The organism is Streptomyces sp. 11-1-2 (assembly GCF_003595545.1).
Classification (GTDB): Bacteria; Actinomycetota; Actinomycetes; order Streptomycetales; family Streptomycetaceae; genus Streptomyces; species Streptomyces hygroscopicus_B.
In genome coordinates this window covers 3,219,193-3,275,746 of the sequence record NZ_CP022545.1, presented here as the reverse complement: position 1 = coordinate 3,275,746, position 56,554 = coordinate 3,219,193, and the positions used below count along the sequence as shown (strand labels likewise).

Below are 56,554 nucleotides of genomic sequence, written 5' to 3'. Positions count from 1 at the left end.
CTGGTCGATCACCTATGTGTCGCTGCTGTTCGTCGCCGTGGCCGTGGACCCTTTCCTGCGGTGATTACCGGCGGGTAGCATCGACTGTATGGCAGACACCACCCAGCCGGAGCCGACCGAGAGCGGCGAGTCGGCCGCACAGCTCTCCGCGCCGGAAGCATCCTCGAAGCCGCCCAAGCGGCCCAAGCCCTCCAAGGACGAGAAGCGGGCCGAGCGGCTCGCCCGCCAGATCACGGCCTTCGCCACCGGTCACGGCGGCGGCGCCGAGGGGCAGATCGCCCACATCGGGCGCGGCTCCGTCCGGATCGCCCTCGTCGGCGCCGACGGCGAATGGGGTGTCCTCGTCGCCCCCTCCCAGGAGAGCGCGCGGCGCGCGGCCGAGCTCGCCGGGCTCACCCTCCAGGACGCCTTCGACGGCGAGCTCGCCGCCAAGGTCCGCACCGGTCCGTACGAGTGGGCGCGCATGGCGGGCATCCAGCTCGGCGGACCCGGCAACCCTCCGGCACCCGCCTCGTAGAACGCCTGAGAACGGGTCCGGCGACACCTCGTACCCCTTCCGTCCGTTAAGCCCGTCGATGCCGGAGGGCGAGAGGCGGCGGCGATGCACGAGGCGACGGACTCCCCGAACACCCTGGGCCCGCCGACCGGCCCGGTCCCCCGGGACGGGCCGGGCCCGGTGGCGGCACCGATCACGCTGCCGCCGCTGGTCGACCAGCACAGCCACGGCACGGTGGACGGCGAACTCGGCGTCGGCTCGTTCGAAACCCATCTGGCGTCCGCCGCCGGGGCGGGCGCGGCCCCGGCCGGCACCACCTTCTTCGACAGCTGGACCGGTCTGGCCGTGCGCCGCTGGTGCCCCCCGTTGCTGGGCATGGAGCCCCACTGCGCGCCCGTCAGCTATCTCGCCCGCCGCCGTGAACTGGGCGCCTACCGCGCCGCGCGGCTGCTGCTGCGCGGCGCCGGCATCGGCACCTTCCTGCTGGAGTCCGGCGCCCGGGACGACCTCAGCACCGCCGAGGAACTGGCCGCGACCGCCGACGGCGCGGTCCATGAGGTGGTCCGCCTGGAGCCGCTGGCCGAGCAGGTCGCCGACACCTCCGGCACGGTCGACGCCTTCATCGGCAACACCGCCGAGGCGCTGTACGCGGCGGCCCAGCACGCGACCGCCTTCGCCATGGGGATCGCCTTCTGCGACGAACTGCCGCCCGATCCGCGAGAGGTCCGGCGCGCCGCCGCCCGCTGGCTCGCGCTCACCGTACGCCCGGCGCGGGACCGCGCACCGGACCCCGCGCTCGCCCAGCATCTGCTGTGGAGCGCCGTCGCGACCGGCCTTCCGGTGCAGCTGCACTGTGCCGATCCGCAGTCGCTCGTCGGCTTTCTGCGCGCCACGGCGGGCTTCGGCACGGATCTGGTGCTGCTGCCCGACCGGCCGCACCACCGGCGGGCGGCCCAGCTCGCCGCGGCCTTCCCGCATGTCTACGCGGACGCCGGGCCGCGGCCCGGGGAGACCCTGGGCGAGGCGCCGTTCGGCAAGCTGCTCTTCTCGACGGGCGCGCGGGGGCTGCCCGAGCTGTATGTGACCGCGTCCCGGCTGTTCGGCCAGGCCATGGCCCGGCTCGCGGAGGAGTGGGTCGGCGAGGAGATCTGCACCCGGGCCGAGGCCCAGCGGATCGCCGGGCTGGTCGCGGCCGGGACCGCGCGCCGCGTCTACCGGCTGGACGCGGCCGGCTCGGGCTGAACGGTCTCGTGGTCGCCGGTGGGGGCGGGGACGGCCGCCGGAAGCGCGGGGCGCTCGCGCTGGGCGAGCACCACCCGCAGGACCGCGATCCACACCAGGCAGGAGCCGAGCATATGGATGCCGACGACGACCTCGGGCAGATGGGTGAAGTACTGCACGTATCCGACCACGCCCTGCAGGAGCAGGACGACGAGGAGCTCCAGGACCGTACGGCGCTGGGCGGCCGGGGCCTTCACGGCCCGCAGCGTGAACCACAGGGCGACGGTGAGGCCCAGCACGATGTAGACGAAGTCCACGTGGAGCTGGGTGATCTCCTGCCAGTTCAGCGGGATGCGGTGCACCTTACGGGCGTCACCGGCGTGCGGACCCGCGCCGGTGACCACGGTGCCGATCAGGATCAGCGCGAGGGTCGCGCCGACCAGCAGCCAGGTCAACTGGCGCACTGGGCGGGCGATGAGGTCGCGTGGCTCGCCGTCACCCTCGCGAGCCCGCTGCCAGACCACCATCGCGACCGTGAGGAGCGCGGAGGACAGCAGGAAGTGCGAGCTGACGATGTACGGGTTGAGTCCGGTGAGGACCACGATGCCGCCGACGACGGCGTTGCCCATCACGATCCAGAACTGGGTCCAGCCCAGCCGGGTGAGGGAGCGGCGCACCGGCGTACGGGCCCGGGCGGCGATGATCAGCACACCGACGAACACGCACAGGACGTACGTCAGCATGCGGTTGGTGAACTCGATGACGCCGTTGATGCCCATGTCGGCGGTGGGCGTCAGGCTGGACGGGGTGCACTTCGGCCAGGTGTCACAGCCCAGCCCGGACTGGGTGAGCCGGACCGCGCCACCGGTCACGACGATGACCACGGCCATCACCACGGTGGCCAGCGCGGCCCGCTGCACGAAGCGCGCGGAGGGCTGCCAGCGCCGGGCGATCAGCTCGAACGGATTCAGCGAATTCGGCACGCGCCCATCGTAGGCCGCCGCTTGTGCAGCTTTTCACGAGGGGTAGTGCTTCGGTAAAGCCGCAGCTCGCAGAGGTGTTCGGGCTACTCCCAGCGGAAGAAGCGCGCCGCCGCGCCCAGCCCCAGCACCGCCCACACCGCCAGGATCCCCAGATCCCGCCACGGCATCCCGGCCCCGTCCTGGAGGACATCCCGCAGCCCGCCCGAGAGCGCCGAGATCGGCAGCAGCTCCAGCGCGCCGCGCACCGCGCCCGGGAACTTGTCCAGCGACACGATCACCCCGCCGGCCACGAGCAGCAGCAGGAAGACCAGGTTGGCGGCGGCCAGGGTCGCCTCGGCCTTCAGGGTGCCCGCCATCAGGAGCCCGAGGCCGGAGAACGCCGCCGTGCCGAGGATCAGCAGCAGCGCCACCGAGAGCGGGTCGCCGTGCGGCGACCAGCCCAGCGCCAGCGCGATCGCGGTCAGCAGCACGATCTGCAGGACCTCGGTGACCAGCACCGCGAGGGTCTTGGCGGTCATCAGCCCCCACCGCGGCAGCGGTGAGACGGCGAGCCGCTTGAGCACGCCGTAGCGCCGCTCGAAGCCGGTGGCGATGGCCTGTCCGGTGAACGCCGTGGACAGCACGGCAAGGGCCAGCACACCGGGCGTCAGGAAGTCCACCGTGCTGCCGTCGGCGCCCGTGTCGACGATGTCGACGGTGCTGAAGAGCACCAGCAGCAGGGACGGGATGACGACGGTCAGCAGCAGCTGCTCGCCGTTGCGCAGCAGCATCCGGGTCTCAAGCGCGGCCTGCGCCCGGATCATCCTCATCAGCGGGGCCGCCCCCGGCTTGGGGAGAAAAGTGCCCGTGGCGGTCACGCTCGCAGCTCCTTACCGGTGAGCTCCAGGAAGACGTCCTCGAGGGTGTGGCGCTCGACCGAGATCCGGTCCGGCATCACCCCGTTCTGCGCGCACCAGGAGGTGACGGTGGCCAGCATCTGGGGGTTGACCTTGCCCGTGACGCGGTACGAGCCGGGCGTCAGCTCGGCGGCCGTGGAGTCGGCGGGCAGCGCCTTGAGTAGCGAGGCCAGGTCGAGTGCGGGTCGGCCGCCGAAGCGCAGGGTGTTCTCGGCGCCGCCCCGGCACAGCTCCTCGGGGCTGCCCCGGGCGATCACCTTGCCGCCGTCGATGATCGCCACATCGTCGGCCAGTTGCTCGGCCTCGTCCATGTAGTGGGTGGTCAGCAGCACGGTGACCCCGTCGTCCCGCAGATCGCGGATGAGGTCCCAGGTGGCGCGGCGGGCCTGTGGGTCGAGTCCGGCGGTCGGCTCGTCGAGGAAGACCAGCTCGGGGCGGCCGACGACGGCCATGGCGAGCGCGAGCCGCTGCTGCTGGCCCCCGGAGAGCCGCCGGTAGGTGGTCCGGCCGCAGGAGCCGAGGCCGAGCCGTTCGATCAGCAGGTCGACGTCGACCGGATGCGCGTGCAGGGAGGCGGTGTGGCGCAGCATCTCTTCTGCCCGCGCGCCGGAATAAACGCCTCCGGACTGGAGCATCACCCCGACCCGGGGGCGCAGTGCGGGGGCGTCCGCGACCGGGTCGAGCCCGAGTATCCGGATGGTGCCGGCGTCGGGTCGGCGGTACCCCTCGCAGGTCTCGACGGTGGTGGTCTTACCGGCTCCGTTGGGGCCGAGAACGGCGGTCACGGCGCCCCGGTCCACGGACAGGTCGAGCCCGTCGACCGCGGTCTTCGGGCCGTACCGCTTGACCAGGCCGACGATGTCGACCGCGGGCTCTTCTCGCATGTCCGGCAGTCTACGAATCGCCGGGCCCCCTGTGGGCGGCAGGGCCGAAAGCCGCGGTGCCCGCCGCCCGGCCGCGAAGGCGTCGCCGCAGGTGAATCCGGGGTGCGGGACCCTCTCGGACTTAGGTACACCTAAGTGACGTACCCCACCGGACCTGCAGATCTCCCCGCTTGTGCCGCGCCGGGGAATTACGCAACAATGGTGTTGTGAAATACGCGAGCGAGGCTCCGAACGAACGCGCGGCCGAAGCGGCCGCGCGGTCCGGCGTGCCCGCATCCGCACCGGAAGAGCAGCGCGGCACCCGCAACCGGGTCGCGCGCTCCATCCTCGACCATGGTCCCTCCACCGCGGCGGAGCTCGCCCAGCGGCTGGAGCTGACCCAGGCGGCCGTCCGCCGCCACCTGGACACCCTCGTCGCCGACGGCGTCGTCGAGCCCCGCGAGAAGAGGGTGTACGGGGCGCGGGGGCGCGGCCGCCCGGCCAAGGTCTTCGCGCTCACCGACTGCGGCCGCGATGCCTTCGACCAGGCTTACGACAAGCTCGCCGTCGACGCCCTGCACTGGATCGAGCAGAGCGCCGGAGGCGGCGAGGCGGGCCGTGCCGCGGTCGCCGCGTTCGCCCGCGCCAGGCTCGCCGCCCAGGCGGAGGGGTACCGCGGCACCGTCGAGGCCGCCACCCCCGGCCGCCGCACCGAAGCCCTCGCCGACGCGCTCTCCGCGGACGGGTACGCTGCTACGGCGCGCAGCGCGCCGGTCGGCGAACAGCTCTGCCAGCACCACTGCCCGGTCGCCCACGCAGCCGAGCGATATCCGCAGCTGTGTGAGGCGGAGACCGAGGTCTTCTCCCAGCTGCTCGGAACTCATGTGCAGCGTCTGGCCACCATCGCCCATGGCGACGGGGTGTGCACGACGTTCATTCCGAAGACCGGCGAGGTCGAGAAGACCGACACCAGCACCACCAAGACCACCACCGCATCTGCCAGCACGGCCGGGAGGAACCCCGAATGACTCTCCCCACGGAGACCGCTCACCCCGAGCTTGAGGGCCTGGGCAACTACGAGTACGGCTGGGCCGACTCCGACGTGGCCGGCGCCTCGGCCAAGCGCGGCCTCTCCGAGGAGGTCGTGCGCGACATCTCGGGGAAGAAGTCCGAGCCGGAGTGGATGCTCAAGCTCCGCCTCAAGGGCCTGAAGCTCTTCGGCAAGAAGCCCATGCCCACCTGGGGCTCGGACCTGTCGGGTATCGACTTCGACAACATCAAGTACTTCGTCCGCTCCACCGAGCAGCAGGCCGCCTCCTGGGACGACCTGCCCGAGGACATCAAGAACACGTACGACAAGCTGGGCATCCCGGAGGCCGAGAAGCAGCGCCTCGTCGCGGGTGTCGCGGCCCAGTACGAGTCCGAGGTCGTCTACCACCAGATCCGTGAGGACCTGGAGGAGCAGGGCGTCATCTTCCTGGACACCGACACGGCGCTCAAGGAGCACCCGGAGCTGTTCCAGGAGTACTTCGGCACCGTGATCCCCGCGGGCGACAACAAGTTCGCCTCGCTGAACACGGCGGTCTGGTCCGGCGGCTCGTTCATCTACGTGCCGAAGGGCGTGCACGTGGAGATCCCGCTGCAGGCGTACTTCCGGATCAACACCGAGAACATGGGCCAGTTCGAGCGGACGCTGATCATCGTCGACGAGGACGCCTACGTCCACTACGTCGAGGGCTGCACCGCGCCGATCTACAAGTCGGACTCGCTGCACTCCGCGGTCGTCGAGATCATCGTCAAGAAGGGCGCCCGCTGCCGCTACACGACCATCCAGAACTGGTCGAACAACGTCTACAACCTGGTCACCAAGCGCGCCGTGGCCTACGAGGGCGCGACCATGGAGTGGGTCGACGGCAACATCGGCTCCAAGGTGACCATGAAGTACCCCGCCGTCTACCTGATGGGTGAGCACGCCAAGGGCGAGACCCTGTCCATCGCCTTCGCGGGCGAGGGGCAGCACCAGGACGCGGGCGCCAAGATGGTCCACATGGCCCCCCGCACCTCGTCGAACATCATCTCCAAGTCGGTGGCGCGCGGCGGCGGCCGCACCTCCTACCGCGGTCTGATCGAGATCGGCGAGGGCGCCGAGGGCTCCAAGTCCAATGTGCTCTGTGACGCCCTGCTCGTCGACACGATCTCCCGCTCGGACACCTACCCGTATGTGGACGTCCGCGAGGACGACGTGTCCATGGGCCATGAGGCGACCGTCTCCAAGGTCAGCGACGACCAGCTCTTCTACCTGATGAGCCGCGGTCTGTCCGAGGACGAGGCCATGGCGATGATCGTGCGCGGCTTCGTCGAGCCGATCGCGCGCGAGCTGCCCATGGAGTACGCGCTGGAGCTCAACCGGCTGATCGAGCTGCAGATGGAGGGCGCGGTCGGCTGACGCCACCCCCCTTCCGGCCCCGGCGGGGGGCACCGTCCTCCGCCCGGGCATCCCGTTCAGGCCCATCAGGCAGAAAGAGAGCAGTACGACAGCCATGGCTGAAACCATCCCGGCCGGATCCACCACGGACGGCGTCATCCAGGTGGGCCAGCCCACCGATGCCCGGGTGAGCGCGCCCGCGTCGTACGACGTGGCCGACTTCCCGGTGCCCCATGGCCGCGAGGAGGACTGGCGGTTCACCCCCCTGGAGCGGCTGCGCGGTCTCCATGACGGCACGGCTGTCGCCGACGGCGGCGTCAAGGTCGAGGTGACCGCCCCCGAGGGCGTCACGGTCGAGACCGTGGGCCGTGACGACGCACGCCTGGGGAAGGCCGGCAAGCCGGTGGACCGGGTGGCGGCCCAGGCGTACAGCTCCTTCGAGAAGGCGTCGGTCGTCACGGTGCCCAAGGAGACGGTGCTCACCGAGCCGGTGCGGATCGCCGTGCACGGCGAGGGCGGCACCGCCTTCGGCCACCAGGTGATCGAGCTCGGCGCCTTCGCCGAGGCGGTCGTGGTCATCGACCACACCGGTGAGGCCACGCTCGCCGCCAATGTGGAGTACCTCATCGGCGACGGCGCCAAGCTCACCGTGGTCTCGGTCCAGGACTGGGACGACACCGCGGTCCACGTCGGTCAGCACACCGCGCTGGTCGGCCGGGACGCCACCTTCAAGTCCGTGGTCGTCACCTTCGGCGGCGATCTGGTGCGGCTCCACCCGCGCGTCGTCTACGGCGCCCCGGGCGGTGAGGCCGAGCTGTACGGCGTGTACTTCACCGACAACGGCCAGCACCAGGAGCACCGGCTCTTCATCGACCACGACACCCCGCACTGCCGGAGCAACGTGGCCTACAAGGGCGCGCTGCAGGGCAAGGAGGCGCACGCGGTGTGGATCGGCGATGTGCTGATCCGGGCCGCCGCGGAGGGCACCGACACCTACGAACTCAACCGGAACCTGGTCCTCACCGACGGCGCCCGGGTCGACTCGGTGCCGAACCTGGAGATCGAGACCGGTGAGATCGTCGGCGCCGGTCACGCGAGCGCGACCGGCCGCTTCGAGGACGAGCAGCTCTTCTACCTGATGGCGCGCGGCATCCCCGCCGACGAGGCCCGCCGTCTGGTGGTCCGCGGCTTCTTCGCCGAGGTTGTCCAGCAGATCGGGATCCCCGACCTGGAGGAGCGGCTCATCGCCAAGATCGAGGCCGAGCTGGAGGCGTCCGTAGGATGACCAACACCTTCGTACGCGCCTGTGCGCTGGACGAACTCGAGGAGGACACCCCCAAGCGGGTCGAACTCGAGGGCGTGCCCGTGGCACTGGTGCGCACCGAGGGCGAGGTGTTCGCGGTCAACGACATCTGCTCGCATGCGAACGTCTCGCTGTCCGAGGGCGAGGTGGAGGACTGCCAGATCGAGTGCTGGCTGCACGGCTCCAGCTTCGACCTGCGCACCGGCAAGCCGTCCGGTCTCCCCGCGACGCGCCCCGTCCCCGTATACCCCGTAAAGATCGAAGGGGACGATGTGCTCGTCTCCGTCACCCAGGAGTCCTGAGGCACCCATGGCCACGCTTGAGATCCACGACCTGCACGTTTCCGTCGACGCCGAGGGCGGCCCCCGCGAGATCCTGCGCGGTGTCGACCTGACCGTGAAGCAGGGCGAGACGCACGCCATCATGGGCCCCAACGGCTCCGGCAAGTCCACCCTCGCCTACTCGCTCGCCGGGCACCCGAAGTACACGATCACCGGCGGCACCGTGACGCTGGACGGCGAGGACGTGCTCGCGATGTCCGTCGACGAGCGCGCCCGCGCCGGTGTCTTCCTCGCCATGCAGTACCCGGTCGAGGTGCCCGGCGTCTCCGTCTCCAACTTCCTGCGCACCTCCGCGACCGCGATCCGCGGCGAGGCGCCCAAGCTGCGCACCTGGGTGAAGGAGGTCAAGGAGGCCATGGAGCGCCTCAACATCGACCCGTCCTTCGCCGAGCGGAATGTGAACGAGGGCTTCTCCGGCGGTGAGAAGAAGCGCCACGAGATCCTCCAGCTCGAGCTGCTGAAGCCGAACATCGCGATCCTCGACGAGACCGACTCCGGCCTCGACGTCGACGCGCTGCGGGTGGTCTCCGAGGGCGTCAACCGGGTCCGTGAGTCCGGCCAGGTCGGCACCCTGCTGATCACCCATTACACCCGCATCCTGCGGTACATCAAGCCCGACCACGTCCACGTCTTCGCGGCGGGCCGGATCGCCGAGTCCGGCGGCCCGGAGCTGGCCGACAAGCTGGAAGAAGAGGGCTACGAGGCGTACGTGAAGGGAGGCGCGTCCGAGTGACACAGTTGCCGGGCCTCCTCGACACCGAGGCGATCCGCAAGGACTTCCCGATCCTGGACCGTGTCGTCCATGACGGCAAGAAGCTCGTCTACCTGGACAACGCGGCGACGTCGCAGAAGCCGCGCCAGGTGCTGGACGTGCTCAACGACTACTACGAGCGCTCCAACGCCAATGTGCACCGCGGCGTCCATGTGCTCGCCGAGGAGGCCACGGAGCTGTACGAGGGCGCCCGCGACAAGGTCGCCGCCTTCATCAACGCTCCCAGCCGCGACGAGGTGATCTTCACCAAGAACGCGTCGGAGTCGCTGAACCTGGTCGCCAACATGCTCGGCTGGGCCGACGAGCCCTACCGGGTGGACCAGGACACCGAGATCGTCATCACCGAGATGGAGCACCACTCCAACATCGTTCCGTGGCAGCTGCTCTCGCAGCGCACCGGCGCGAAGCTGAAGTGGTTCGGCCTCACCGAGGACGGCCGGCTCGACCTGTCGGAGATAGAGCAGGTCATCACCGAGAAGACCAAGGTCGTCTCGTTCGTGCTGGTCTCCAACATCCTCGGCACGGTCAACCCGGTCGAGGCGATCGTCCGCCGCGCCCAGGACGTCGGCGCCCTCGTGGTGATCGACGCCTCCCAGGCCGCCCCGCACATGCTGCTGGACGTGCAGGCGCTCCAGGCCGACTTCGTGGCCTTCACCGGCCACAAGATGTGCGGCCCGACCGGTATCGGTGTGCTGTGGGGCCGCCAGGAGCTGCTGGAGGACCTGCCTCCGTTCCTCGGCGGCGGAGAGATGATCGAGACCGTCTCGATGCACTCGTCCACCTACGCCCCGGCGCCGCACAAGTTCGAGGCCGGTACGCCCCCGATCGCCCAGGCCGTCGGCCTCGGCGCGGCCGTGGACTACCTCACCTCGATCGGCATGGACAACATCACCCGCCATGAGCACGCCCTCACGCACTACGCGGTCGGCAGGCTCCTGGAGGTGCCGGACCTGCGCATCATCGGCCCCACCACGGCCGAGGAGCGCGGCGCCACGATCTCCTTCACGCTCGGCGACATCCACCCCCACGATGTGGGCCAGGTGCTCGACGAGCAGGGAATCGCGGTCCGGGTCGGCCACCACTGCGCCCGCCCCGTATGCCTGCGCTATGGAATTCCGGCGACCACCCGAGCGTCGTTCTATCTGTACTCCACTCCGGCCGAGGTCGACGCCTTGGTGGAGGGCCTGGAGCACGTACGGAACTTCTTCGGGTAGGGGCGTGCCGCGTGAAGCTGGATTCGATGTACCAGGACGTGATCCTGGACCACTACAAGAACCCCCATGGACGGGGCCTGAGGGACGGCGACGCAGAGGTACACCATGTCAATCCGACCTGCGGTGACGAGATCACGCTCCGGGTGCGGCTTGACGGCGACACCATCGAGGACGTGAGCTACGAGGGCCAGGGCTGTTCCATCAGCCAGGCCAGCGCCTCCGTGCTCAATGAGCTGCTGGTGGGCAAGGAGCTGGCCGAGGCCCGCAGGATCCAGGAGACCTTCCTGCACCTGATGCAGTCCAAGGGCAAGGCCGAGCCGGACGACGCCATGGAGGAGGTGCTGGAGGACGCGATCGCGTTCGCCGGTGTCTCCAAGTACCCGGCCCGTGTGAAATGCGCCCTCCTGAGCTGGATGGCGTGGAAGGACGCCACGGCACAGGCACTGGGTGAGACCGCCGGAGGGAAGACCGCATGAGTGACAACGTGACCACCACCAAGCCCGCCAGCGAGGAAGAGGTCCGCGAGGCCCTGTACGACGTCGTGGACCCCGAGCTGGGCATCGACGTGGTCAACCTCGGGCTGATCTACGGCATCCACATCGACGACGCCAACATCGCGACGATCGACATGACGCTGACCTCGGCGGCCTGTCCGCTGACCGACGTCATCGAGGACCAGGCCAAGTCCGCGACCGACGGCATCGTCAACGAGCTCCGGATCAACTGGGTCTGGATGCCGCCGTGGGGCCCGGACAAGATCACCGACGATGGACGTGAGCAGCTTCGCGCCCTCGGCTTCAACGTCTGACGTCTCGCCTCCTGGGCTTTGAGAGCGGCCCCCGCGCTTCGGCGCGGGGGCCGCTCTCATGTTCCGGGGCACCTGGTTATGTACGGCCGTACGCATCGTTGTGTACACTTGTACGCATGGCATATGTGACGCTCTCCGGGGCCATCCTGGCCGAGATCCTGGCGACCACCTCGATGAAGTACAGCGAAGGCTTCAGCAGGCTCTGGCCCTCGCTGGCCACGGGCGTGGGCTACCTGCTGTCCTTCGTGCTGCTCGCGCACACGCTCAAGTCCATCTCCGTCAGCACCGCGTACGCCATATGGGCCGGGGCCGGGACCGCCGTCATCGCCGCGATCGGCATGCTCTTCCTGGGGGAGGCGATGACCGCCGCCAAGGTGCTCGGCGTGCTGCTGGTCATCGCCGGGGTGGTGGTGCTCAATCTGAACGGCGCCCACTGATGGGCCGCCGCTACGACCCCGAGCGGCGCCAGCGGATCATCGACGCCGCGGCCGCCGTGGTCCGCGAGCGAGGCATCGCGGGGCTCAGCCACCGGGCCGTGGCCGCCGCGGCCGATGTGCCGCTGGGCTCGACGACATACCACTTCGCGACCCTCGACGATCTGCTGGTCGCGGCGCTCCGCCAGATCAACGCGGAGTGGCTGGCGGAGGTGGAGAGCTGGGTGGAGGGTGTCGATCCGGCCGCGCCGCCCGCCGACGAGCTGGCCCGGTGGCTGGGGGAGCAGCTCACCGGCGACCGGGCGCGGATGGAGCTGGAGTACGAGCTGTACTTCGCCGCGCTGCGCCATGCGGGGCTGCGGCCGCTCGCCGCCGAGTGCCTGGACGAGATGGCCCGGATGCTGACGCGACTGGTGCGCGACGCGGCCACGGCGCGCGCGGTGGTGGCTCTGATCGACGGGCTGACCCTGCAGGTGCTGCTGGCGGACCGCCCGTACGACCGGGAGGGCACCCGCGCGGCGCTGGCGCGGATCATGGGCGGAGACGGCGATGGCGGGGTGCCCCGGACCGCTCGCTGAGGCCGCGTGACGGGCCGCGCCGGGACCGGCCGCTGAGGCCGCGTGACGGGCTGTCCGGGACTGGTCGCTGAGGCCGCGTGACGGGCTGTCCGGGACTGGTCGCTGAGGCCGCGTGACGGGCTGTCCGGGACTGGTCGCTGAGGCCGCGTGACGGGCCGCCCCGGGACCGGTCGATGAGACCGGTTCGCCTCCCGGCCCCGCCTCCGGCTAGCGTTCTGACCATGACCGATGCATCCACCACCGCCCCCACCGGCGCCGTCGCCGCCGGTCTCGCCACCCTCACCGAGGACGGCACCGTTCTGGACACCTGGTTCCCGGCCCCCGAGCTGGCCGCCGAGCCCGGCCCGGCCGGGACCGAGCGGCTCGACGCCGAGCGGACCGCGCAGCTGCTGGGCGAGACCGCCCTCAAGGCGGTCGGGCCGGACCCCCGGCGCGGCGTCGAGGTCGTCGCCGTCCGCACGGTCATCGCCTCGCTCGACGAGAAGCCGCTGGACGCGCACGACGTCTATCTGCGGCTGCATCTGCTCAGCCACCGGCTGGTCAAGCCGCACGGCCTGAGCCTGGACGGTCAGTTCGGCCTGCTCGCCAACGTCGCCTGGACCTCGCTCGGCCCCGTCGCCGCCGACCAGGTCGAGCGGGCCCGGCTCGCCGCCCGCGCCGAGGGGCTGCACCTGTCGGTGACCAGTGTCGACAAGTTCCCCCGGATGACCGACTACGTCGTCCCCGCCGGCGTCCGCATCGGCGACGCCGACCGGGTCCGCCTCGGCGCGCACCTCGCCCCCGGGACCACGGTCATGCACGAGGGCTTCGTCAACTTCAACGCGGGCACGCTGGGCACCTCCATGGTCGAGGGCCGGATCAGCGCGGGCGTCGTGGTCGGCGACGGCTCCGACATCGGCGGCGGCGCCTCGATCATGGGCACTCTCTCCGGCGGCGGCAAGCAGACGATCACCATCGGCGAGCGCTGCCTGCTCGGCGCCGAGGCGGGCCTGGGTATCCCGCTCGGCGACGACTGCATCGTCGAGGCGGGGCTGTATGTGACGGCGGGCACCCGCGTCACCCTCCCGGACGGCAAGATCGCCAAGGCCCTGGAGCTCTCCGGCGCCGACAACCTCCTCTTCCGCCGCAACTCCATCACCGGCGCGGTCGAGGCGCTGCCCCGCACCGGTTCCTGGGGCGGGCTGAACGAGGCGCTGCACAGCCACAACTGAGTTGGGGCGCGCGGGGTTTCGCGCCGCGCCCGGAGGTGCGGGGGCAGCACGGCCCCCGCACCCCCGGAAGGGTTTTCTCAGGGGCGGACCCGCACCACCTGCGGGTCGTGGTCGCTGGACTGGTCCGCGAACTCGGCGTTGATGTGCACGATGTCGTAGTCGGCACGGCGCAGCGCGCGGCTGGTCAGGATGTGGTCCAGCACCTGCGAATTGCCGTTGTAGACATAGCCGTAGCGCTCGTCCCTCGGCAGCCGGGTCACCAGGTCCGTCAGCACACCGCCCTTGGTGAGGTCGGCCAGCGCGGGCGAGAACTGGTAGTCGTTGAGGTCACCCGCGACGACCACCGCGGCCTTCGGGTCGGCGTTCAGCAGCGCCTTGACGAAGGTGTTGACGGTCTTGGCCTGTCCGGTGCGCTGGGTCTCCGAGGAGCGGGCCGGGGGCTGGAAGCGGCTGTCCAGGCCCTGGTCGCCGCCCTTGGAGTTGAAGTGGTTCGCGACCACGAACACCGGGCGGCCCCGGAAGGAGAACTGCCCGACCAGCGGCTTGCGGCTGTCCTTCCAGACGCCGCTGGCCGGGTCGATACGTCCGGGGGAGGCCGACAGCGTGGCCTTGCCGCCCTTCTTCTCGACCGTCACCGGGGTGGTGGAGTCGCCGCCGGGGATGTCGGTGAAGGAGACCCGCTTCGGGTTGTAGAGGAACGCCACCCGGATGTTGCCGCCCGGCTCGCCGCCGTCCTGGTCGTCAACCGGGTTGATCTGGCGCCACTCGTACGAGGGGCCGCCCGCCGCCTTGATCGCGTCGGTGAGCTTCGTCAGCGTGGCGTCGGCGCCCACCACCGAGTCGTTCGTGGCGCCGTTGTCGTCCTGGACCTCCTCCAGTGCGACGATGTCCGGCGAGGCGAGGTGCTCCACCAGCCCGGTGGCCAGCCGGTCGAACTTCGACTGGGCGGTCTTGGGGGAGAGGTTCTCCACGTTGTAGGTGGCGATGGAGAGTTCGTCCGCCTTCTGCTTGCGGGTGGTCTCCCGCTTCGGGCCGTGGTCGGCCAGGTCGCCCATCGTGGTGGCGGCGAGCGTGTAGCCGCCGAAGTTGTCGTAGTCCAGCGGCCCGGCCGTGGTGCCGGTCAGCGCGTCGCCGACGTCCGCGACGGGGAAGGGGTGCTCGGCGTAGGGGAGGAGGGAGACCACCTTCACCCGGCCCGCGTTCGGGTCGCGGTACGAGCCGTAGAGGGCGCCGCCGCGCTCGGTCCGCTGGTGGCGGGGCTCGGCGGTGACCCACAGCTCCTTGTAGGTGTTGGTCGCGCCGACCACGGGGGTGTTCTCGACCGAGACCCGCATGCCCTCCAGCGACTCGTAGCGGTCCAGGGCGTACGAGCCCGGCCGCAGCGTCAGCCCCTCGATGGAGTCGCCGCCCGCGTCCGGGGTGTAGCGGTCGGGGATCGTGGCGGGGTTGAGCCGGTACGCGGCGGGCAGCGCGTTGCCGGAGGACCGGACCGTCCAGGTGGCCTTGGAGATCTCGGTGAGCGACTGCAGACCGGCGTCCTTGCCGCCCGGGTAGTACTCGGACACCGCCCCGGAGACCAGCACCGAGTCGCCCACGGCGACCGAGGGCGTGGTCGATCCGGTGAAGACGAAGATCGCCTCGCTGGTGGCCGCGTCCCGGTCGGGCTCGGTGTCCTGGATCCAGAAGCCGCGCGACGAGCCGAAGGCGCGTATCGCCGTGACCGTGCCGGGGACCTCGGTCACCTGCTGTCCGGCGAGCGGGGATATCCGGGTGCTGCCCTGGATGTCATGGATGCGGATCTCGGCGGCGGAGGCCGACGAGGGCACGACGAGCAGCCCGGCCGCGAGGGCGGAGGCGGCGACGGCGGTGACGGCGACGGGTCCGCGCGGTGCGCGAAGGGACATGGTGGTGGCCTCCGAAAGGAGTGAACGGCGAGGAAATCGCCTCTACGCGCGTCAATCTCTTTCCTGGGCGCTGAAGTTGTCAAGACAGGACGGGTGGCTTGCGGATGGCGGGAGCGGGGCGGGGACATGAACGAGGCGGCGCCGCCCACCCCCTCGCCCCGGCCGGTTCCCGGAGCCCGACGGCCGAATTCACCGCCTGCCGCGGTGCGGGATCGGGCGTGGGACCACATCGGGACGAAAGTGCCCTCCCGTTCCGTCTACGCTGGGGTCCGGGCCGTGCCGTGGCGCCCGTGCCCGTACACCCGCATATCCGTACCCCCATGGCTCCACAGCGGGGTCCCGAGACCCGTAGCCTCATAGCTCCATAGCCCCCGCATAGCTCCATAGCCCCACAGCCCTATAGCCCCACAGCCCCCGCGACTTCCGCGCCCCGAGGAGTGACGTCCGCCCATGCCAGAAGAGCGCCCCACCATGCCGCCCGTGCGGCTTCGCACCGACGCGGAACTCGCGCGGGACGCACTCGCCGCGCCGCTCCTCGCCCGCGCGGTCCGGCTCGCCCGCTGGGCCGAGCCGGGGAAGCCGGTGGCGTCGGGCGGGGTGCTGCCGGAGGGCGAGCTGCGGGCGGCGATCGAGCTGCTGGGGCTCGCGGGGGACGAGGACGGGCCCGAGCACACGGCGCAGGCGTGGCAGCTCGCCGTCGACACCGGGCTGGTCGAGATCGACGAGTCCGAGGAGGCGTCGGGCGCCGAGGCGGCCGCGCGGCCCGATGACGACGGCGATGGCGACGGTAAGGGTGACGGCGGCCGTGCGGACGGCGAGGCGCCGCTCGGGGACGAGTTCTCCGCCCTCGCGATCAGCGGCGAGGAGCTGCGGCTGATCACCGAGGGCGGCCCCCGCGACATCCTGGACATCTGGCTCGACGGCTTCGAGACGGTGCTGGCCGACGCCGCCGCCCCCGACCTGGGCGACATCGCCGCCCAGATCAGCGAGGGCGGTGAGCTCGACCTCGACGCGATCGACTGGAACCCGGAGGAGGAGGCCGAGTTCCTCGACGGGGTGCTGGGCAACCTCTATCTGCTGACCGCCCTGGACGAGGAGGCCGCCGCGGCCTCCGTACCGCTGCCCGCGCTGGCCGCCTCCATGATCGTCCCCGAGGACATGGACGAGCCCACCGACGACATCCTCGAAGAGGTCTCCGAGGCGATGGTGCGGCTGGACGACCAGTTCCGGCTGCTCGCCCCGACCGGCCTCATCGACTACCAGCCGGTGGACGAGGCGCTGATCCAGGAGGTCGACGGCGAGGGCCGGATCCAGGAGCCCGAGACGGCCGAGGAGCTCGAGGACGAGGACGTCTCCCGCTACGGCATGGTGCGGCTCACCCCGCTCGGCGTCTACGCCGTACGGGCCCGGATGATCGAGGCGGGCATCGACGCCCCAGCCGTCGGCGACCTGGCCGACAAGGGCGCCGACATCCTGCTGGACGCCCTCCCCGGCCACCCCGAGCCCGCCGCGCAGGCCGAGGCCGAGCAGTGGCTGGCCCGCCGTACGCCCGAGGAGGCCGCCCGCGAGCTGCTGGCCGCCGCGCGCGGCGACGACGAGGGCGCACCGCTGCGCCGCCTCACCTGCCAGCAGACCCTCTCGCTGGTCGGAACCGAGGCCGAGCCCGCGCTGCGCGAGGTACTCGACGACCGCCACCTGGGCGGACTGGCCCGGGTCTGGCTGGCCGAGCACGAGGTGGCGGGCGTCCCGGAGCCGTCGGAGGCGATGGTCTTCTGGCTGACCGTGGACACCCTCGCGGCCCAGCTCGCCACCGAGGGCGACTCGGCGGAGCTGCGGGATCTGGTGCGCGGCCTGGTCGACCAGTCCGGGAGCTTCTTCGACTCGGCCTGGCGGGTGGACCACCCGGCGACCGCGGAGGTGCTGGAGGCGATGGGCCGACTGCACCCGGACAAGCAGGCCGCCAAGGAGGCCCGTAAGGCCGCCTTCAAGGCCCGCTCAAGGGCATAGCCGCAGCGGGGCTCACCGCGGCCGTGGCCGACCCGTGACGCGGGCCCGCCGCGGCCCGGGCCGACCCGTGGTGCGGGTTCGCTGCGGTCCGGACCGACCCGTGGCGTCTTCGCGGAACGCCCGCCCGCCCGGCCCGATGCCGCCCGTGCCCCGACACCCCGGGCCCCGGACGGCAGAAGCGCCCCACACCCGCGCACCGCGCCTCACAACACCCGCAGGCGTGCCGCCGGGCATCGCGCTTCCCCCGCCGTGCGTGGAGACCCCGCTCCGGGATATCCACCGGATCGTGCCGCTCGCGACGGGGCTGTTCCCCTCCCCGCCCCTTCCCGCGGTATCGATGTGCGGCTCCGCCGCGTGGTGGGGCTCTGCCCTGGACTCGGGGTCCGGGGGTGAAGCCCTGGTGACGGGCGCGGTCGGGCAGGCTGCTCGCGTCCCCGTGCCTTCCCGTGGCATCGATGTGCGGCTCCGCCGCGTGGTGGGGCTCTGCCCTGGACCCCGGGGTCGGGGGGTGAAGCCCTGGTGACGGGAACGGTCGGCAGGCTGCTCCCCCCGCTTTCCCGCGGTATCGATGTGCGGCTCCGCCGCGTGGTGGGGCTCAGCCCTGGACCCCGGGGTCCAGGGGCGGAGCCCTTGGTATCGGGAAGGGGCGGGGAGGGGAAAGATCCGCCGGGCACCCCCTGGCACGGGCACGGGCACGGGCGTGGGCGGGGCTGGCCCCGTCCCGGGGCCTGCGTGGCGCTTGCGTGTCGCGGTCCGGTGCGGGCGCCCGCCCGCTGGACGGGCGTGCCGCCGGGCGGCACACCCACTCCGCCGCGCCGAAGGCCCCTCGCGGGGCGCCGGTCCCGCGAGGGGCTCGCGGGACCGGCGCGCCCCCGGCCGGGAAGTTGAGCGCTGTCTAGAGCCGTATCGGCCTACGCTCCGTATAAGGGGTCGGCGGTCATTCGTCCCTTGATGTCGCGCTCCGTTCAACTGATGTTCGGGCGGGGGCGGGAACGTATGGCCGCAGTCGGAGGACACCACCCTGCGTTCGGGAGAAGACATGCCGCTCAGCCGAAGAGACTTCGCGAAGCGTTCCGCGTACACCGGGGCCGGGGTCGCCCTGGTCGGAAGCGCGGGGGTGCTCGCCACCGCCCCCGGCGCGCTCGCCGCAGAGGCGACCGACGCGGGCGCCGCGGGCGCCGCGGGCCCCCCTGGTCACGGCGGCGCGTCGCTCGGCTACGGTCCGCTCGTCGAGGACCCCAAGGGCATCCTGGCGCTGCCCAAGGGCTTCCGCTACAAGATCATCACCCGCACCGGTGAGACGAAGCTGGAGTCCGGCGAGTCCACCCCGTCCAACCACGACGGCACCGCCACCTTCGAGGGCTCGCGCGGTGCGACGCTGCTGGTCAACAATCACGAGCTGGCCGGTCCCCGCAACAACTGGCCGCACCCGGTCCCGCTGATCGAGGGGCTGGTCTACGACCCGGCGGCCTCCGGCGGCTGCACCGTCGTCGAGGTCTCCAAGCACGGCGACCATGTCACCGAGTGGGTCGGCATCGCGGGCACCGCCACCAACTGCGCCGGTGGCCGCACCCCCTGGGGCACCTGGCTGACCTGCGAGGAGACCGAGGACAAGGCCGGCCAGAACGGCATGACCAAGGACCACGGCTACGTCTTCGAGGTCGACCCGCACGACCGTAAGGCCAACCGCGACCCGAAGCCGATCAAGGCCCTGGGCCGGTACGCCCACGAGGCCGTCGTCGTGGACCCCAAGCGCGGCCACCTCTACCTCACCGAGGACGCCTCCGGCCCGAACGGCCTCCTCTACCGCTGGGTGCCGCCGCACGGCTTCGAGCACGGCCGCGGCAAGCTCGACCGGCTCAAGGACGACGCGGGCGTGCTCCAGGCGCCCAAGTGCTACGACTCGGGCGGCAACTTCGTGGACGACCTGTCCCGCGCCACCAAGACCGGCACGGTCTACGGGGTGGACTGGGCGCCGGTGCCGGACCGCGACGCGAAGTCCGTGTCGGTGCGCAAGCAGTTCAAGGACGGCGAGATCACCCGGGCGCGCAAGCTCGAGGGCATGTGGTGGGCCGACGGCGGCGCGTACATCGTCTCCTCGTTCGCCCGTGCGGAGAGCCCGGTCCAGCACGACGGCCAGGTCTGGTTCTACGACCCCAAGCGCCGCACCCTCACCCTCAAGGTGCTGCTCGGCGTCAACCCGGACCCGTCGAAGGACGGCGCCTTCGACGGCCCGGACAACATCACCGTCTCGCCGTACGGCGGTCTGGTCATCGCCGAGGACGGCGAGGGCATCCAGCACCTCTTCGGCGCCACCGAGGACGGCCGGACGTACCCGATCGCGCGCAACGACCTGAGCATCGGCACGGCGGAGGAGCCGGAGTTCAGCGAGTTCACCGGTGTGGTCTTCTCGCCCGACGGATCGACGCTGTACGCCAACATCCAGGTGCCGGGCATCATGCTCGCGATCACCGGCCCCTGGCGCCGCCAGCGCTGACGCACGCCGATCAGGCCGTAAGGCCGAAGGCCGAAGGCGAAAGGCCGGACGGCCGCAAGGCCCGGGGGAATCCTCCCGGCCGGGGGATGCGTTGACGTGAGGGTGACCTCACGTCTGCGCACCACCCCCTTCTCCATCCTGGACCGCTCCCGCACCCGCCAGGGCCGGGAGCGGTCGCAGGCGCTGCGCGACACCGTACGGTTCGCCCAGCAGGCCGAGGCCCTCGGCTACCACCGCTTCTGGGTCTCCGAGCACCACAGCGTGCCCGGCGTCGCCGGTTCGGCGCCCACGGTGCTGGCGTCCGCCGTCGCGGCGGCGACGGTCCGCATCCGGGTGGGCACGGGCGGGGTGATGCTGCCGAACCACCGCCCGCTCGTCGTGGCGGAGCAGTTCGGGGTGCTCGAATCCCTCTTCCCGGGCCGGATCGACATGGGCCTGGGCCGCTCCGTCGGCTTCACCGACGGCATCCGCCGCGCCCTGGGCACCGAGAAGGACGCCGCGCAGGACTTCGGCGCCCAACTGGACGAGCTGCTCGGCTGGTTCACCGGCGAACAGGACGCCTACCCCCAGGTCCACGCCCACCCGGCGGAGGGGCTGCGGCTGCCCGTCTTCGTCCTGGCCACCGGCGCGGGCGCGGATCTGGCGGCGCGGGCCGGACTGTCCCTGGTGATCGGCGATCTGCGGGGCCGGGACGAGATGCTGCGCGCGATCGACCGCTACCGCGCGGGCTTCCGCCCCTCGGCGTGGTCCTCCGCCCCGTACGTCGTCGTCTCGGGCAATGTCGCGGTCGCCGGCACGGCGCAGGAGGCCCGCCGGCTGCTGCTCCCCGAGGCATGGGCGATGGCCTACTCCCGCACCCACGGCGCCTTCCCGCCGCTGGCTCCCGCTTCGGAGATCGAGGCCCGGGAGATGACCGAGAAGGAGCGCGGCTTCTACGAGCGGGGCCTGCGCGGCCAGTTGTACGGCACGGAGGACGAGGTCGCCGCCGCGCTCGACGAGCTGATCGAGCGCAGCGACGCCGACGAGGTGCTGGTCACGACGAGCACCTACGACCGCGAGGCCCTGCTGGATTCCTACCGACGCCTGGCCCGCGTGGCGGGACTGTCGGGCGACCTCGACTCCGGCTCTGTCCCCGGCTCCGGCCCCGGCCGCGTGTCAGAGGGCCTTGCCGGCGGGCTTGGCCATGCCGCGCACGGTGCGTGAGTCCACGTACTCACCCATCGCGGTCATCTCCCACTCGCCCGAGAACTGCTTGATCAGCTTCGCCATCATCACGCCCGTGCGCGACTCGGCGTGGGTGAGGTCGAAGCGGACCAGCTCCTCGCCGGACTGGGCGTCGAGCAGGCGGCAGTACGCCTTGGCCACATCGGTGAACTTCTGGCCGGTGAAGGAGTTGACCGTGAAGACCAAGGCGGTGACCTCGGGCGGGAGGCCGCCGAGGTGGACGGTGATGGACTCGTCGTCGCCTCCGCCCTCACCGGTGAGGTTGTCGCCGGAGTGCTGAATGGCGCCGTTGAGAATGGCCAGCTTGCCGAAGAAGCAGGCGTCGATCTTCTTACGGTCGACACCGAAGGCGATCACGGACGCGTCCAGGTCGATGTCCTTGCCGCGGAAGGCGGGCTCCCAGCCCAGGCCCATCTTCACGGAGCTGAGCAACGGGCGGCCGCCCTTGACCAGCGACACCGTCTGGTTCTTCTGCAGGCTGACGCGGCCCTTGTCCAGGTTGATCTTCCCGGTGGCCGGGGCCGAGGCCGGTGCGGCGGCGGGCGGCGCGGCCGGGGCGGCGGGCGGCGGGGCGCTCGGCATGGGCGGCGGGGGCTGGAAACCGGCGGGCGGGCCGCTCGGCGGGGCCGGCGCCTGGGCGGCGGGGGCGGCCGGTGCGGCGGGCTCCTCGACCGACACCCCGAAGTCGGTGGCGATGCCCGCCAGACCGTTGGCATACCCCTGCCCGACCGCGCGCACCTTCCACGCCCCATTGCGCCGGTAGACCTCCACGGTCACCAGAGCGGTCTCGTTGCCCAGCCGCGGCGGGGTGAACGTGGCGATCACCGCACCGTCGTCGGCGCCGCGCACGGTGGCGGTCGGCTCGGTGCCCGCGAACGTCGCCCCGGGCGCGTCCAGGCTCGCGGTCACCACGATCTTCTCGATGTCGGCGGGGACGGCGGCGGTGTCCACGGTGATGGTGTCCCCCGCGCCCGCCGCTCCGGCGCGATGGGTCACCCCGGGTCCGGCGGGCTGGTTGTAGAAGACGAAGTCGTCGTCGGAGCGCACCTTGCCGTTGGCGGTGAGCAGCAGGCCCGATACGTCGAGCCGCACCGGAGCGGTGACGTCAACCGCCACGCGCGCGACGGAGAGGGGGAGGTTCGAGCCGGGTGTCATAGCGGTCATGCCCGGGGTAACGAACGTCCCCGCTTTACGGTTCCTTGACCTGCGTCTGACTTCCGTCAAGACCTGCCCCGCCGCGGTCGGCCGTGAGGTCGCCCGTGAGCTGCCCCGCCGTGGTCGGGCCGTGGCCTGCCTCGCTGCGGTCGGGCCCTGGTCGCCCCGCCCCGGTTGCCCCGGTCCGCGCGTTCGAGAGGGCGATATGGGACCACCAGAGCGGTGCCGCCACAGCCGCGTACGGACGCGTCGCGCCCGCGAACTACTCGGTCTACTCGGCTGGGACCCGCGGCACCGCTCGATCACGGACTGGCTCCTCCGCGAGCCGCGCCGACCGATCGGGGCGGCGGCGCACCGGGCGGCGCACGGTGGCGGCCGTCACGCCGATCACGCACACCGCCATGCCCGCGAGGGCGGTCCACCCGGGCGCGTCCCCGAACATCGCGTAGGCCCACACCAGCGTGGTCGGGGGCGTGAGGTAGATCAGCGTGCTGGTGCCGGTGACGCCGTTACGGCGCAGGCTCAGCCAGTAGAAGCCGTAGCCGCCGACCGTGGAGAGCAGCACCGTCCACGCCACCGCGGCCCAGAAGCCCCCGCCCGCCGGGGGTGCGGTATGGCCTCCGGCGAGGGCGACCCCGGTGAACAGTACGGCGCTGACGAGGCAGTGGAGCGGTATGGCGTCCACGGGGGCGAGCGGCGCCCGCGCCCTGCGTTCGAGGAAGCTCGCGGCCAGCAGCGCCGCCATGGCGGCGAAGGGCAGCCCGTACGCCCAGGCCGGGGCGGACGTCGGGCCCGCCGACAGATCGCCCTGGACGACGAGCGCGACCCCGCCGAGCCCGATGGCCAGCCCCGCCCACTGGCGCGGGCTGACCGTCTCCCCGAGCAGCCGCCCGGCCAGCGCGCCCGCCGCGAGCGGCTGCAACGCGGCGATGAGCGCTGCGGTGCCGGACGGCACGCCGAGCCCGACCGCCCAGACGATCCCGCCGAGATAGCCGCCCTGCGAGAGCGCCCCGATCGCCGCCTGCTCGGCCAGGGCGCGTGGGCGCAGCCTGCGGCGCCTGAACAGAGCCCAGGCGCCCCCCAAGATCGCCGCCGCCGCGAGGAAGCGCCACATCAGCAGGGTGTCGGCGGCGGCCTCCCTCGTGCCGAGCTCGGCTCCGATGAAGCCGGAGCTCCACATCACGACGAGGCCGATGGAGGTGACGGCGGCGCTGACGGGCATGGGATGTCCTCGTTCTGGTTGGGGTCTGTTCCGGGTATACCGATCTGTTTACTCCCTCATCCACTAGACTAAACAGATCGGTATAGACGTCAACCCCGACTCGGAGGTGATCACGGCATGGAAGCGCCTACGGAAGTGCTCACCCCCGCCGCGCGCCGCATTCTCGACGCCGCCGCCGAGCTGTTCTACGGGCAGGGGATCAACGCGGTCGGCGTGGATCTGATCGCCAAGCGCTCCGGCGTCACGAAGAAGACGCTCTACGACCGCTTCGGCTCCAAGGAGGCCCTGGTCGCCGCGTATCTGCGGGAGCGCGATGAGCGATGGCGGGCGTGGCTCACCGCCGAGGTCGAGAAGTCGCCCCCGGCGGACCGCGCCCTGGCCACGTTCGACGCGCTCGCGCTGTGGGTGGCCCGCGAGAACCCGCGCGGCTGCGGTTTCGTGAACGCGGCGGCCGAACTGCCGGACGCCGCCCATCCGGCCCGGCAGGTGATCGCCGACCAGAAGCGATGGCTGCGCGGATATCTGCGGCAACTGTGCGAGGAGGCGGGCGTGACGGCCCCCGGCGACCTGGCGGACGAACTGCTGCTGCTCCACGAGGGCGCGACGGTGCTGAACGGGCTGTCGGTGGTCGCCGATGCGGTCGGCATCGCGCGGCGGCTGGCCGTGCGGGCGCTGGAGCGGGCCAGGGCCTGAGCCTGACGGTTTGGTCTCGATCGCGATCTCGGCCCATACGGTCTTCCCGGGCCCGCCGCAGGGGCGGGGCCCGACCGCCCAGCGCTCCGCGAGCTGCGAGACGAGGTACAGGCCGCGACCGTGGGTGGGCCGAGTTCGTAGAGTTCACCGCAAGCGCGAGCGCAACCGCGAGCGCAAACGCTCAGCTCGCCCACCATCGTTCATGAGGGGCCGTCAGCCTGCTGACGGCCCCTCGGTGCACCATAGGTCAGTGCCGGAAGAACGGGGGAGCGGAATGGCGGCGTGCGCAGCGTTGCGGGCGGGGGATCCCGAGCGGGTGGGGCGGTACCGGATCGTCGGGCGGCTGGGCCGGGGCGGGATGGGCCAGGTGTATCTGGGCCTGTTGCCGAGCGGTCGCGCGGCCGCCGTGAAGGTGGTGCGGTCCGCGCTGGCGGACGATCCGGAATTCCGGCGCCGGTTCGCGCGCGAGGTGGCGGCGGCCCGCCAGGTGACCGGCATCTTCACCGCCGCGGTCATGGACGCGGACCCCGAGGGCACCCCGGCGTGGCTGGCCACCGAATACGTGCCGGGGATGTCCCTGGACGCGGCGGTGGACGCGCACGGGGCTTGGCCGGAGCCCTCGGTGCTGGCGCTGGGCGCCGCGCTGGCCGAGGCGTTGGACGCCATCCACGGCACCGGTCTGGTGCACCGCGATCTCAAGCCCTCGAACGTGCTGTTGGCCGCGGACGGCCCGCGCGTGATCGACTTCGGCATCTCGCGGGCGGCCGAGAGCACCAAGCTCACCGAAACCGGTGCGGTGATCGGCACACCCGGCTTCATCTCGCCCGAGCAACTGGTGGACGACAGGGTTTCGGCTGCGAGCGACGTCTTCGCCCTGGGCGCTGTCCTGGCCTACATGGCGACCGGAACCCGACCGTTCGGGACCGGCAATGCCCAGGCTCTGAACTACCGGGTGGTCCATGCGGAGCCGGATCTGACCGGCCTGCCGCCCGTGGTGGCGGACGTCGTGGCCAGGTGCCTGGCCAAGGACCCTGGCCAACGGCCCACCATGCCACGGCTGATGGAGGAACTGGGCCGGGCGTCGGGGATCGAGCGGGCCGACGGCTTCTTCACCGAGGCCGACTGGCTGCCCGAGCCGGTGGCCGAGGAGATCGCCCGCGCGCAGGCCACGCCCCTGCCCACCCCCTTGCCCACGACCTCGCCCACGTCCGGCGGACAGACCACCGTCGTGGCCGTTCCCACCACCGTTGCCACGGCACCGCCCCCGGCCTCCTCGGGAGCCCAACCCCCACCGTCCGACTCCACCCCCGGCGGCGGAAAGCGCAGGCTCACCCGAGGCCGCGTCCTGACAGGGCTCGTCGTCATCGCAGTCCTCACCCTCGTCTGCACGACGGCGCTCCTCTCCGGTCGTCTGTCCGGCGGCGACGGCCAGGGCGATGATGCCTCCAGCGGCGCACCGGCGCGGAAGGAACCGGTGCGCAAGGAACTGTGGTCCTACGCCTTGGATGACCAAATGGAACTGTCCACGGTGGCGGACGGCACGGTCTACGTCGACAACAGCGAAGACAGCCTGTACGCGCTGGACGCCGACACCGGCGACGAGTTGTGGCATCGGCACCGCGCGGAAGCCACGCTCTTTCTGCTGGGGGCCTCCGACGGGATGGCCTTCTACGGCGACAGGGACCATATGTACGCCCTGGACGCCGACAGCGGTGAGGAAGTCTGGAAGGTCGAGGACGGCGGGGTTCATGCGACGCCCACCAAGGTCGGTGACACCATCTATGTGACCTACGGCGCCTTCCTGGCCGCGCTGAAATCCGATACGGGCGAAGTGATCTGGAAGAAGAGGTACGACGGATCACTGCGGCAAGGGGCGACCGTCGCCGATGGAGTCGTCTACCCCGTCTCGGGTGCCGAAGGCGACGCTCTGTACGCCGTGGACGCCAGGACCGGCGACGACCTGTGGCGGTTCAACGCCGGTAGCGACATCGCGTCCTCACCCGCCGTCGCCGACGGGACCGTCTACGTCGGCACCAAGGACGGCACCCTGCACGCGGTCGACTCCGACTCCGGCCAGGAGGCGTGGAAACGTGCCTTCGACGGGAAGTTGTGGGATCCGGCCGTGGCCAACGGGGCGGGTGACCCGATAGTCGCCGACGGCGTGGTCTATTTCGAGAACGACGGCTATGTGTGCGCTTTCGCCGCGGACACCGGAAAGCCGCTGTGGCGGCACAAGCCGGGCCTGGCGGATGTGGAGTTGGTGTCCGTCGCGGGCGGTACCGTCCAGTTCACCGATGGCGAGGACGGCAGCCGCGCGCTGTATGCCCTGGACGCCGACACCGGCAAGCGACTGTGGAAAGGGGAGCCGGGGGAGAATCCGACCGTCGTCGGCGGCACGCTCTACTACGAGGATGCCGGGCGTCTGCACGCGTCCCGGCCACGGGATTGAGTGAGGGGGAGCGAAGTGGGGGAGTTCGCGCCGCTGGAAGCGGGGGACCCCGAGCGGGTCGGGCGGTACCGGATCGTCGCACGGCTGGGCCGGGGCGGGATGGGGCGGGTGTATCTGGGCCGGTCACCGGGTGGCCGCGCGGTCGCGGTGAAGGTGGTACGGCCCGAGCTCGCGGAGGATCCCGATTTCCGTCGCCGGTTCGACCGCGAGGTGAAGGCGGCCCGCCGGGTGACGGGGTTCTTCACCGCCGCGGTGGTGGACGCCGAACCGGAGGCCATGCCGCCGTGGCTGGCCACCGAATACGTGCCGGGGATGTCCCTGGACGCGGCGGTGGACGCGCACGGCGCCTGGCCGGAGCCCTCGGCGCTGGCGCTGGGCGCCGCGCTGGCCGAGGCGCTGGAGGCCGTACACGGTGCCGATGTGGTGCACCGCGATCTCAAGCCGTCGAACGTACTGCTGGCCGCAAACGGCCCGCGGCTGATCGATTTCGGCATCTCCCTGGCGGCCGAGGCCACCAAGCTCACGGAGACCGGGGCGACGATCGGCACGCCCGGTTTCATGTCCCCGAGCAACTGGCGGGCGACACGGTGGGCGCGGCGAGCGATGTCTTCGCCCTCGGTGCCGTCCTGGCTTACGCGGCGACCGGATCCGGCCCGTTCGGCGGCGGCCCCGCCCACGCCCTGAACTACCGGGTGGTCCATGAGGAACCGGACCTGACCGGTCTGCCGCCCCGACTGGCGGACGTCGTGGCCCGGTGCCTGGCCAAGGACCCGGGCCAACGGCCCACGGTGCCGGACCTGGTGGCAGAGCTGAGCCGGGCCGCGCAGGCCGAAGCGGCCGACGGCTCGTCCACGAGAGTCGGCTGGCTCCCCGAGCCGGTGACGACCGAGATCACCCGCAGGCAGGCCGAACCGTTGGTCGCGCCCACCGGACAGGCCACGGTCGAGGACGTGCCCCCCACCGTCCGTGCGACGGCGCCCGTGCCGGGCCCACCGGAGGCGCCCGGCTCCGGCGGCGAGCGGCGCTGGAGGCGCTGGTTCACGCGGGGCCCGGTCCTGGCGGGTCTCGCGGTGGCCGTGGTCCTCGCGGTCGTGGTCACCGTGACGCTTCTCCCCGACCATGGGTCCGGCGGGGAGCAGAGTGGGAAACAGAGCGGGAAGCAGACCGGGAAGAAGCCCCCCGCGCCAGTACTGAAGCAGCTCTGGTCCTACTCGCAGGGCACGAAATCGCCACCGTCGGTCGAGGGCGGACGGGTCTACTTCGGCGAGGACGACGGCGGCGTGTCCGCCCTGGACGCCGACACCGGCGACCGCGTGTGGGAATTCGGCCGGACGATGGGCGACGAAGGCTCACCGGTCTTCGCCGAAGGGGCGGTCTACTTCAGCAGTCGCGACGACGGATTCGACCAGGACCGCAGCCGCGTGTACGCCCTCGACGCCGCCACCGGAAGACATCGGTGGGAGTTCGAGCCCAACGGCTGGGTGGACGCGGGCCCGGTTGTGGTCGGCGGAACCGCCTATTTCTCCAGCAGCAAACTCGGCGGCGACGGCATCTTGTACGCGGTGGACGCCGCAACCGGTGAAAAGGAGTGGAGCCAAGTACTCGGCCGGGGCGCCGGGCTGGCCTATGACGACGGGGTCGTCTACTACGGGGCCCGTACCGTACGCGGCTCGCATCTCTATGCCCTTGACGCCGACACCGGCAAGCAGGTGTGGAAGGTGCACATCAGCGCTGACGTCCTCCCCAGCGCGATCACGTCGTTGACCGTCGCCGACGGTGTCATCCACACCGTCGGCGACGACGGCGTCCTGTCCGCCCGGGACGCCGACAACGGCGACCTGCTGTGGAAGTACCGGACCGATCTCTCCGACTTCTTGGGTTCGAGCCCCCCGGTCGTCGTCGACGGGGCCGTCTACATCAGCGGAAACACCGAACGCGATGCGGGGGACGGCCAGGTGTTCGCCGTCAACGCGAAGACCGGCGCCTTGCGGTGGAAGTACCGGATGCCACGGGTGAGCTCGCCGCCCACCGTCACGGCCGGCACGGTCTACGTCAGTACCGAGGCCGGCGCCTTGGAACTCCTGAGTGCCGACAGCGGCGACTCCTCGGGACAGGTCCGCCTGGCGGATGACCATGAACCGAACGTGACCGTCGTGGACGGGGTGGCCTACTTCGACGGTGGTGACGGGCGCCTGCACGCGGCCACGGTCACCCGCTGATTCCGCCGCCGGATAAACAGCCCAGACTCAGATAAACAGCCCAGCCTGTTCAGTTTAGCCGGTCCGCCCTGGCGGCGAACCGGCTTTCCTTGCCCTGCTCTGCGGGAGCCCGATTCCTCCCCACCCTGAAGGGCGGGGTTTCCTCGGAGGAGATCAGATGAACGAGAACGTGAACGTGAAAGAGAACGGGAACGAGAGCGCGAACAATACGGCTCTGCTCGTGATGGACGTCCAAGAGGGCATCGTGAGCCGGATCGCGGGCTCCGGGTATCTGCCGCGCCTCGTGGGCGCGGTGGAGGCGGCCCGTACCGCCGGGATCCCTGTTCTGCACATCGTGGTCGGCTTCCGGTCCGGGCACCCGGAGGTCTCGGACCGCAACATGTCATTCCGCGCCCTTCCGGCGGGCGCTTTCACACCCGAGGATCCGAACGCCGCCATCCATCCGGACATCGCGGCCCGGACCGACGAGACCGTGATCACCAAGAAGCGGGTCAGCGCCTTCGCGGGAAGTGACCTGGAGATGGTCCTGCGGGCCCGCGGGATCACGCATCTCGTCCTGAGCGGCATCGCGACCAGCGGCGTCGTCCTCTCCACCCTGCGCCAGGCCGCCGACCTCGACTACCGGCTCACCGTGCTGGCCGACGGTTGTGCCGACTCCGATGAGGAGGTCCACCGGGTGCTCATCGAGAAGGTATTCCCCCGCCAGGCCGAGGTCACGACGGTGGAGGAGTGGGCCGGGGCGGTGGGCTGAGCGACGGGGGCCGAGCGCTCGGTCGGGTGCGGTGCCGTCTCGCGCCAGTGGCTCATGAGTTCGGTTCGTCCTCGGTCAGCATGGCGAGCAGGGTATGGGGCGCGTTCTTGCCGGACATGAGGTCGTGGAGGCGGTCGGCTTCGGTGGCTTCCCCGGCGCTGCGGGGGAACATGGCCTGCTCGTACGCGGTGAGCGCGGCCTCGATGTCGTCGGGGTGCGCGGCGAGGGCCGTGCCGAGTTCGGCGCCGTCCTGCATGGCCAGGTTGGCGCCTTCGCCGTTCGGGGCCGCGAGGTGGGCGGCGTCGCCGACCAGGGTCACCCCCGGCACCCGGTCCCAGCGGTGCCCGACCGGCAGCGTGTGGTGGGGGCGCAGGACCGGCGCGGTGTCGCTGTCGGTGATCAGCGCGGTGAGCTCCAGTGCCCAGCCGTCCAACTCCCGCGCTATCCGCGCGGTGGCCGTGGCGGGGTCGGTGAAGTCGATGGTGGCGAACCAGTCCAGCGGCATGGGCAGCACCAGGTAGGTGTGGAGGGTCTCGCCGCTCTCCCGGTGAGCCCCGATCCACTTCCCGTTCCCGCTCGGGTCGATCGCGAACATCGACCCGCCGCCGACCGCCTTCGCGGCGGCCGGGTGCCGGGTTTCGGCGTCGAACAGGTAGGTCTCGACGAACGACCGGCCGACGTATTCGGGTGCGGCGTCGGAGAGCAGCGGCCGGACACGTGACCATGCGCCGTCCGCGCCGACCAGCAGGCTGGTGGCGACGCTGCTGCCGTTGGCGAAGGTCACCTCGTGGCGGCCCTCGCCGAGGGCGCGGGTGCCGCTGACCTTGTGGCCCCACCGGACGGTCCCGGCCGGGAGGGAGTCGAGCAGGATCTGCCGCAGTTCGCCGCGCTGCACCTCGGGGCGTCCGCCCGTGCCGTCGTCGGCCTTGTCGAGCAGGACGGCCCCGTCCCGGTCGAGGACCCGCACGGCCTGGCGGCCCTCCAGGACGATGGCGTGGAACTCGTCCATCAGACCGGCCGCCCGCAGCGCCGGTTGGCCGTTGTAGTCGTGGATGTCGAGCATCCCGCCCTGTGCGCGAGCCATCGGCGAGGGCTCCGCCTCGTAGACGGTGGCCGGGATGCCGTGGACCTGCAGGACGCGGGCCAGGGTGAGGCCGCCGAGTCCGGCGCCGATGATCGTGACGGGAGTGCGCATCGTGGCTCCTTCGCATCGAGGCCGCCTCCGCCCGGTGAGGGCGCCTCCGCCCGGTGAGGGCGCCCTCGGACAGGCCTCTCTGGTACGCCGTTCCAAGTTGGTATGACGTTCCAATGTTGGAACAACGCTCCAGGCATGTCAAAATCGCGGCATGGCAACGCGGACGCGCCGGTCACAGCGGCGCACAGAGGCGCTCTCCCGGGAGCGCATCGTCGAGGCCGCCGTTGAGCTGCTCGACGCGGCCGGTGAGGGCGGGCTGACGTTCCGGGCGCTGACCGAGCGCCTCGCCACCGGGCCCGGGGCGATCTATTGGCATGTGGCGAACAAGAGCGAGCTGCTCGATGCCGTGACCGACGCCGTCGTCGCCGCCGCTCTGACCATCGAGCCCGCCGAGCCCGCCGAGTCCGCCGAGCCCGCCGAGTCCGCCGAGTCCGCCGAGTCCGCGGACTCGACGCAGGAGAAGATCCGCGCCGTCGCGCTCGGCCTGTTCGACGCGATCGACGAGCACCCGTGGCTTGCCACACAGCTCACCGCGCAGCTCTCCCGCAGCCCCTGGGGGCCGGTGACGCCGCGGATCCTCGAAAGCGTCGGCCGACAGGTCCGTGCGCTGGGTGTGAGCGAGGGCAGCCAGTTCACGGCAGCCTCCGCGTTGGTGCACTACATCCTCGGCGCGGCCGGCCAGAACGCCGCGAACGGCCGCGATCTCGGGCCCGACGTGGACCGCGGCGAGTTCCTCGACGCCGCGTCGAAGGCGTGGCAAGAGCTCGACCCCGACGACTACCCGTTCACCCGGGCCGTCGCGGAGCAGATGCGCGAGCACGACGACCGCGAGCAGTTCCTCGCCGGGATCGATCTCATCCTTACCGGCATCACCGCGCTCCACCTGCCCAGGGGGTAGGCGGGCACCTCATCCGTGAGCCGAGTCGGGTGAGGTGGCGTTGAGTGTGGGCCCGGGGCCGCCGGCCGGTGTCAGCGGGGCCAGATGGGCGGGTTGGTGCAGAACGCGCCGCCGAGGTTCTCGTGGTCGGGGTTGCCCGGCTCCAGCTCGCCCTGTTCGGCGATCAGCTTCGCGGCGTACGGCTCGGAGTCGTCCTGGGGCTCGTAGCCCAGGGCGCGGGCCGAGGAGAGGTCCCACCACAGGCGGGTGTTGGCCGAGCTGCCGTAGACCGCGGTGTAGCCCACGTTCTCCGCCGTAAGGGCGGCGTGGAGCAGCCGGGCGCCGTCCGCCGGGCTCATCCAGATCGACAGCATGCGGACCGTCGTCGGCTCGGGGAAGCAGGAACCGATGCGGATGGCGACCGTCTCGATGCCGTACTTGTCCCAGTAGAACGAGGCCAGGTCCTCGCCGAACGACTTCGACAGCCCGTAGAAGGTGTCGGGGCGGCGCGGGGTGTCGAGGGGGATGAGCGGGTCGTCTCCGACCGGACGCGGGGTGAAGCCCACGGCGTGGTTGCTGGAGGCGAAGACGACGCGGCGGACGCCCGCCTCGCGGGCCGCCTCGTACATGTTGTACGTGCCCTCGATGTTGGCCCGCAGGATCTTCTCGAATGGGGCTTCCAGGGAGATGCCCGCGAGATGGATGATCGCGTCGACGCCCCGCGCGGCCTCGTGCAGGGCGTCCCGGTCGGACAGATCCGCGGTGATCGCGTCCGGCTCGCCCTCGATGGGGAGCTGGTCGAGCAGCCGCAACTGGTATCCGTACGGCGGCAGCAGCTCGCGCATCAACGTGCCCATGCCGCCTGCGGCGCCGGTGAGGAGGACGGTGCGGGGAGCGGGCATGGGCGGATCTCCTCCGTGGGGGAATCACGTATGGGGTTTTTATATGTGGTTTTTATTCATGTATGCGATTCAGATTCATGGCCACCGTAGGGATCGGCGCAGGAGCCGTCAAGGGTGGCGCGGCGCCGCGGAATTCACCGCCGGGTGAGGGGTGTCACCCCGTTGGCACCCTTGACCGGTGACCGATGGCTGCCTTACGGTAAGCGTGTTCACGAATGTAGATGACGATCAGAAACGTGCACACTGCGTCGGTGGGTGACGGCGGGTCGGTGTACACGACAGGGAGAAGCCCGTGACCTCAGCTTCACTCGCCGAGCGCCTTGACGGACTGCTGTTCTTCCCCGTGACCGCTTACGGTCCCGATGGCGCCCTGGACCTGGAGATCTACCGCGCGCATGTCCGCGCCGGGATCGAAGCGGGGGCGGGCGCCGTCTTCGCGTGCTGCGGCACGGGCGAATTCCATGCCCTGACGCCGGAGGAGTTCCACGACTGCGTCGTGGCCGCCGTGGAGGAGTCCGCCGGGCGGGTCCCGGTGGTCGCGGGCGCCGGGTACGGGACCGCGCTGGCGATCCAGTACGCCAAGCTGGCCGAGCGGGCCGGTGCGGACGGGCTGCTCGCCATGCCGCCGTATCTGGTCGTGGCCGATCAGGAGGGGCTGATCCGCCACTACAGCGCCCTCGCCGGCGCGACCGACCTCGACATCATCGTCTATCAGCGGGACAACGCCGTCCTGGCCCCGGAGTCCGTGGCCCGGCTCGCCAAGGTGCCCGGCATCATCGGGCTCAAGGACGGCCTCGGCGACCTCGACCTGATGCAGCGCATCGTGAGCGCGGTGCGGGAGGGCGCCCCCGACGAGGACTTCCGCTACTTCAACGGGCTGCCGACGGCCGAGCTGACCGGCCTCGCCTACCGCGGCATCGGCGTGACGCTCTACTCCTCCGCTGTCTTCTGCTTCGTTCCCGAGGTCGCCCTCGCCTTCCACAAGGCGCTCATGACGGGCGACGACGAGACCGTCAACAAGCTGCTCGACGGCTTCTACCGGCCGCTGGTCGAGCTCCGCAACCAGGGCCGCGGCTATGCGGTGTCGCTGGTCAAGGCGGGCGTCCGGCTGCGCGGGCTGGACGTGGGCGAGGTGCGGTCGCCGCTCAGCGAGGCCAGCCCCGCCCACATCAAGGAGCTGGCCGAGCTGATCGAGCGCGGTATGGCGCTGATCGGGGACGGGGACGGGGACGGGGAGGCGCGGTGAGAGCCTCCGCCTTCGTCTACCCCTGGGACGTCGTCGGAGACCCGGACGCCGCGCGCCGCATCGCCGATCTCGGCGTCCAGCAGGTGACGCTGGCCTCCGCCTACCACTCCACCCGGGCCCTGACCCCGCGCCACCCCGACCACCGCATCGTCACCGCCCGCCACGCGGCCGTGCTCTACCCGCCGGACGCCGAGCGCTGGCAGGGGCGCGAGCTGCGCCCGTACGAGCAGTCGTGGGTGGCGGGCGACGACCCGTACGGCGAGGCGGCAGCCGCGCTGGCCGACGCGGGTCTCGAGGTCCACGCCTGGGTGGTGCTCGCGCACAACACCCGGCTGGGCGAGGAACATCCGCGGATCGCCGTGCGCAACGCCTATGGCGACCGCTACCCGTGGGCGCCGTGCATCGCCCGCCCCGAGGTGCGCGGCTATCTGGTGGACCTGGCCGCCGAGGCGGCCGTACGGCCCGGCACCCGCGGCACCGAGCTGGAGTCCTGCGGCTGGTACGGGCTCGCCCATCTGCACGCCCACGACAAGATCGGCGGGGTGCCGCTGGGCGGCGCCGGCCAGTATCTGATGTCGCTGTGCTTCTGCGAGAGCTGCGGCGCGGGCTATGCGGAACTCGGGGCCGACGCCGAGGAGCTGCGCCAGGCGGTCGTGCGCGCCCTGCGGCCGGTGTGGACGGGTGAGACGACCGCGGACGGCGGTGACCGCGCGGGGGAGTGGGCCGAGGTCGAGAAGCTGCTCGGCGCTGACCACGCCGCGCTCTTCGCGGCCTGGCGCAACCGGGTCGCCAGCAGTCTGCGGGGTGAGGCCGTGGCCGCCGTAAGGAGCGCGGCGGAAGCGGACTTCCGGGTTCTGCTGCACGCCGACCCGGCCCCGCACCGGCTCGGCGCCAACGTCGGCGTGGACCCGGCCGATGTGCTGGCCCAGGCCGACGGGGTCGTGCTGCCCTGCACAGGGGGCGAGGCAGCGCGCTCCGCGGTCCTGCCGCCCTTCGTCCCGCACCGGACCGAACGGACCGTGCTCGCCGCCAACTTCACGGTGGTGACGGGGATGGGCGGCAGCCCGGCGACACTGGCCGAGGACGCGGCCCACGCGGTGGAGCTTGGCGCCGACGAACTCCGCCTGTATCACGCGGGTCTGGCCTCGGACCAGGACCTCGCGGCCGTCCGCACGGCCCTCGCCGAGCTGAGCTGAACTGAGGCGACGAGCCGTAGTGGAAGCCTTGGCCGAAGCCTCCCCTGCTCAGGCCGGGTGGGCGACGGCTTCGTGCTCGATCCGCAGAAGGACACCCGGCCGGTACGCGTCGTGGGGGGAGCCGGTGTCCGGGCCGGTGAGCTTCTTGGTCACGCGTCCGCGGGCGACGATGCCCGCCAGCCGGTGCTCGGGGTCGAGCAGGGCGGAGAGGTCCTCGGCCGGGTTGCCGTCGACGACCAGCAGGTCGGCATAGGCTCCCGGGGCCACGGTCCCGATCTGGCCGGTCATCCGCAGCAGTGCGGCGGCGGTGGTGGTGGCGGAGCGGCCGGATCGGCCCACGCCGATGGTTATGCCGTCCTGGGTGAGCCGGTCGCCGGCTGATCGGCTGGGATCTGCTGCTGGAGTACACGGAGATCGTGCTGGGCAGGCAGGCAGGCGGGAGGGCAGGCGGGCGAGGCCGGTGACGGCGCTCCCCGCCCGGTCCGCGGCTGAGCCGACAGGGCACACGTCGATGCGGGCCCGTATGGAGCGGGCCCGCACCGACCGTCGAAGGTCTTAGCCGACGGATTCCGTACGACCGGCCCAGATGCCGCGGCTGTGGGCGAGGTGACTGCGCATCAGCTCCACCGCGCGCTCGCCCTCCCCTGCCTCGATGGCGTCCACCAGTGCGATGTGTTCTTCGCCGGACCGGGTCAGCTCGCCCTGCTCCGCCAGCTTCTGCAGCCCCTGCATGCGAGCCTGGTCGCGCAGTTGCGCGACCATGGTCACCAGGCGGCCGTTGCCCAGCAGCTCCAGCAGGCCGAGGTGGAACTGCCGGTCCTTGTCCAGAAAGGTGGCCAGATCCCCTTCCCTGGCCGCCGCTGTGATCTCCTCCGCGCGCCGCCGGAACCGCGGCACCGGCGCCCCGTCCAGCACCTGGACGACATCCGCCATCGCCGGCGCCTCCAGCAGCGTGCGGATACGGAAGATCTCGTCCAGGTCGTGCTCGCTGAGGACGGGCACCCTGAAGCCGCGGTTGCGGATGACCTCCACCATGCCGCGATTGGCCAGATCCATCACCGCCTCACGCACCGGCGTGATGGACACCCCGAGCTCCTCGGCAAGGCTGATGACGCTGCGTACCTCCCCGGGCTCGATCCGTCCGAGCACGATCCGGGTGCGCAACTCCTCCAGGGCCAGCTCACGCAGGCTGACCGCTTTCAGGGGGCCGGTGGAGGTACTGGCTGAGGCGGGGCTGGAATCGGTCACACCTCATACATAACACGACGCCGCCCTCCCCCCAGCCAGCCGGGAAGAGGTAAGGTGTAATACCTTACTGGTCGGTCCGCTCTCCCGCGATACGGCGGAGAGCCCTTGTATAAAGATTCGGAGCCCCATGCAGACCATGACCGTCGGCCCCCGCGAGATCCGCGAAGCCGTCACCATGCGCGAGGCCATTGACGCGGTGCGCGGCGGCTTCATCGATCTGGCCGCGGGCGGCTTCGAGATGCCGACCCGCACCGCCCTGCGCGACGGCCGGTTCCTGGTGATGTCCGCGCATCACCGCGCCACCGCCTCCGCCATGATCAAGACGCTGAGCCTGAACTTCGACCGCGCGCCCGCCATCGCCGGCACCGTCGTGTGGAGCGAGACCGGTCGCGTCGACAGCCTGGTCGCCGATGCCGGAGCGGTCACCACCTTGCGCACCGGGGCCGCCGTCGGGGCCGCTACCGACCTCCTCGCTCCCGCGGACGCCAGTCGGCTGACCATCATCGGAGCGGGCGGGCAGGCCCCCGACCAGGTTCGTGCCGTCCACACCGTGCGCCCCCTGCGGGAGCTGACCGTGGTGGACGCCGACCCCCGCCGCGCCGAAGCCCTCGCCGAGACCCTCGCCCCGGAGCTGACCGGCGCGCACATCCGCACCGCCGCCGAGGCCGAGGCCGCGGTGGGCGACGCCGAGATCGTCTGCTGCGCCACCAACGCGACCAGTCCGCTCTTCGCCGAAGCGGCCCTGCCCGCCCAGGTCCACGTCAACGCCATCGGCGCCTTCCGTCCGACCATGCGCGAGCTGCCCGACGAACTCCTCGCCAGCAGCACCGTGATCATCGACGAGCTGGAGGCGATCCTCGAGGAGTCCGGCGAGATCCTCCACGCCCTCGAATCGGGCGCCATCACCCGGGACGACCTCACCGAACTCGGTGCCGCCCTGTCCGCCCCCGAACCGCCGCGCGGCAAGCGGACCGTATTCAAGACTGTCGGCGTCGCCATGCAGGACTGGGCCATCGCCCGCCTGCTGGCCGACAAGTTCCTGCCCTGAACGGCGACCGGGCCAGATCCAGCACGGGCAGCTCGGCGGCACCGCCTGCGTGAGCCGCGGGTGCGCGGGGCCCCCTGTGCCCGGCGCGGTTCAGGCGGGACGAACGGACCAGCCACGGCCATCTCTCCCGCCGCCGACCGGAGTTCATGCCCGGGGCCCGCCGCTCTTCTCTTGTGGCGGGTTTCCGGGACGGGTCGGCGGGTTATCGGAAGCGCGACACCTTGTGGCATCGCCACGATCGAAGGGTGTCGACGAAACGGAACACCCCACATCGCAGAGCCATCGCGCTGATGTCCCTGGGCCACGCCTGCGTGGACATCTACCAAGGAGCGGTGGCCGCGCTGGTGCCGTACTTCGTCTGCGAGCGGGCCTACAGCTACGCCGCCGCCTCCGGTGTCGTGCTGGCGGCCTCGCTGCTGTCGTCCGTGGTGCAGCCGCTGTTCGGGGCGCTCACCGACCGGTGGGCCATGCCGTGGCTGCTGCCGGTGAGCACGCTGGTGGGCGGAGCCGGAGTGGCGCTGAGCGGGGTCACCGGCTCCTACGCGCTGACCCTGGTGGTGGTCGCCGTCTCCGGGATCGGCGTCGCCGCGTACCACCCCGAGTCCACCCGGGTGGCCCGGCTGGCCAGCAGGGGCAGCCACACCGCGATGAGCTGGTTCTCCCTCGGCGGCAACATCGGCTTCGCCGCCGCGCCGCTCGCGGTCGCCGCCGTCATCGCCACCGGCGGCCTGCGCGCCTCCCCGCTGCTGGCCGTCCCCGCCGTCGCCGGAGCGGCCCTGTGCGCGGCCACGCTACGGGTACTCAGGGCCCCCGGCGCGGCGACCGGGTCCGCGCGGACGAGCCGTGGGGGAGACGGAAGGGACGACTGGCCCTCGTTCCTCCGGTTGTCCGGGGCCATCATGTGCCGCTCGATCGTCTTCGTCGGGCTGAGCGCGTTCATCTCGCTCTATGTGCGCGAGCGCGTCGGCGGAGGCGAACTGGCCGGTACGGCCGCCCTGTTCGTGCTCTATGTCGGCGGCGCGGCGGGCACGGTGGCCGGAGGCGGGCTCGCCACCCGCTACGGCCGTATCCCGGTCGTCCAGTGGTCCTACGCCCTGACCGTCCTCGCCGTCGCGGGCGTCGTCCTCGTCCCCGGCCCGGCGCTCTACCTCTGCGTGGCGCTCGCCTCGGCCGGGCTGTACGTGCCCTTCTCCCTGCACATCACGCTCGGCCAGGACTATCTGCCCCGCCGCGTGGGCACCGCGAGCGGCGTCACGCTGGGTCTTACCGTCAGCGTCGGCGGCCTCGCGAGCCCCCTCATCGGCACCCTCGCCGACGCCACGACCCTGCGCACCGCTCTCGCCCCCCTGATCGCCCTCCCCGCCCTCGGCTGGCTCCTCCTGCGCACCCTGCACGAGCCCGCCCTCCCGGAAGCCCTCACCGGCCACCCCCACCCGACGGAGGCCGAGGCACCCGAGCGGGCATAGGGGCGGCGGACGGCGGTCCTTGGGCCTCGGCGCCGTCGGTCTCGGGCGGCGCCGCCCACCCCGCGTCCCGCATCATCCGCCCCACCGTCTCCGCCAGCGCGCTCGTCGCCGGGATCACCGTCTCGCCCCCGCCCGGCAGCAGGTCCAGCGGCCGGTACCAGTCGCGCATCTCCGGCTCGCCGTACTCGTCCGCCTGCGGTTTGGTGGCGTGCCGCCGCAGCGTCTCGGCGAACGGGACGTCGAGGTAGTAGGCGTGGGTGCGGCCCTGGTGGTCGCGGCACAGGGCGTCCAGCATCGGGCCGTAGTGCGCGGCGTAGAGGATGCCCTCGACCACGGCGTGGAAGCCGTGGTCGAGGGCGTAGCGGGCCACGGTGTCGATGAGGCCGATGTTCGCCGCGTCCGGGGTGTCCCGCTCCCGCAGCACGACCCGGCGCAGATTGTCCTGGCCCACCAGTGCGAGGCCGCGTCCGTAGCGGGCGCGCAGCTCGGCGGCGACGGAGGACTTGCCGGACGCGGAGTTGCCGCGCAGCACGATCAGCCGCGTCGTCGCGGAACCCACCCTCATCCGGGCCACGCTAGCGGCGTCGGCGGCGAGTTGCGGGGCGTGTGCGGGCGATTGCCCGCCGTGCGCGAATTTTTGCCAGAACCGTTGACGAAGCCCTGGGGCCGCCCTAACTTCATCGCGTCGTACTTCATACGTCATATATGAGACGCGATATGTGAGATCTGAGAGCAGCCATGGACATCGCCCCGAGCCCGATCCCCTCCCGCACCCAGTACGTGCTGGAGGCGGTCAAGCACGCGATTCTCACCGGGCGGCTGCGCCCCGGACAGGCGTTGGTGGAGGCCGAGTTGGCCGCGCAGTTCGGGGTGTCCAAGACGCCCGTACGGGAGGCGCTCAAGACTCTCGCGGGGCGGGGGCTCGTGGTGATGAGCGAGTACAAGGGGGCCACCGTCAGGACCGTCGACACCGCGATGGCGCACGCCGTCTACGATGTGCGGCTGCTCCTGGAGCCCGAGGCGCTGCGCCGGACCGTCGCCGCGCGGGCCGGGCTGGAGGCCGCCGGGGCCGCGCTGGAGCGGTCGGACGCGGCTGACGATCCGGCCGGGCGGTCGCTGGCCAACCGCGACTTCCACCGGGCGCTCTATCTGCCCTGCGGCAACCCCCTGCTGACCCGGATGCTCGACGAACTGCGGGACCAGGCCGCGCTGGTGTCCGCCGTCGCCTGGCAGGCGGTGCCCTCCTGGGAGCAGGAGGCCCATGAGCACCGGGAGATCCTGGCCCGCGCGCTCGGCGGCGACGCCGACGGGGCGGGCCGCGCCCTGCACGACCACATCGCCTCCTTTGTCCAGCGCGCCTTCCCGGACCGGGAGTGTCCGGACGGGGAGTACCCGGACGGGGCGTAGCACCCGGCGGCCCCGGTCGCCGACCCCAGCACCATCCGAACAGCTCGCCCGATGCCGAACATCGAGAGAAAGGGTTCGTATGGACTACTCACCGCTGAGGACGGCGCTCGCGGATGTCGTGGCGATCCCGGTGACTCCGTACGACGTCGATGGCGCCGTGGACCGCACCGCCTACCGCGCCCTGCTGCGCCGGCTCCTCGACGGCGGGGTCAAGGCCGTCACCCCGAACGGCAACACCGGGGAGTTCTACGCCCTCACCCTCGAAGAGCGGCGGCTGGTCACCGAGCTGACCGTCGAGGAGGCCGCAGGGCGGGCCGCCGTCCTCGTCGGCGTCGGCCATGACGCGGCCACCGCCGTCGAGGCCGCCCGCCACGCCCGCGCGGCCGGGGCCGACATGGTGATGGTCCATCAGCCGGTGCATCCGTACGTCGCCCAGGACGGCTGGATCGACTACCACCGCACCATCGCCGAGGCCGTCCCCGAGCTGGGCGTGGTGCCGTATCTGCGCAATCCGCTGATCGAGGGCGCGGCGATCGCCCGGCTCGGCGAGGAGTGCCCCCAGGTCATCGGGGTCAAGTACGCGGTCCACGACGCCACCCGCTTCGCGGCCGTCGCGCGCGACGCCGGGCTGGACCGGTTCGTCTGGGTGGCCGGGCTCGCCGAGCTGTACGCGCCCTCCTACTGGGCGGTCGGCGCCACCGGCTTCACCTCGGGCCTGGTCAACGTGGCCCCCAACGTCTCGCTCAACATGCTGGGCGCGCTGCGCGCGGGGGACTATCCGGGTGCGATGAAGGTGTGGGAACAGATCCGGCGGTTCGAGGACCTCAGAGCCGAGCGGCAGTCCGCCAACAACGTCACGGTCGTCAAGGAAGCGCTTGCCGCGATGGGCCTGTGCCGCCGCGATGTGCGCGCCCCGAGCAAGCCGCTGCCCGAGCCGAGGCGCGCGGAAGTCGCCGCGATCGTCGAGGGGTGGTCGGTATGAGCGCCCGTCCCAGCGATGCGGGCACCCCGCCGAGACCGCGCAAGCGCCCCGAGGAGCTGCGCAGCCACCAGTGGTACGGCACCGAGGGCCTGCGCTCCTTCAGCCACCGTGCCCGCACCCGCCAGCTCGGCTATCTCCCCGAGGAGCACCTCGGCAAGCCGGTCATCGCGATCCTCAACACCTGGAGCGACATCAATCCCTGCCACGTCCACTTGCGCGACCGCGCCCAGGCGGTCAAGCGCGGGGTCTGGCAGGCGGGCGGCTTCCCCCTGGAGTTCCCGGTCTCCACGCTCTCCGAGACCTTCCAGAAGCCCACCCCCATGCTCTACCGCAACCTCCTCGCCATGGAGACCGAGGAACTTGCCCGCTCCTATCCGGTCGACGGCGCCGTACTGCTGGGCGGCTGCGACAAGTCCACCCCGGCGCTGCTGATGGGCGCGGCCAGCGCCGACCTTCCGGCGGTCTTCGTCCCGGCCGGACCGATGCTGCCGGGGCACTGGCGCAACGAGGTGCTGGGTTCGGGCACCGACATGTGGAAGTACTGGGACGACAAGCGGGCCGGGCTGATCGGCGACTGCGAGCTGTCCGAGCTGGAGCGGGGGCTGGCCCGTTCGCCCGGCCACTGCATGACGATGGGCACCGCCTCCACGCTGACGGCCGCCGCCGAGGCACTGGGCGTGACCGTCCCCGGCGCCTCGTCCATCCCGGCCGTGGACTCCGGGCACGACCGGATGGCCGCCGCCGCCGGATTACGCGTGGTCGAGCTGGTCTGGCAGGACCTCAGGCTCTCGGAGATCCTCACCCGGGAGGCGTACGAGGACGCGGTCGCGACCGTGCTCGCCCTCGGCGGCTCCACCAACGCGGTGATCCATCTGATCGCCATGGCGGGCCGGTCCGGGGTGCGGCTCACCCTCGACGACTTCGACCGCATCGCCCGTACCGTCCCCGTGCTCGCCGATCTGCGGCCCGGCGGCCGGTATCTGATGGAGGACTTCCACTTCGCCGGCGGGCTCCCGGGCTTCCTCTCCCGGCTGACGGACGTTCTGCACCTGGACCGCCCCACCGTCGCCCACCCCACGCTGCGCGAACAGCTCGACGGCGCCCTGGTACACAACCCCGAGGTGATCCGGCCCCGCGACAACCCGCTGGCCGAGGAGGGCGGAGTGGCGGTGCTGCGCGGCAATCTGTGCCCCGACGGCGCGGTCATCAAGCACATCGCGGCCGAGCCCCGGCTGCTGAAACACACCGGCCCCGCCGTGGTCTTCGACGACTACAAGACGATGCAGGCCACCATCAACGACCCCGGTCTCGGCATCACCGAGGACAGTGTGCTGGTGCTGCGCAACGCCGGTCCGCTCGGCGGCCCCGGAATGCCCGAGTACGGGATGCTGCCGATCCCCGACCATCTGCTCAAGCAGGGGGTGCGGGACATGGTGCGGATATCCGACGCCCGGATGAGCGGCACCAGTTACGGGGCCTGTGTGCTGCACATCGCGCCCGAGTCGTATGTGGGCGGCCCGCTCGCCCTCGTCCGCGACGGCGATCAGATCACCCTCGACGTGGCGGCGCGGGTGCTGCGGCTGGAGGTGGACGACGCCGAGCTGGCGCGGCGCCGGGCGGGGTGGACGGCCCCGCCGCCCCGCTACGAGCGCGGCTACGGCGCGCTCTACCAGGACCAGATGACCCAGGCGGACACCGGCTGCGACTTCCGCTTCCTGGCCCGCCCCGGGGCGGTGCCCGAACCCTACGCGGGCTGACGCCACCTCCTCAGCGCCAAATTTTTTTGTACGAGATACCGAACGACATTCGGTAAGCGCTTCACGGAAGCGCTTCACCGACCCGTACACCGTCGACTCCGAGAACGGAGAAGCAGTCATGGCCGACGCCGTGGCGAAACCGCCCCGGGTCACCCGGCGCCGTACGGGAGGACCGGCCCGCCGCCTCCCGTACCTGCTGATCGCCCCCGCCGGGCTGCTGATGCTGGGCTTCATCGCCTATCCGATGCTCAGCGTCCTCTACTACAGCCTGCGGAACTACAACGTCACCAAGCCCTGGCGGAACGGCTACGCGGGCTTCGGCAACTTCACCCGGATCCTCACCGACGACCCGCAGTTCTGGGACACGCTCGTCTTCAGCGGCAAATGGGTCGTCACCGAGGTGCTGCTGCAGCTCCTGCTCGGCCTCGCGCTCGCCCTGCTGGTCCACCAGACCTTCCTCGGCCGCGGCCTCGCCCGCGCCCTGGTCTTCTCGCCCTGGGCCGTGTCCGGGGTGCTGACCACCACCATCTGGATGCTGCTCTACAACCCCTCGACCGGCATCAGCCGCTATCTCGCGGACGCCGGGATCGGCACGTACGGCACCTCGGTGCTCTCCGACACCGGAACCGTCTTCTGGGCCGCCGTCGTCGCCGAACTCTGGCGCGGCGTCCCGTTCTTCGCGATCCTCATCCTCGCCGACCTGCAGTCCATCCCCCAGGACCTCTACGAGGCGGCCTCCGTCGACGGCGCGGGCCGGGCGCGGCGGTTCTTCCACATCACCCTGCCGCATCTGAAGGACGCGATCATCCTCTCCACGCTGCTGCGCGGCGTATGGGAGTTCAACAACGTCGATCTGCTCTACACCCTCACCGGCGGCGGACCGGCCGGGCAGACCACCACCCTTCCGCTGTACGTCGCCAACACCGGGATCAACGGACATGACTTCGGCTACGCCTCCGCGCTGACCACCGTCGCCTTCGTGATCCTCCTCTTCTGCTCGATCCTCTATCTGCGCCTGAGCAAGTTCGGAGGCGAGACCAAGTGACCGCCGCACTCGCCGAGCAGGGCACCCGGCCCGCCCCCGCGGCCGCCCCGCCGCCCACCGCCCGCGGGAAGCGCCGGCGCGGGCTCGACCAGGGCGTACCGCGCTGGCAGATCTATCTGCCGCTGTGCCTGTATCTGCTGTTCACCCTCGTCCCCTTCTACTGGATGCTGCTGTTCGCGCTGCGCCCCGCGGGCTCGAACGCGCTGGTGCCCTGGCCGATCACCGGTGAGCACTTCCAGAAGGTGTGGAACGAGCGCAGCTTCGGGATCTTCTTCCAGAACAGCATGATCGTCGGCGTCGCCTCGCTGGTGATGACGACAGCGGTCGCGCTGGCCGGCGGCTATGCCCTCGCGCGCTTCGACTTCCGGCTCAAAAAGGGCTTCATGCTGGCGCTGCTGGCCTCGCAGTTCATCCCGGGCGCGCTGATGCTGGTACCGCTCTTCGAGATCTTCAAGAACCTGCAGATGATCAACTCGCTGGGGAGCGTGGTCATCGCGGAGACGGTCTTCCAGCTACCCCTGTCGATCATCCTCATCAGCGGCTTCATCAAGAACGTGCCGGTGTCGCTCGAGGAACAGGCGTGGGTCGACGGCTGCGGCCGCTTCCGGGCCTTCTGCGCGGTGGTGCTGCCGCTGCTGCGCCCCGGGCTGATCGCGGTCGGCTCCTTCGCCTTCGTACACAGCTGGAACCACTTCCTGTTCGCGCTGATGTTCCTCAGCTCCCAGGACAAGCAGACCATCCCGGTCGGCCTCAACACTCTCATCGGCGCGGACAGCGTCGACCTGGGCGCGCTCGCGGCGGGCGGGGTGATCGCCGCGGTGCCCGTCGTCATCGTCTTCGCCTTCATCCAGAAATGGCTGATCACCGGCTTCAGCGCGGGGGCGGTCAAGGGCTGACCGAAACGGTCGGCGGCACAACGTATGCGGACAAGGAGGTCCGAGCATGGGCATGGCGCACCCCCGGGGACGAGGGGAAGCCCCGGCCGACGAACCGATACCCGTCGTCCTCGCGGGCGCCCGAGGCCATGGGCGCTGGCATCTGGACAACATCCGCCGACTGGCCGTCGCAGGAACGGTCCGGCTCGCCGGGGTGTGCGAACTTCGGCCGCTCACCCGGGAGGAGCTGGGCGACCGGCTCGGCGAGCCCGAGCAGTCCGCCGACCTGGCCGGACTCGTGGCCCGGACCGGCGCCCGGATCGCCGTCGTCTGCACCCCGATCCACACCCACGCCGACCTCGCCCTCGCCGCCGCCGAACGCGGTGCGCACCTTCTGCTGGAGAAGCCGCCCACACCCTCGTACGCCGAATTCGCCCGGATGAGCGAAGGACTGCGCGGCCACGGAACCGTCTGCCAGATCGGCTTCCAGTCGCTCGGCTCCCACGCCCTGCCCGCCATCCGGAACATCGTCGCCGACGGCCGCATAGGGGCGATCCGCGGCATCGGCGCGGCCGGGGCATGGGCCCGCGACGAGGACTACTACGCCCGCGCCCCGTGGGCCGGACACCGCACCCTCGACGGCCGAGACGTCGTCGACGGCGTCCTCACCAACCCCCTCGCCCACGCCGTCGCCACCGCCCTGCACCTCGGCGGCGCCGACCGGGCCGAGGACGTGGCCGGTATCGAGCTGGAGCTGTACCGGGCCAACGCCATCGAGGCCGACGACACCTCCTGCGTACGGATCCGCACCAGCCGCGGTACCACCGTCGCCGCCGCCGTCACCCTGTGCGCGGAGGAGCCCGGTGAGCCGTATGTGGTCCTCCACGGCGACCGGGGGCGGATCACCTTCTGGTACAAGCTGGACCGGGTCCGCGTCGAACGCGACGGAGCGCCGCCCGAGACCACCGATCACGCGCGCACCGATCTGCTGGACAACCTCGTCGCCCATCTGCGCGACGGCACCGAACTGCTCGTCCCACCGGACCGCACCGGCGCGTTCATGCGCGTCGTCGAGGCGGTCCGCACCGCCCCCGCACCGGTCCCGCTGCCCGCCGACGCCTGGCGCACCGAGCCCGGTGCGGGCGTCGCCTCGCGAGCCGCCAAGCGGCGCGTGGTGACCGGCATCGACCGACTGGTCACCGCCGGCGCCGAGCGCCTCGCCCTGTACTCGGAACTGCGCGCCCCCTGGGCCGCACGCCCCGCGGAGGTCCCGCACCCATGACACCCCTGACCCCCTCCAACCCGCTGACCCCCTCCCTCACCCGCCGTCCCCCCTGCACCGTGCTGCGTCATGAGAACCGGGTCGTCGGGTCGTATGTGCACCGCCCCCAACTGCCCGGCATGCTCGCGCCGCGCCCGTATCTGCACCCCGTGCGCACCCTCGGCGGCGTCACCGTCACCGGGCTGCGGCCCACCGAGGATCCGGCCCATCTGGGTGTGTCCATGGCCATCCCGGAGGTGGCCGGATACGACTTCCGGGGCGGCCAGGGCCGCCTGGACCACCAGGGCCGCCTGGACCACATGGGGAGCCAGCGCCATCTGAGCTGGCTGCTGCGCGATCCCGATGGCTTCGTGGAGGAGCTGTCATGGGCGGTCGGCGGGCGGCAACTGCTGCTGGAGCGGCGCACGGTGGCCGTACGGTCCCTGGGAACGGCGTGCTGGGCGCTGGACTTCACCTCCGCCCTCACCAATGTGACAGGTCAGGAGCTCGCCATCGGCGGGGCGGGCCACACAGGCGGCTTCTTCTGGCGCGTCCCGCGGCGCCCCGAGCCCGCGCAGGTCTTCAGCGCCGACGGCGAGGGCGCGGCGGCGGTGCACGGACGGCCCGCGGACTGGCTGGCGCTGGCCACCGACGAGTGGACGCTGGTCTTCGCCGGCGCGACCGGCGACACCCGGGCCGACCCGTGGTGCGTGCGCACCGGGGAACACGCGGGCGTCGGCTCGTCCCTCGCCTCGGACCGGCCACTGCCCCTCGCCCCCGCCGACACGGTCACCCGACGCATCGTCACCGCGATAACCGACGGCCGCCTGCCCCGCCCAACCGCAGCCCGCCTGGCAGCCCAACTCTCCGACAGGGGAGCGGCCGTATGAGCAACAGGTTGTGGGCAATCGTTCCTCCCCCAGCTACCGCTGGGAGGTGCCCCCTGGCGGAACGGGTGGGCACAACCGGCCCGCACACGGCCACCGTCCTAGCCAAGGCGGCGCGACCTCAAGACCAGCAACCGCAAGGGAACCCACGAGGAGACGGACGCACACCATGACCCCACGCACCCGCAGAGCACCCCACATCGCAACCGCCCTAGCGGCATTGCTCGCCCTGACCGCCACGGCTTGCGGCGACGACGGCTCGACCACCGGCGAGGAGGGTTCCGGCAAGGGCACCATCACCTTCTGGGACAACAACGGCGGCCCCCGCACCAAGGTCTGGAAGCGGATCATCGCCAAGTTCGAGGACAAGTACCCCGACATCACGGTCAAGTACGTCCCGATCCCGATCACCAACGTGCAGTCGAAGTACGACACCGCCATCCAGAGCGGCGGCGACAGCCTGCCCGACGTCGGCGGCGTGGGCACCGCGTATCTGGCCAATCTGGTGGCCCAGGGCGCCCTCGACCCCGTGACCGACCGCATCGACGACAGCGCCCTCAAGGGCAAGCTGATCAAGAACATGGTCGACAGCGTCCGCGCGGCCGGCGGGGAGGGCCAGGAGCTGTACTCCGTCCCGACCTCCGCCAACCAGGGCACCCTCTGGTACCGCACCGACCTCTTCAAGGCGGCGAAGCTGCCGGCACCGGACAGCTGGGGGAGGTTCTACAAGGCGGCCGACGAGCTGACCGACAAGGGCGGGAACAAGTTCGGCTTCACCCTGCGCGGCGGCGCGGGCTCGATCGCCCAGGCGCTGGACATGATGTACGCCCAGTCCGGCATCGCGTCCTTCTGGGACGGCGACAAGACCACCCTCAACGACCCCAGGAACGTCGCGGCGCTCGAGAAGTACATCGCCCTCTTCAAGAAGGTCACGCCCGCCGCGGACCTCAACAACGACTTCGCCAAGATGGTCGCCCAGTTCGACCAGGGCGACATCGGGATGCTGCAGCACAACCTCGGCAGCTATGTCGACCACGTACGGCTGCTCGGCAAGGAGAAGATCGCGGGCATACCGCTGCCGCCCTCCCGGGCCGGGGCGGCGCGCACCATCGTCTCCAATCCGGTCGACGGCCTCGGGCTGTTCAAGGCGAGCAAGAACAAGGCGGCGGCCTGGAAGTTCATCGAGTTCGCGGCCTCGCCGGAGATGAACAGCCTCTGGAACGAGGACGTGGGCGCGATCCCCGCCAACGTCGGTGCCGCGGACGACGACTGGATCGCCGAGGCCCCGCCGACCAAGGCCGCGCTGGAGTCGCTCAACGATCCGCGGACCAAGGTCGTCCAGCTGCCGTACTACCTCCCGGACTGGAACAACATCAGCAAGGCCGACAACGAGCCCGGCTTCCAGAAGGTGCTGCTCGGCCGGATGACCGCCAAGGCGTTCTGCGACAAGGTCGCGGACGAGCTCAACGCGGCACAGGCGGACTGGAAGAAGCACCAGGGCTAGCCGCGCTCGATCACCACGTCGCTCCACGGGCCCCGGGCCCGCGGGCCTCTATGAACCCCATGTATACGTTGCGTGTATAGTGCTCGCAGTTTATGCCGCCAACAGTACGCAGTTGTATGTCTGTTGGCGGCATTGCGGCCACTAATGACAACAAAAAGACTTCGGGGATATCAATGGGGCGAAAAGGTCGAATATCCGGACTGCTCGTGAGTGCCGTCTGTCTGACGCTGGGTCTCACCGGCTGCGGCGCGTCCTACGACACCACCTCACCGCGCAGCGCCCGGGAGCACGCGGTGAAGGACGCCGGGCTCGCGACACCGGCCGCCTCGAAGCCGGACGTGCTGAAGAAGGGCGACGGGGCGAACGGCTCGGTCGACTGCTCCCGCGCCAAATGCGTCGCCCTCACCTTCGACGCGGGCCCCAGCGAGAACACGCCCCGGCTGCTGAAGATCCTCAAGCGCGAGAAGGTCCACGCGACCTTCTTCATGCTCGGCAAGAAGCACATCGACAAACGCCCCGACCTGGTGCGCCGCATCGCGGACGAGGGGCATGAGCTGGCCAACCACACCTGGTCGCACAAGATCCTGACCAAGAGCGACGACGACGAGGTCCGCTCGGAGATCACCCGTGTCCAAAGCGCCGTCAAGAAGCTCACCGGCCGTACGCCGCTGCTGATGCGGCCGCCGCAGGGGCGTACCGACGAGCGGGTCTCCAAGATCTGCCGGGAGCTGGGCGTGGCGCAGGTGCTGTGGAGCGTGACGGCGAAGGACTATCAGACGACCGACTCCGCGCTGATCGAGAAGCGGGTGATGGAGCAGACGAAGCGCGACGGGGTCATCCTGCTGCACGACATCTACAAGGGCACGGTGCCGGCGGTGCCGGGGATCCTGGCGAAGCTGAAGAAGGACGGCTATACGGTGGTGACGGTCTCCCAGCTGATGGCCCCGGCCACCCCGGAACCGGGCAAGGTCTATCGCCCATGAGGCAACAGAGCAACAGGACCTCCCGCTTCCGAACATCCTCGGCCACAGAACGATCAAGTCTTGTCGCAAGCTATCGCGAGGCGATCGGAATTTCGTAGTCTAAGAATCCTCGGGTGCCCGGCAACCTAATCTGGACTGGCGGCAACTACGACATGGGACGGGCCGGCCCAGATCCTCCGGCCCGTTCTCTCGACGCGGAACAGGAGTTGCCATGGGGCTGAGGCGAAAGCGGGGCCGCCACCGTCGCCGTAAGGACCGCACGCTGCCGTTGGGCAGCGCCGTGATCGTGGCGTCGGCCGTGGCCGGGGTGTATCTGACGGCTTCCCCGGAGGGCGCGAGCGCCGTGCCCACCACCGTGTACGTGGCCACCAATGGCAGCGACGGCGACAGCGGCACCCTCAAGTCCCCCTACCGCAGCCTCGAAAAGGCGGTATCGGCCGCCAAGGCGGGCACCACCATCGAGGTGCGCGGCGGCACGTACTACCCCGCCAGGACGCTGCGCAGCTCCGTCAGCGGCACCTCCCGCGAGCGCGTCCAACTGCGGCCCTACAGGGCGGAGAAGGTCCGGCTCGACGGCTCCCGGCTGGGCGAGGGCTCCTCCCTGGTCTCCCTCAGCGCCGACTACTGGACGGTCTCCGGGATCGAGCTGCGCAACGCCCCGGGCGGCGGCCTGGTCTGCACCTCCTGTGCGAGAAACGTCTTCCAGAACCTCAGCACCCACGGCAACGGCGACACCGGACTGACCCTCCGCGGCGACGACACCAACGGCAACGTCATCCGGAACCTGGACTCCTACGGCAACCACGACGACGCCACCGGCGGCCAGCGAGCCGACGGCATGGCCCTCACCCACGGCTCCGGCACCGGCAACGTGGTCACCGGATCCCGGCTGTTCCGCAACAGCGACGACGGCCTCGACCTGTGGATGTGGGCGAGCCCCGTCACCATCGAGCACTCCTGGGCGTTCGAAAACGGCCGGAACCGCTGGCACATCCCCTACTTCAAGGGCGACGGCAGCGGCTTCCAACTCGGCGCCGACCGCCGCGGTGCCCCCTCGCCCGCCCATGTCGTACGGACCTCAGCCGCCTGGGCCAACACCAAGAGCGGCTTCGAGGCGGGCGGCAACACCGGAGCCCTCCATCTCCAGCGCACCACGGCCTTCGGCAACTGGGGCAAGGGCTACTCCTTCGGCGGCTCCCGCGCCCTTCTGACCCGCAACCTCGCGGTCTCCAACGGCCGCGGCAGCGCCGACACCGGGCGCCTCGCCGACTCCCGGGACAACAGCTGGACGCCGGGCGGCCCGGCCAACCCGCCGCTGGTCACCACCGACCCCACCACGGCCCTCGGCTCCCGGCGGCAGGACGGCTCCCTTCCGGTCACCAGCTTCCTCGTGGTCATGGACCGTACCGAGGTCGGCTCGACGATGAACTGAAACCCCGGGGATCCGGGGCTCCCCCGGGAGCCGTCCCGCCCCGTCAGCTGTGGCCCATGACGGGGCGCGGGCGGTAGGGGGCCTCCAGGCGCGCCACCTCCGCCTCGTCGAGCGTCAGCCCGACCGCCGCGACCGCGTCCTCCAGATGGCCGATCTTCGTGGCCCCGACGATCGGCGCGGTGACCGCGGGCCTGCCGAGCAGCCACGCCAGCGCGACCCGCGCGGGGGACACCCCGCGCTTCTCGGCGATCTCGCGGGTGGCGTCGAGTATGGAGAACTCCGCGTCCGCGTACCACTTCTCCACCAGCGGATCGTTGCCCGCCCGGACGGTGGTCCCGGTGCGGTCCCGGTCGCGGGTGCCCGCCAGCAGCCCGCGCGCCAGCGGGCTCCAGGGGATGACACCGACGCCCTGGTCCAGGCAGAGCGGGTTCATCTCCCGCTCCTCCTCCCGGTAGAGCAGGTTGTAGTGGTTCTGCATGGAGACGAACCGGGTCCAGCCGTGCGCCTCGGCCGTGTGCTGGGCCTTGGCGAACTGCCAGGCGTACATGGAGGACGCGCCGATGTACCGGGCCTTTCCGGCCCGCACCACGTCGTGGAGCGCCTCCATCGTCTCCTCGATGGGCGTCCCGGCGTCGAAGCGGTGGATCTGATAGAGATCCACATGGTCGGTGCCCAGCCGCCGCAGCGAGGCGTCGATGCCCGCCAGGATGTGCTTACGGGACAGCCCGCGGTCGTTGGGTCCCTCTCCCATCGGGGAGTAGACCTTCGTGGCGAGGACATAGTCGTCGCGGCCGGGGAAGAGCTCCCGCAGCAGCTCGCCGGTGATCTCCTCGCTCCGGCCCAACGAGTACATGTCGGCGGTGTCGAAGAAGGTCACCCCCTCCTCGACCGCGCGCCGCACGATCGGCCGCGCGTCGTCGATGTCCAGCTGCCAGGGCCGGTGTTCGGGGCTGCCGTAGCTCATCATGCCCAGGCAGATCCGCGACACCTTGATGCCCGACGCGCCCAGCCGTGCGTACTCCATGCGCCTGCTCCTCCCGCCCATCCGTCCGTTCGGCCGACCCGTCACAGCAGACCACCCCGGCCGCCGGATGTCAGCCCGGTGTGACGAAACCGCTCTCGTACGCGGCGATCACCGCCTGGGTGCGGTCCCGCACCCCCAACTTGGTGAGCACCGCCCCCACATGCGTCTTGACCGTGGCCGGTCCCACCGCCATCCGGGCCGCGATCTCGGAGTTGGACAGCCCGTCGGTCATCAGCCGCAGTACCACGGCCTCCCGCTCGGAGAGCCGGTCGCGCAGCGCCCGCGCGCTCGATTCGCGGTCCGGGCCGCGGGCGGCGGCGTGCTCGGCGGCCAGCGCCCGCACCGCGGCCGGGAACAGCAGCGAATCGCTGCGCGCCACCAGCCGCACCGCCTGCATCAGGTCCTCCGCACGGGCCCGCTTGAGCAGAAAGCCGCTGGCCCCGGCGCGCAGCGCGTCGTACACATAGCTGTCGTTCTCGAACGTCGTCACCACGATGACGCGCGGCGGGTCCGCCATGGTGCTCAGGATCCGCTCGGTGGCGCGGATGCCGTCGACATCGGGCATCCGGACGTCCATCAGCACGACGTCCGGGCGCAGTTCACGGACCACCGGAACGGCCTCGGCGCCGCTTCCGGCCTCGCCGACGACCTCCAGGTCCGGTTCGCTGGAGAGGATCGCGCGCAGCGCGGTGCGCACCATCCGCTCGTCGTCGACGAGCACGATGCGCAGCGGGGACGGCGGGGCGCTCATCGGGGACGGCGGGGTGCTCATCGGGACGCCTCCAGCGGGAGCCGGACCGTCAGCCGCCAGACGCCGTCCACGGTGTCCCACGCACAGGTGCCGCGCAGCAGGGTGGCCCGCTCGGCGATGCCGCGCAACCCGCGGCCGCCGCCGGTGGGGCGTGCCCGGGTGGCTCCGTTCACCGGGTTCTCCATCGTGATCTCCACCTTCTTCGGGTCCTCGGCGATCCGGAGCCGCACCGGCACCCGGCCCGCGTGGCGCAGCGCGTTGCTGAGCCCCTCCTGGACGATGCGGTACGCCTCGCGGGAGACGACGGGCGGCAGCCGGTCCAGCGGGCCCGGGGCCGTCAGCTCGACGGCGACGCCCGCGGCCCGGGTGCGGGCCAGCAGCCCGTCCAGATCCATCAGGGTGGGGGAGGGGGCGGGGGCCGGACGGTCCTCACCTTCCCGCAACAGGCCCAGCACGCTGTCGAGTTCGCCGACCGCGTCCCGGGTGGTCTCCTCGATGGCCGCCAGCGCCTCCCGGGCGAAGTCCGGATCGGTGTCGAGGACCTTACGGGCCGCGCTCGCCTGGAGGGTCACCGCGCTCAGCGCATGGCCGACCGAGTCGTGCAGCTCGCGGGCGAGCCGGTTGCGGGCGGCCAGCCGGGTGGCCCGCTGCTCGGCGGCGGCGAGCCGCTCGGCGGGGGCCGGGCCGAGCAGCGCGGGCGCACAACGGGCCAGCAGCGCCCCGGCGGCCGCGGCGATCCCCATGATCACACCCAGCAGCAGCACCCCGGCCAAGGGCGCCAGCGCGTGGGGGGCCGAGGCGAAGGCGTGCGGCCAGCCCTCGTCGGCGTACGAACCGTCGGTGAACGGCAGGGCGATCAGCAGTGCCGAGGCGGGCAGCAGGGACAGGGTGAGCCCGCTGACCAGCCCGCCGATGGCCAGATGCAGCCCGTACCAGAGCAAGGTGCGGGCGCGCGCGTCCCACGACCCGGCGGGCCCGGCCGCGAGCTCCGCGGACTCCGGAAGCCCGCACAGCGAGCGTGCGGCGGTGGCCTCCAGGGGGCGTACGAGCGGGAGCAGCGCGGTCGGCACGGCCAGCGGCAGGGCCGAGGCGAAGGTGCCCAGCTGCCACGGCAGGGAGGTGAAGGGATCGGCGTCCTGGACGAGCATCGCGAAGACGACGGCGGTCAGCAGGTAGTACGGCATCAACAGGGCGCCGCCGAGCACCAGATGGACCCAGCGCAGCTGGGCCCGGCGGCCGGTCACCGCACGGACCGCCCGCCGCCACCACGCCCCGGTCACGGGGCCCGGTGCGCTGCCGCGTGCCCGGCGGCGCCGCGCTCGCGGAAGAAGCGGCCGCCGACCGTGAGGACGAGCAATCCGACGGTCATCTGCACAGCGTAGGTCAGATTCATCGGCGCGGTCGGCTCCTTGGCGGCGTTCTGGGCGGTCAGCCCGGCCAGGAGGAGCCAGCCGCCCCAGCAGGCGAGCGCCGCGGAGCCGACGCAGGTCAGGCCCAGCGGCACGGCGAGGCGCACCGGACGCCCGACGCGGAAGGCGAGCATCAGCACGCCGAGGGCGGTGATGAGCGCGAACAGGACGTAGGTGCCCTCAAGGACGGAGAAGTCGCTGCCGCGGTCCTGGGCCCGGTACCGGTTCAGCCCGGCGTCCGCCCCCGCGGCCCACAGCAGATGGACGGCGGCGGGTACCGCGGTGAGCAGGGCGATCACGACGGCGGCCGGGCGCCCGGTGGCACGGTCCGCCCCCCGGGCGGGCAGATCGGCGATCCGGCCGCGCCACAGATGGCCCCAGCGGCGGCGGGCGTACAGCACGAACAGGCCCCCCAGGGCCAGCCCCTGCACGATGAACCCGCCGTAGACCATCCCGAAGACCCACTCGGCCAGGAACGTCCCGCCCGACCCGGAGGACCGGCCCCCGTCCCCGCCGCCGAAGCCGAGCGCCCTGGCCGCCAACTGGGCCGGGAATCCGGCCATGATGGGCGCGAGCAGACCGCAGGCGACCCATGCGGGCAGAGCCGTCAGCCAGACCGGCGCCCGCAGCCCCCAGGGGCGGGTGAGCAGCAGGGCGAGGACGACCACGGCGGCGTCCATGAGCACCGACAGGCCGTTGACGACGACCATCAGCGTCTGCCGACTGGGGTCGCGCAGCTCGCTGCCCTCGGGCATGCCGACGTGACTGCCCGACATCCAGGCGATCTTGAGGCCGATGTACGGGAGACAGGCGAGGATCGCGACGGCCCGCAGGATCCGCCCGGCGGAGTCACCGGGGGTGCGGGCGGGTGCGGGACGCGTCCGGGAGCCGGGAAGGGTGTGGGTCATGGTCACCAGCCTCGCGGCGCGGCGGGCGCCGCGCCTCACCCTGCCCGACGATCCGCCTCCGCCGCGCGGCGGAGGGGGCCGTCCTCCCATGGGTCAAAGACGTCGCGTCGCGAGGGTGAGCCGGTCCCGGGCGTCGAACAGGGCGTCCTTGATCATCTGCTCATGGGTGGGGGTGAGCCGGGCCACCGGCACCGAGCAGCTGATGGCGTCGCGCGAGGGGGTGCGGTACGGGATGGCTATGCCGAAGCAGCGCAGGCCCAGCGTGTTCTCCTCGCGGTCCACCGCGTACCCCTGCTCCCGGATGAGGTGCAGCTCCTCGATCAGCTTCTCGCGGTCGGTGATGGTGTGCTCGGTGAGCTGGCCCAGCGTCTCCGGCAGCAGCTTGCGCACCTGCTCGTCGGAGTACGTGGCCAGCAGCGCCTTGCCCAGCGAGGTCGAGTGGGCGGGCAGCCGGCGGCCGACGCGGGTGAACGGGCGCAGATAGTGCTGCGACTGCCGGGTGGCGAGATAGACGACGTTGGTGCCGTCGAGGCGGGCGAGGTGGATGGTCTCGGTGGTGTCGTCCGAGAGCCGGTCCAGGGTGGGGCGGGCGGCGGCCACGACCTCGTCGCCGTCGATGTAGGAGGTGCCGACGAGCAGGGCGCGCACCCCGATGCCATAGCGGGTGCCGGTGGCATCCGTCTCCACCCAGCCGAGCTCCACCAGGGTGCGCAGCAGCATGTAGAGGCTCGACTTGGGATAGCCCACGGCCTCCTGGACCGCGGCGAGGCTGTGCATTCCGGGCCGCCCGGCGAAGAACTCCAGCAGTTCGACCGTGCGGACAGCCGATTTGACCTGGGCCCCGCCCGTCTCGGCAGCTGACATCGCCTTGACCCCTCTGTTCGACCAGCCATAGAGTCCCGAGGGGAAATTCATCACCCGGGACAGCGTTCAGCATATCGAACACCGTCGATGTGTGGGACGCAAGCAGCGGTAACACCACAGCAGGAGGAATCCGCGGTGTCAGCACCAGTGTGGAGCGTCGACCCCCGAACCGGAAAGCAGCGGGAGCAGGTAGCGGTCGAAGCCACGGCGGAGGAGGTCGACCGCGTGGTGCGCGCGGCCCACGCCGCCCGCGGCTCCCTGGCCGACCGTACGGTGCGCGCCGCCCTGCTGCGCACCGCCGCCGATCTCCTCGACGAGGCCCGTGACCAGCTGGTCGAGGCGGCCGACGCGGAGACCGCGCTCGGCCCCGCCCGGCTCACCGGCGAACTCGCCCGCACCACCTACCAACTGCGGGCCTTCGCAGCCATCGTGGACGAGGGCGCCTTCCTCGACGTCCGCATCGACCACGCCGACGCCACCCAGACCCCGCCCTGGCCCGATCTGCGCCGCTACAAGCTGCCGCTCGGCGTCGTCGCCGTCTACGCCGCCAGCAACTTCCCGCTCGCCTTCTCCGTGCCCGGCGGCGACACCGCGAGCGCCCTCGCCGCGGGCTGCCCGGTC

Annotated in this window: 54 protein-coding genes and 1 pseudogene (2 of these 55 running past the window's edge); 38 read left to right on the top strand and 17 right to left on the bottom strand. The window is 71.5% G+C overall.

Features of this window, described 5'->3' with window-relative positions; all coding sequences use genetic code 11:
• From CGL27_RS13775 to CGL27_RS13765, 3 genes are all read left to right on the top strand, one after another.
• Positions 1–64: the 3' end of a heme o synthase gene (locus CGL27_RS13775; protein ID WP_119986934.1), read on the top strand. It extends 887 nt beyond the left edge of the window; the window shows 64 of its 951 coding nt (coding positions 888–951); its start codon lies beyond the left edge, outside the window; the stop codon is at positions 62–64.
• Between the two features lie 24 nt (positions 65–88).
• On the top strand, positions 89–517 hold the full coding sequence (locus CGL27_RS13770; protein WP_119986932.1) for a hypothetical protein: 429 nt from the start codon (positions 89–91) through the stop codon (positions 515–517).
• An 84-nt stretch (positions 518–601) separates the two neighbouring features.
• Positions 602–1,738, top strand: coding sequence for an amidohydrolase (locus CGL27_RS13765; protein ID WP_240450492.1), 1,137 nt, complete (start codon positions 602–604; stop codon positions 1,736–1,738).
• On the opposite strand, the gene CGL27_RS13760 is transcribed toward CGL27_RS13765, so the two are convergent.
• From CGL27_RS13760 to CGL27_RS13750, 3 genes are all read right to left on the bottom strand, one after another.
• A complete protein-coding gene (locus CGL27_RS13760; protein WP_119986930.1) occupies positions 1,708–2,700 on the bottom strand; it encodes a COX15/CtaA family protein in 993 nt (330 codons plus the stop codon). The genes CGL27_RS13765 and CGL27_RS13760 overlap by 31 nt on opposite strands.
• An 83-nt stretch (positions 2,701–2,783) precedes the next feature.
• Positions 2,784–3,557, bottom strand: a complete 774-nt coding sequence (locus CGL27_RS13755) for an ABC transporter permease (protein WP_014059863.1) — start codon at positions 3,555–3,557, stop codon at positions 2,784–2,786.
• Positions 3,554–4,480 (bottom strand): ABC transporter ATP-binding protein, encoded by a 927-nt coding sequence (locus CGL27_RS13750; protein WP_119986928.1) that lies wholly within the window; start codon positions 4,478–4,480, stop codon positions 3,554–3,556. Before CGL27_RS13750 ends, CGL27_RS13755 begins: the two co-directional genes overlap by 4 nt.
• Before the next feature lie 206 nt (positions 4,481–4,686).
• Between CGL27_RS13750 and CGL27_RS13745 the strand changes: the two genes are divergently transcribed.
• The 11 genes from CGL27_RS13745 (at position 4,687) to dapD (ending at position 13,545) form a co-directional block, all read left to right on the top strand.
• Positions 4,687–5,487 (top strand): helix-turn-helix domain-containing protein, encoded by an 801-nt coding sequence (locus tag CGL27_RS13745; protein ID WP_119986926.1) that lies wholly within the window; start codon positions 4,687–4,689, stop codon positions 5,485–5,487.
• Positions 5,484–6,905 (top strand): Fe-S cluster assembly protein SufB, encoded by a 1,422-nt coding sequence (gene sufB, locus CGL27_RS13740; RefSeq protein ID WP_119986924.1) that lies wholly within the window; start codon positions 5,484–5,486, stop codon positions 6,903–6,905. The genes CGL27_RS13745 and sufB overlap by 4 nt, the downstream gene beginning before the upstream one ends.
• 94 nt (positions 6,906–6,999) lie before the next feature.
• Positions 7,000–8,169, top strand: a complete 1,170-nt coding sequence (sufD, locus tag CGL27_RS13735; RefSeq protein WP_078640801.1) for a Fe-S cluster assembly protein SufD — start codon at positions 7,000–7,002, stop codon at positions 8,167–8,169.
• Complete coding sequence (locus CGL27_RS13730; protein WP_119986922.1) at positions 8,166–8,489, top strand: bifunctional 3-phenylpropionate/cinnamic acid dioxygenase ferredoxin subunit; 324 nt, start codon at positions 8,166–8,168, stop codon at positions 8,487–8,489. Before sufD ends, CGL27_RS13730 begins: the two co-directional genes overlap by 4 nt.
• Positions 8,490–8,496: 7 nt before the next feature.
• Positions 8,497–9,261 carry a Fe-S cluster assembly ATPase SufC gene (sufC, locus tag CGL27_RS13725; protein ID WP_119986920.1) on the top strand — a complete coding sequence of 255 codons (765 nt, stop codon included), beginning with the start codon at positions 8,497–8,499 and terminating at the stop codon, positions 9,259–9,261.
• Entirely contained in the window at positions 9,258–10,514 is a 1,257-nt protein-coding gene (locus CGL27_RS13720) for a cysteine desulfurase (RefSeq protein ID WP_119986918.1), read from the top strand. Before sufC ends, CGL27_RS13720 begins: the two co-directional genes overlap by 4 nt.
• A gap of 11 nt (positions 10,515–10,525) precedes the next feature.
• Positions 10,526–10,990, top strand: coding sequence for a Fe-S cluster assembly sulfur transfer protein SufU (sufU, locus tag CGL27_RS13715; RefSeq protein ID WP_078640797.1), 465 nt, complete (start codon positions 10,526–10,528; stop codon positions 10,988–10,990).
• Entirely contained in the window at positions 10,987–11,322 is a 336-nt protein-coding gene (locus CGL27_RS13710; protein ID WP_059144908.1) for a metal-sulfur cluster assembly factor, read from the top strand. The genes sufU and CGL27_RS13710 overlap by 4 nt, the downstream gene beginning before the upstream one ends.
• A gap of 116 nt (positions 11,323–11,438) precedes the next feature.
• Complete coding sequence (locus CGL27_RS13705) at positions 11,439–11,759, top strand: multidrug efflux SMR transporter (RefSeq protein ID WP_078640796.1); 321 nt, start codon at positions 11,439–11,441, stop codon at positions 11,757–11,759.
• Positions 11,759–12,334, top strand: a complete 576-nt coding sequence (locus CGL27_RS13700) for a TetR family transcriptional regulator (RefSeq protein ID WP_119986916.1) — start codon at positions 11,759–11,761, stop codon at positions 12,332–12,334. Before CGL27_RS13705 ends, CGL27_RS13700 begins: the two co-directional genes overlap by 1 nt.
• 221 nt (positions 12,335–12,555) lie before the next feature.
• Complete coding sequence (gene dapD / locus CGL27_RS13695; RefSeq protein ID WP_078640794.1) at positions 12,556–13,545, top strand: 2,3,4,5-tetrahydropyridine-2,6-dicarboxylate N-succinyltransferase; 990 nt, start codon at positions 12,556–12,558, stop codon at positions 13,543–13,545.
• A 77-nt stretch (positions 13,546–13,622) separates the two neighbouring features.
• Here dapD and CGL27_RS13690 read toward each other — a convergent pair whose 3' ends face one another.
• Complete coding sequence (locus CGL27_RS13690; protein ID WP_119986914.1) at positions 13,623–15,449, bottom strand: endonuclease/exonuclease/phosphatase family protein; 1,827 nt, start codon at positions 15,447–15,449, stop codon at positions 13,623–13,625.
• A gap of 450 nt (positions 15,450–15,899) precedes the next feature.
• Here CGL27_RS13690 and CGL27_RS13685 point away from each other — a divergent pair, with 450 nt between their 5' ends.
• From CGL27_RS13685 to CGL27_RS13675, 3 genes are all read left to right on the top strand, one after another.
• Positions 15,900–17,456: a hypothetical protein gene (locus CGL27_RS13685; RefSeq protein WP_119986912.1), complete on the top strand. Its 1,557-nt coding sequence runs from the start codon at positions 15,900–15,902 to the stop codon at positions 17,454–17,456.
• 1,039 nt (positions 17,457–18,495) lie between these two features.
• On the top strand, positions 18,496–19,953 hold the full coding sequence (locus CGL27_RS13680; protein WP_119986910.1) for an alkaline phosphatase PhoX: 1,458 nt from the start codon (positions 18,496–18,498) through the stop codon (positions 19,951–19,953).
• Positions 19,954–20,055: 102 nt separating this feature from the next.
• Positions 20,056–21,156: an LLM class flavin-dependent oxidoreductase gene (locus CGL27_RS13675; RefSeq protein WP_237299845.1), complete on the top strand. Its 1,101-nt coding sequence runs from the start codon at positions 20,056–20,058 to the stop codon at positions 21,154–21,156.
• Here the strand turns inward: CGL27_RS13675 and CGL27_RS13670 are convergent.
• On the bottom strand, positions 21,109–22,332 hold the full coding sequence (locus tag CGL27_RS13670; protein ID WP_119994382.1) for a TerD family protein: 1,224 nt from the start codon (positions 22,330–22,332) through the stop codon (positions 21,109–21,111). The two genes, CGL27_RS13675 and CGL27_RS13670, sit on opposite strands and share 48 nt — an antisense overlap.
• A 271-nt stretch (positions 22,333–22,603) precedes the next feature.
• Positions 22,604–23,554: a DMT family transporter gene (locus tag CGL27_RS13665; RefSeq protein WP_119986908.1), complete on the bottom strand. Its 951-nt coding sequence runs from the start codon at positions 23,552–23,554 to the stop codon at positions 22,604–22,606.
• Between the two features lie 117 nt (positions 23,555–23,671).
• Between CGL27_RS13665 and CGL27_RS13660 the strand changes: the two genes are divergently transcribed.
• Entirely contained in the window at positions 23,672–24,247 is a 576-nt protein-coding gene (locus CGL27_RS13660; RefSeq protein ID WP_119986906.1) for a TetR/AcrR family transcriptional regulator, read from the top strand.
• An 18-nt stretch (positions 24,248–24,265) separates the two neighbouring features.
• Here the strand turns inward: CGL27_RS13660 and CGL27_RS51970 are convergent.
• Positions 24,266–24,367, bottom strand: a pseudogene (locus tag CGL27_RS51970) (ATP-binding protein); the annotation flags it as partial.
• A gap of 154 nt (positions 24,368–24,521) precedes the next feature.
• Here CGL27_RS51970 and CGL27_RS13650 point away from each other — a divergent pair.
• From CGL27_RS13650 to CGL27_RS13635, 4 genes are all read left to right on the top strand, one after another.
• The gene (locus CGL27_RS13650) at positions 24,522–26,696 is read left to right on the top strand and encodes a serine/threonine-protein kinase (RefSeq protein WP_162952974.1); all 2,175 of its coding nucleotides are present in this window, start codon (positions 24,522–24,524) and stop codon (positions 26,694–26,696) included.
• 15 nt (positions 26,697–26,711) lie between these two features.
• Complete coding sequence (locus tag CGL27_RS13645) at positions 26,712–27,380, top strand: serine/threonine-protein kinase (protein WP_240450491.1); 669 nt, start codon at positions 26,712–26,714, stop codon at positions 27,378–27,380.
• Entirely contained in the window at positions 27,284–28,915 is a 1,632-nt protein-coding gene (locus CGL27_RS13640) for a PQQ-binding-like beta-propeller repeat protein (protein ID WP_119986902.1), read from the top strand. Before CGL27_RS13645 ends, CGL27_RS13640 begins: the two co-directional genes overlap by 97 nt.
• A 157-nt stretch (positions 28,916–29,072) precedes the next feature.
• On the top strand, positions 29,073–29,666 hold the full coding sequence (locus CGL27_RS13635; RefSeq protein WP_205587689.1) for an isochorismatase family cysteine hydrolase: 594 nt from the start codon (positions 29,073–29,075) through the stop codon (positions 29,664–29,666).
• Positions 29,667–29,718: 52 nt separating this feature from the next.
• On the opposite strand, the gene CGL27_RS13630 is transcribed toward CGL27_RS13635, so the two are convergent.
• Complete coding sequence (locus tag CGL27_RS13630) at positions 29,719–30,861, bottom strand: NAD(P)/FAD-dependent oxidoreductase (RefSeq protein WP_119986900.1); 1,143 nt, start codon at positions 30,859–30,861, stop codon at positions 29,719–29,721.
• Positions 30,862–31,012: 151 nt separating this feature from the next.
• Between CGL27_RS13630 and CGL27_RS13625 the strand changes: the two genes are divergently transcribed.
• Positions 31,013–31,759, top strand: a complete 747-nt coding sequence (locus CGL27_RS13625) for a TetR/AcrR family transcriptional regulator C-terminal domain-containing protein (RefSeq protein ID WP_119986898.1) — start codon at positions 31,013–31,015, stop codon at positions 31,757–31,759.
• 71 nt (positions 31,760–31,830) lie between these two features.
• Here the strand turns inward: CGL27_RS13625 and CGL27_RS13620 are convergent, their stop codons facing one another.
• Entirely contained in the window at positions 31,831–32,640 is an 810-nt protein-coding gene (locus CGL27_RS13620) for an NAD(P)-dependent oxidoreductase (RefSeq protein WP_119986896.1), read from the bottom strand.
• Positions 32,641–32,932: 292 nt separating this feature from the next.
• Here CGL27_RS13620 and CGL27_RS13615 point away from each other — a divergent pair, with 292 nt between their 5' ends.
• Positions 32,933–33,886, top strand: coding sequence for a 5-dehydro-4-deoxyglucarate dehydratase (locus CGL27_RS13615; protein WP_119986894.1), 954 nt, complete (start codon positions 32,933–32,935; stop codon positions 33,884–33,886).
• A complete protein-coding gene (locus CGL27_RS13610; protein ID WP_119986892.1) occupies positions 33,883–35,082 on the top strand; it encodes a hypothetical protein in 1,200 nt (399 codons plus the stop codon). The genes CGL27_RS13615 and CGL27_RS13610 overlap by 4 nt, the downstream gene beginning before the upstream one ends.
• 48 nt (positions 35,083–35,130) lie before the next feature.
• Here the strand turns inward: CGL27_RS13610 and CGL27_RS13605 are convergent, their stop codons facing one another.
• On the bottom strand, positions 35,131–35,421 hold the full coding sequence (locus CGL27_RS13605) for an amidohydrolase family protein (RefSeq protein WP_240450490.1): 291 nt from the start codon (positions 35,419–35,421) through the stop codon (positions 35,131–35,133).
• A 216-nt stretch (positions 35,422–35,637) separates the two neighbouring features.
• The gene (locus tag CGL27_RS13600; RefSeq protein ID WP_119986891.1) at positions 35,638–36,330 is read right to left on the bottom strand and encodes a GntR family transcriptional regulator; all 693 of its coding nucleotides are present in this window, start codon (positions 36,328–36,330) and stop codon (positions 35,638–35,640) included.
• A 127-nt stretch (positions 36,331–36,457) separates the two neighbouring features.
• Between CGL27_RS13600 and CGL27_RS13595 the strand changes: the two genes are divergently transcribed.
• Together CGL27_RS13595 and CGL27_RS13590 are read left to right on the top strand one after the other, a co-directional pair.
• Positions 36,458–37,378, top strand: a complete 921-nt coding sequence (locus tag CGL27_RS13595; protein WP_078640776.1) for an ornithine cyclodeaminase family protein — start codon at positions 36,458–36,460, stop codon at positions 37,376–37,378.
• Between the two features lie 290 nt (positions 37,379–37,668).
• Positions 37,669–38,844 carry an MFS transporter gene (locus CGL27_RS13590; protein WP_119986889.1) on the top strand — a complete coding sequence of 392 codons (1,176 nt, stop codon included), beginning with the start codon at positions 37,669–37,671 and terminating at the stop codon, positions 38,842–38,844.
• On the opposite strand, the gene CGL27_RS13585 is transcribed toward CGL27_RS13590, so the two are convergent.
• Positions 38,795–39,409: a kinase gene (locus CGL27_RS13585; protein ID WP_240450489.1), complete on the bottom strand. Its 615-nt coding sequence runs from the start codon at positions 39,407–39,409 to the stop codon at positions 38,795–38,797. The genes CGL27_RS13590 and CGL27_RS13585 overlap by 50 nt on opposite strands.
• A gap of 173 nt (positions 39,410–39,582) precedes the next feature.
• Between CGL27_RS13585 and CGL27_RS13580 the strand changes: the two genes are divergently transcribed.
• The 10 genes from CGL27_RS13580 (at position 39,583) to CGL27_RS13535 (ending at position 50,977) form a co-directional block, all read left to right on the top strand.
• Positions 39,583–40,251 carry a GntR family transcriptional regulator gene (locus tag CGL27_RS13580; protein WP_119986887.1) on the top strand — a complete coding sequence of 223 codons (669 nt, stop codon included), beginning with the start codon at positions 39,583–39,585 and terminating at the stop codon, positions 40,249–40,251.
• A gap of 79 nt (positions 40,252–40,330) precedes the next feature.
• On the top strand, positions 40,331–41,233 hold the full coding sequence (locus CGL27_RS13575; RefSeq protein WP_119986885.1) for a dihydrodipicolinate synthase family protein: 903 nt from the start codon (positions 40,331–40,333) through the stop codon (positions 41,231–41,233).
• Complete coding sequence (gene araD, locus CGL27_RS13570) at positions 41,230–42,990, top strand: L-arabinonate dehydratase (protein WP_078640772.1); 1,761 nt, start codon at positions 41,230–41,232, stop codon at positions 42,988–42,990. Before CGL27_RS13575 ends, araD begins: the two co-directional genes overlap by 4 nt.
• A 118-nt stretch (positions 42,991–43,108) precedes the next feature.
• Positions 43,109–44,035 (top strand): sugar ABC transporter permease, encoded by a 927-nt coding sequence (locus CGL27_RS13565; protein ID WP_119986883.1) that lies wholly within the window; start codon positions 43,109–43,111, stop codon positions 44,033–44,035.
• Positions 44,032–44,931, top strand: coding sequence for a carbohydrate ABC transporter permease (locus CGL27_RS13560; RefSeq protein ID WP_078640770.1), 900 nt, complete (start codon positions 44,032–44,034; stop codon positions 44,929–44,931). Before CGL27_RS13565 ends, CGL27_RS13560 begins: the two co-directional genes overlap by 4 nt.
• Positions 44,932–44,977: 46 nt before the next feature.
• Entirely contained in the window at positions 44,978–46,192 is a 1,215-nt protein-coding gene (locus CGL27_RS13555; RefSeq protein WP_119986881.1) for a Gfo/Idh/MocA family oxidoreductase, read from the top strand.
• On the top strand, positions 46,189–47,061 hold the full coding sequence (locus CGL27_RS13550) for a PmoA family protein (RefSeq protein WP_119986879.1): 873 nt from the start codon (positions 46,189–46,191) through the stop codon (positions 47,059–47,061). The genes CGL27_RS13555 and CGL27_RS13550 overlap by 4 nt, the downstream gene beginning before the upstream one ends.
• A gap of 166 nt (positions 47,062–47,227) precedes the next feature.
• Positions 47,228–48,562, top strand: a complete 1,335-nt coding sequence (locus CGL27_RS13545) for a sugar ABC transporter substrate-binding protein (protein ID WP_119986877.1) — start codon at positions 47,228–47,230, stop codon at positions 48,560–48,562.
• 173 nt (positions 48,563–48,735) lie between these two features.
• Positions 48,736–49,545 carry a polysaccharide deacetylase family protein gene (locus tag CGL27_RS13540; protein WP_119986875.1) on the top strand — a complete coding sequence of 270 codons (810 nt, stop codon included), beginning with the start codon at positions 48,736–48,738 and terminating at the stop codon, positions 49,543–49,545.
• A 211-nt stretch (positions 49,546–49,756) separates the two neighbouring features.
• On the top strand, positions 49,757–50,977 hold the full coding sequence (locus tag CGL27_RS13535; protein ID WP_078640765.1) for a right-handed parallel beta-helix repeat-containing protein: 1,221 nt from the start codon (positions 49,757–49,759) through the stop codon (positions 50,975–50,977).
• Positions 50,978–51,020: 43 nt separating this feature from the next.
• On the opposite strand, the gene CGL27_RS13530 is transcribed toward CGL27_RS13535, so the two are convergent.
• From CGL27_RS13530 to CGL27_RS13510, 5 genes are all read right to left on the bottom strand, one after another.
• Positions 51,021–52,001, bottom strand: coding sequence for an aldo/keto reductase (locus CGL27_RS13530; RefSeq protein ID WP_119986873.1), 981 nt, complete (start codon positions 51,999–52,001; stop codon positions 51,021–51,023).
• Between the two features lie 70 nt (positions 52,002–52,071).
• The gene (locus CGL27_RS13525) at positions 52,072–52,773 is read right to left on the bottom strand and encodes a response regulator transcription factor (protein ID WP_240450488.1); all 702 of its coding nucleotides are present in this window, start codon (positions 52,771–52,773) and stop codon (positions 52,072–52,074) included.
• Entirely contained in the window at positions 52,770–54,032 is a 1,263-nt protein-coding gene (locus CGL27_RS13520; RefSeq protein WP_119986872.1) for a histidine kinase, read from the bottom strand. Before CGL27_RS13520 ends, CGL27_RS13525 begins: the two co-directional genes overlap by 4 nt.
• Complete coding sequence (locus CGL27_RS13515) at positions 54,029–55,069, bottom strand: hypothetical protein (RefSeq protein WP_240450487.1); 1,041 nt, start codon at positions 55,067–55,069, stop codon at positions 54,029–54,031. Before CGL27_RS13515 ends, CGL27_RS13520 begins: the two co-directional genes overlap by 4 nt.
• A gap of 93 nt (positions 55,070–55,162) precedes the next feature.
• A complete protein-coding gene (locus tag CGL27_RS13510) occupies positions 55,163–55,933 on the bottom strand; it encodes an IclR family transcriptional regulator (protein WP_078640761.1) in 771 nt (256 codons plus the stop codon).
• A 135-nt stretch (positions 55,934–56,068) separates the two neighbouring features.
• Here CGL27_RS13510 and CGL27_RS13505 point away from each other — a divergent pair, with 135 nt between their 5' ends.
• Positions 56,069–56,554: the start of an aldehyde dehydrogenase (NADP(+)) gene (locus CGL27_RS13505; RefSeq protein ID WP_237298823.1), read on the top strand. Its footprint extends 1,050 nt past the window's final position; only the first 486 of its 1,536 coding nucleotides appear in the window; its start codon is at positions 56,069–56,071; its stop codon lies off the right edge, out of view.

Excerpts from the sequence above, each read along its gene's own strand:
- CGL27_RS13770 (WP_119986932.1), top strand. The coding sequence starts at position 89 with ATGGCAGACACCACCCAGCCGGAGCCGACCGAGAGCGGCGAGTCGGCC.
- CGL27_RS13765 (WP_240450492.1), top strand. The coding sequence starts at position 602 with ATGCACGAGGCGACGGACTCCCCGAACACCCTGGGCCCGCCGACCGGC.
- CGL27_RS13750 (WP_119986928.1), bottom strand. The coding sequence starts at position 4,480 with ATGCGAGAAGAGCCCGCGGTCGACATCGTCGGCCTGGTCAAGCGGTAC.
- sufB (WP_119986924.1), top strand. The coding sequence starts at position 5,484 with ATGACTCTCCCCACGGAGACCGCTCACCCCGAGCTTGAGGGCCTGGGC.
- sufD (WP_078640801.1), top strand. The coding sequence starts at position 7,000 with ATGGCTGAAACCATCCCGGCCGGATCCACCACGGACGGCGTCATCCAG.
- CGL27_RS13730 (WP_119986922.1), top strand. The coding sequence starts at position 8,166 with ATGACCAACACCTTCGTACGCGCCTGTGCGCTGGACGAACTCGAGGAG.
- sufC (WP_119986920.1), top strand. The coding sequence starts at position 8,497 with ATGGCCACGCTTGAGATCCACGACCTGCACGTTTCCGTCGACGCCGAG.
- CGL27_RS13710 (WP_059144908.1), top strand. The coding sequence starts at position 10,987 with ATGAGTGACAACGTGACCACCACCAAGCCCGCCAGCGAGGAAGAGGTC.
- CGL27_RS13705 (WP_078640796.1), top strand. The coding sequence starts at position 11,439 with ATGGCATATGTGACGCTCTCCGGGGCCATCCTGGCCGAGATCCTGGCG.
- CGL27_RS13700 (WP_119986916.1), top strand. The coding sequence starts at position 11,759 with ATGGGCCGCCGCTACGACCCCGAGCGGCGCCAGCGGATCATCGACGCC.
- dapD (WP_078640794.1), top strand. The coding sequence starts at position 12,556 with ATGACCGATGCATCCACCACCGCCCCCACCGGCGCCGTCGCCGCCGGT.
- CGL27_RS13690 (WP_119986914.1), bottom strand. The coding sequence starts at position 15,449 with ATGTCCCTTCGCGCACCGCGCGGACCCGTCGCCGTCACCGCCGTCGCC.
- CGL27_RS13685 (WP_119986912.1), top strand. The coding sequence starts at position 15,900 with ATGCCAGAAGAGCGCCCCACCATGCCGCCCGTGCGGCTTCGCACCGAC.
- CGL27_RS13680 (WP_119986910.1), top strand. The coding sequence starts at position 18,496 with ATGCCGCTCAGCCGAAGAGACTTCGCGAAGCGTTCCGCGTACACCGGG.
- CGL27_RS13670 (WP_119994382.1), bottom strand. The coding sequence starts at position 22,332 with ATGACACCCGGCTCGAACCTCCCCCTCTCCGTCGCGCGCGTGGCGGTT.
- CGL27_RS13665 (WP_119986908.1), bottom strand. The coding sequence starts at position 23,554 with ATGCCCGTCAGCGCCGCCGTCACCTCCATCGGCCTCGTCGTGATGTGG.
- CGL27_RS13660 (WP_119986906.1), top strand. The coding sequence starts at position 23,672 with ATGGAAGCGCCTACGGAAGTGCTCACCCCCGCCGCGCGCCGCATTCTC.
- CGL27_RS13650 (WP_162952974.1), top strand. The coding sequence starts at position 24,522 with ATGGCGGCGTGCGCAGCGTTGCGGGCGGGGGATCCCGAGCGGGTGGGG.
- CGL27_RS13635 (WP_205587689.1), top strand. The coding sequence starts at position 29,073 with ATGAACGAGAACGTGAACGTGAAAGAGAACGGGAACGAGAGCGCGAAC.
- CGL27_RS13630 (WP_119986900.1), bottom strand. The coding sequence starts at position 30,861 with ATGCGCACTCCCGTCACGATCATCGGCGCCGGACTCGGCGGCCTCACC.
- CGL27_RS13625 (WP_119986898.1), top strand. The coding sequence starts at position 31,013 with ATGGCAACGCGGACGCGCCGGTCACAGCGGCGCACAGAGGCGCTCTCC.
- CGL27_RS13620 (WP_119986896.1), bottom strand. The coding sequence starts at position 32,640 with ATGCCCGCTCCCCGCACCGTCCTCCTCACCGGCGCCGCAGGCGGCATG.
- CGL27_RS13595 (WP_078640776.1), top strand. The coding sequence starts at position 36,458 with ATGCAGACCATGACCGTCGGCCCCCGCGAGATCCGCGAAGCCGTCACC.
- CGL27_RS13590 (WP_119986889.1), top strand. The coding sequence starts at position 37,669 with ATGTCCCTGGGCCACGCCTGCGTGGACATCTACCAAGGAGCGGTGGCC.
- CGL27_RS13585 (WP_240450489.1), bottom strand. The coding sequence starts at position 39,409 with ATGAGGGTGGGTTCCGCGACGACGCGGCTGATCGTGCTGCGCGGCAAC.
- CGL27_RS13580 (WP_119986887.1), top strand. The coding sequence starts at position 39,583 with ATGGACATCGCCCCGAGCCCGATCCCCTCCCGCACCCAGTACGTGCTG.
- CGL27_RS13575 (WP_119986885.1), top strand. The coding sequence starts at position 40,331 with ATGGACTACTCACCGCTGAGGACGGCGCTCGCGGATGTCGTGGCGATC.
- araD (WP_078640772.1), top strand. The coding sequence starts at position 41,230 with ATGAGCGCCCGTCCCAGCGATGCGGGCACCCCGCCGAGACCGCGCAAG.
- CGL27_RS13565 (WP_119986883.1), top strand. The coding sequence starts at position 43,109 with ATGGCCGACGCCGTGGCGAAACCGCCCCGGGTCACCCGGCGCCGTACG.
- CGL27_RS13555 (WP_119986881.1), top strand. The coding sequence starts at position 44,978 with ATGGGCATGGCGCACCCCCGGGGACGAGGGGAAGCCCCGGCCGACGAA.
- CGL27_RS13550 (WP_119986879.1), top strand. The coding sequence starts at position 46,189 with ATGACACCCCTGACCCCCTCCAACCCGCTGACCCCCTCCCTCACCCGC.
- CGL27_RS13545 (WP_119986877.1), top strand. The coding sequence starts at position 47,228 with ATGACCCCACGCACCCGCAGAGCACCCCACATCGCAACCGCCCTAGCG.
- CGL27_RS13540 (WP_119986875.1), top strand. The coding sequence starts at position 48,736 with ATGGGGCGAAAAGGTCGAATATCCGGACTGCTCGTGAGTGCCGTCTGT.
- CGL27_RS13535 (WP_078640765.1), top strand. The coding sequence starts at position 49,757 with ATGGGGCTGAGGCGAAAGCGGGGCCGCCACCGTCGCCGTAAGGACCGC.
- CGL27_RS13530 (WP_119986873.1), bottom strand. The coding sequence starts at position 52,001 with ATGGAGTACGCACGGCTGGGCGCGTCGGGCATCAAGGTGTCGCGGATC.
- CGL27_RS13525 (WP_240450488.1), bottom strand. The coding sequence starts at position 52,773 with ATGAGCACCCCGCCGTCCCCGATGAGCGCCCCGCCGTCCCCGCTGCGC.
- CGL27_RS13515 (WP_240450487.1), bottom strand. The coding sequence starts at position 55,069 with ATGACCCACACCCTTCCCGGCTCCCGGACGCGTCCCGCACCCGCCCGC.
- CGL27_RS13510 (WP_078640761.1), bottom strand. The coding sequence starts at position 55,933 with ATGTCAGCTGCCGAGACGGGCGGGGCCCAGGTCAAATCGGCTGTCCGC.